This is a genomic window from Luteibacter jiangsuensis, from assembly GCF_011742555.1.
Taxonomy (GTDB): Bacteria; Pseudomonadota; Gammaproteobacteria; order Xanthomonadales; family Rhodanobacteraceae; genus Luteibacter; species Luteibacter jiangsuensis.
Genome location: NZ_JAAQQR010000008.1, coordinates 115,344 through 173,014 on the forward strand (window position 1 = coordinate 115,344; position 57,671 = coordinate 173,014).

Below are 57,671 nucleotides of genomic sequence, written 5' to 3' on the forward strand. Positions count from 1 at the left end.
TGCGTGCGCCGTGGCGAACTGGACACGCTGACGATTCCCGAAGCACCTCTGGACGTGCTGGCGCAGCAGATCGTCGCCGAGGTGTCCTGCCAGGAATGGGACGAAGACGCCTTGTTCGATCTTGTGCGGCGCGCCTACCCGTTCCGCGCGCTGAAGCGCGAGACCTTCGACGAAACGGTGCGCATGCTCGCGGAGGGTTTCACCACGCGCGTCGGACCGCGCGGCTCGTACATCCATCGCGACGCGGTGAACCGGCGCCTGCGCGAGCGGCGCGGCGCGCGCCTGACGGCCGTGACCTCGGGCGGCACCATTCCCGACACCGGCGACTACAACGTCCTGCTCGAGCCGCAGGCGACCATCGTCGGCACGGTCAACGAAGACTTCGCCGTGGAAAGCCTGGCCGGCGACATCTTCCAGCTCGGCAATCGGTCGTATCGCATCCTGCGCGTGGAAGCGGGCCGCCTGCGCGTGGAAGACGCGCAGGGTGCGCCGCCGAACATCCCCTTCTGGCTGGGCGAAGCGCCGGGCCGTTCGAACGAGCTGTCGGTGGGCGTCTCCCGTCTGCGCTCGGAGCTCTCCGCCGCCTTCGACGAAGGTGGACGCGAGGCCGCGCTGGCGTACCTGGTGGACGAACTGTCGCTGGCGAAGGCGGCCGCGGAGCAGATCGTCGACTACCTGTTCCGCGCGCGTGCCGCGCTGGGCGCACTGCCCACCCGCGAGACGCTGGTGATGGAGCGTTTCTTCGACGAGTCAGGCGGTACCCAGCTGATCATCCACACCCCCTTCGGCAGCCGTATCAACCGTGCCTGGGGGCTCGCGCTGCGGAAGCGCTTCTGTCGCAAGTTCAATTTCGAGTTGCAGGCCGCGGCCACGGAAGACGCGATCGTGCTCTCGCTCTCCACCAGCCACAGCTTTCCGCTGGACGAGGTGGCGAGATACCTGCATTCCAACTCCGCCGAGCACGTCCTCATCCAGGCGTTGCTCGACGCACCGCTGTTCGGCGTGCGCTGGCGCTGGAACGCCACCACGTCGCTTGCCTTGCCGCGGTTCAACGGCGGCAAGAAGGTGGCGCCGCAGTTGCAGCGCATGAAGAGCGAGGATCTCCTGGCCACTGTGTTCCCCGATCAGGTGGCCTGCGCGGAGAACCTCGTGGGCGAACGCGAGGTGCCGGACCACCCGCTGGTGAAGCAGACCCTCGACGACTGCCTGCACGAGGCCATGGACTGCGAGGGCCTGCTCGACGTGCTGCGCGGACTCGAGTCGGGCACCATCGCGATGGTGGCGCGCGACCTCGCCACACCGTCGCCGCTCGCCTCGGAAATCCTCAACGCGGCGCCCTACGCCTTCCTCGACGACGCTCCCCTGGAAGAGCGCCGCACCCAGGCCGTGCAGTCGCGCCGGTGGAACGAGGCGGAAAGTCCGGACGATCTGGGCCGCCTCGATGCGGAAGCCATCGAGGCCGTGCGCGGCGAGGCATGGCCCGAGGCACGCAGTGCCGACGAAATGCACGAGGCGCTGGTCCAGTTGGGCGCCATCACCCTCGACGAAGTGCAGGCCAATCCGGGTTGGGCGAAGTTGCTTGCCGCCCTGTCGAGCGACGCGCGTGCCACGCGGCTTGGCGACCGCGAAGCACCGCTGTGGGTCGCCGCGGAACGGCTGCCTGCCTGGCGCGCCGTGCGGCCCGGCCTGCCGATGACGCCAGCCATTGCGGCGCCGGCGGAATTCGAAGCACAGGCCTGGACGGCGGAGTCGGCTCTGCTCGACATCGTTCGGGGGCGGCTGGGTGGTCTGGGGCCTGTGCCTTCGGCCAAGATCGCCTCGTCCCTGGGCGTGGCGCAGGCCGACGTGGACCTGGCGCTGACCTCGCTCGAAAGCGAAGGCTACGTCATGCGCGGCGCGTTCTCCCCGGGGGCAACGGACACCGAATGGTGCGAACGACACCTGCTTGCCCGTATCCATCGGTACACCATCGGCCGGCTGCGGCGCGAGATCGAACCCGTGGCACGCCGCGACTTCTATCGCTTCCTGCTCGACTGGCAACACGTGACGCGTGCGACGCAGGTGTCCGGCCCCGATGCACTGGCGGGAGTGATCGGCCAGCTGGAAGGCTACGAGGCCGCAGCCGGCGCGTGGGAATCGGAACTGCTTCCCGCGCGTGTGAACGACTATGGTATCGGCTGGCTGGACGACCTCTGTCGCGCCGGCCGCGTGGTCTGGAGCCGCCTGCGCCTGGGCACCGGCAGTGGGGGCCCTGTGCGTTCCACGCCGATCGTGCTGCTGCCGCGGCGACAACTGCCCGTCTGGTCCGCGGCCGCGCCCGTCGCGGGCGACGAGGTGTCGCTGTCTTCACGCGCACAGGCGGTTGCGGATGCCTTGCGCGACGACGGCGCCTCGTTCTTCGACGAGCTCGCGTCCGCGACGCGCCTGCTACGCACGGAGTTGGAAGACGCCCTCGGGGAACTGGTCGCCGCGGGACGCGTCACGGCGGACAGCTTTGCGGGCCTGCGAGCCTTGCTGCTGCCCGCCTCCAAGCGGAACGGCAGCCGGCACCGCCGCACCCGGCGGCACATGCTCAGCGGTATCGAAGACGCCGGTCGATGGTCGCTCGCACGGCGGCCGAGCGAGCAGCGCAACGATGCCGACGGGCTGGAGCACATCGCTCGCACGCTCCTGCGCCGCTACGGCGTCGTGAGCTGGCGCATCCTGGAACGGGAAGCCGCGTGGCTGCCGCCGTGGCGGGACCTGCGCCGTGTGTACCACCGCCTCGAGGCACGCGGCGAGATCCGCGGCGGCCGCTTCGTCGACGGTCTGGTGGGCGAGCAGTTCGCGTTGCCGGAGGCGCTGCCTGCCCTGCGGCAGATTCGCCACCGCGCGCACGACGGCGAGATCGTCTGCATCGCCGGCACCGATCCGCTCAACCTGGTCGGCACCGTCTTCGCCGGAGCCAAGGTGCCCGCGACGCTCGGCAACCGCATCGCCATCCGCGATGGCGTGCCATTGGCGGCGATGGTGGCGGGCAAGTTCGTGACGCTGACGCCGTTGGAAGGCGACGACGAGCGCGAGGCGCGAAGCGCGCTGCAGCGAAAGGCGGACATGCGCTCCCACGCGGTGTAGGGGATGTTGTGGGAGCCGGCTGTGCCGGCGATCCCGCGGCAGCGGGCACGCTTGCCGCGAGCACCCATCGCCGCTGAAGCGGCTCCCACAGAAAGCGGCAGCGGACAAACCCGTCGCCGCCGCACCCCAAAAACGCCTCAGCGCAACTGTACGTCGCCCAGCACCCAGAGCTTCGGCCCTGGCTTGCCGGTGATCACGAAGCAGAGATCGTGCGTGCCTTCGCGCTTGGGCAGGATGCCGTTGAGCGTGGCGCGGCCGTCCTTCGCCTTCGCGAGCGGGATGGTCGTGAGCTTCGGACCGTCGCAGGTGTCCTGGTGCACTTCCAGCTCGCCGGCCGCAGTGCGCGCCTTGCGTGACACGATGCCTTTCACGTCCTTCCACAGCGCGTAGTTGTACGGCAGCCGGTCCACGGTCACGGCGATGCCGTAGCGGCCATCGAGCTTCACCCCCTTCCACATCCAGCAGGTGTCCATGATGTCGACCTTGTACACGGGGCGTTGTCCGTCCACTGCCTGCGGCGATTCCAGTCTGAGCACGAGCTTGTTGCCGCACATGTCCAGTTCGTCGCTGGTACGGCGCAGCAGCGATTTCGCATCGATGCTGCGGTCGCGCGGGCCGGCAAGACCGAACTGGCCGTCGAATGCGTTGGCGCGCACCGTGGTCGGCAGCGGCACCTCGAAGGGCCCCGTGTATGCCGTGGATTGCGGCGTCGGCGCGGAACCGTCGGTGGTGTAGCGCAGGGTGCCGTAGCCCGTCTGGTTGGACAGCGTGACCTTCGCATTGCCGCCCATGGCGGGTTCGTCGGCGATGGCGACAGCGAACGCGCTGTCGGCAGGTACGATGCCCGCCGCGCGATAGCGCGACATCTGAACGGGCAAGCGCGCGAGGAAGCCGTGCCAGTCGGTCCTGGACGACCACGTGCGCTCGGCCAGCGCCGCCATGCGCGGAAACGCGGCATGCTGGATGCGATACCAATTCGGCAGGTATTCGCTGAACAGCGTGGCCTCGGCACCGAGCACGTGCTTCGCCTTGTCGGGAGCGATGGCTGTCGGCACGGGATCGAAGTCGTAGATCGTCTTCAACGTTTGCCCGGAAGGACGACCCGGCGGCTCGTCGGGCAGCGAGGACTGCAACTGGTCGAGGTAGAGGGTGGGCGAGGGCGCCAGCACCACATCGTGCCCCGCGTTCGCGGCCTTGATGGCGCCTTCGGTGCCACGCCACGACATGACGGTAGCGCTGGCCGGTACCTTGCCGTCGAGGATCTCGTCCCAGCCGATCAGGCGGCGTCCGTGCTTGTCGAGATAGTCACCGATGCGGGCGATGAACCAGCCTTGCATCTTCTCCTCGTCGTCGATGCCAAGCGACTTCATCTTCGCCTGCACCGTCTTCGAGCGCTCCCATTCGTCCTTGGCGGCCTCGTCGCCGCCCACATGGATGTACGTGGACGGGAAGATGGCCATCACCTCGTCGAGCACGTCCTGCAGGAAGGTGAAGGTGCCATCGTCGACGTTGTACAACGCGGTGTTCACCCCCCAGTCCGAAGACACCGCGAGCTTCTTGCCGCCTGCCCCGAACTTCGGATACGACGCCACTGCGGCCTGCGCATGTCCCGGCATCTCGATTTCCGGTACCACGGTGATGTGACGCTCGGCCGCATAAGCCACGATCTGCTTCGCTTGCTCCTGAGTGTAGAAACCGCAATACGGTTCGTCCTTGCCACCGGTGAGCGCCACGTCCGGACCGACCGCCTTACGGCACGCGCCGACCTCGGTGAGCTTCGGGTACTTCTCTATCTGCAGGCGCCAACCCTGGTCGTCGGTGAGGTGCCAGTGGAACGTGTTGAGCTTGTGCATGGCCATCTGGTCGAGCAGATGCTCGATCTCGCTTACGGACTGGAAGTGCCGGCTCGAGTCGAGCATCAGGCCACGCCATTCGAAGCGGGGCGCATCAACGATGTGCACGCCCGGCACGCCGTTGCGCGCGTTGGGGTCGGTCAGCAGTTGCCAGTACGTCACCGCGCCGTAGAACAGACCGGTTTCGTCGTTCGCGGCGATCCGCACGCCGGCGCTGCCGACATCCAGGGTGTAGGCTTCGCGACCCTTGACCGCGGCCTCGGTCGCCAGAGCGATGCCCCCGCTTCCCGCCTTGCCTTCGACGATGTCGAGGGTGAGACCACGCGCCTGGCGAATCCATCCTTGCAACTGCCCCGCGACGCGTCTGGCCTGAACGTCGCCCGGTGCCACGACGATCTTCGTGTCCGCCGCGATCCGGAAATGGCCCGGTGTGCGCTGCACCTGCGCGGGCATGGGGATGAGCGAGAGCGGCGCGTTGTCGACAGTGCCCGTGGTTTGCTTCGGCGAAGTGGCGCAGGCGCCGAGGCTGGCGGCCACGGCGAGAAGGAGGAATCGACGCATCCAGGGTTCCTGTCGTATCGGTGATCGTTCGATTGTGCCGCTTTCCCTGCGGGAAAAAAAACGGGCCCGGTCGAGGAATTGACGGGCCCGAGGGGAATGGAGCTTCGAGGGTTGCGTTTGCGGCCGTCCTTGGCCGCGCATCCGTGACGCTTTATCAGAGGTCGAAGTGCACCGATGCCATGTAGCGACGGCCGGTGGTGTACTTGGCGACCGGCATGGCGGTCGTGCCGAGGTACTGCTTGTACTTCTCGTTGGTGAGGTTCATACCCGCGAGGGTGAACGACACCTGCTGGTTGAGTTTCCAGCCAAGGGTGGCACCGAGATCGGCGTAGTCCGCCGTGGTGGCCGGCGGCGCACCGGCGATGTAGCCGCCGGCGAGGTACTTGCCGCGCCAGTTGTACGTGATGCGGGCACTGAACGGCCCCATTTCGTAGTACGGGCTGACCGAGTACGAGTTCTTGGAGTTGTACGGCAGCGAACCGCCGGAATCGAGCGTGCCCTTCGCGTAGGTGTAGTTCGCCGTCACGCCGAAGCCGGTATCCCAGAAGGCCTGCTGGTAGCTCAGGCTTCCGCCGCGCACCTTCCCCGACCCCGTATCGCGCGGACGGCTGATGCTGTACGTGCAGAAGCCATCCGGGGTGCAGAGACCCTGCGCAACCTGCCGCGCGAACGTGGTCGGATCGTTGAGCAGACCCGAGTTGAACTGCGTCTCCGGCTCCGAATCGACGAAGGTGTAGTTCTGGATCTTCTTGTAGAAGCCGGTGAGGGCGATGTACGACTGCGGTGCGAAGTACCACTCGGCAGACAGCGAATAGTTCTTCGATTCGTACGGCTTCAGGTTGGGGTTGCCACCAGAGCCGGTCAGCACCGAGTCGTTGAGGAACAGGTTATTCACCTGCATGTTGTACGGCGGACGCGCGATCACCTTCGCCGCTGCCAGGCGCAGCACCACGTCTTCGGCCAGGTCGTAGGCCACGTTCAGGCTGGGCAGCCAGTTTTTAGTGGTCTTCGACGAGGTCTGCCAGGAACCGGCCGGAGCCGGAAGCACCGGCGCGCCGCTGTAGTTGAAGCCAGTGCCGTCGGTCTTGGTATCGACATAGCGAACGCCCACGTTGCCGTGGAAGTCGCCACCGGCGAAGTTCGCCTGCAGGTACGCGGCATTGGTCTTCTCGACCAGCTTGTACGTGCCGTTGAGATACGTGCCCGGGTCTTCGTTACCGCCGTTGGTGTTGCGAACCCATGCGTACTGCGCGTTGCGATCCGGCATGACGTGGCTCGACGAACCGTCGAGCGCGCCGCCGAAAGCGTCGAGCGTGTCGGTGAAGCCGCCAAAGCCGAGGTCGGCTAGGTTTGTCGGTGCGTTGCCGCCGTAGACATGCGCCTGCATGCCTTCCTCGTGACGGTTCCAGCGATAACCGAAGGCCAGTTCGTTGAAGAACGAATCGAAGTACTTCGAGAAGTCGAGCTGCGCATAGGTGTCGCGCGCGCGGGCCGAATAGTCGCCGTAGTTGCCCGGCCAGCCGCCGAGGCCGTCCACGTCGCCCATGTGCCAGTTGGCCGGATCGCGCGCGGCGGCCGGGTTATCGAAGGCAAAGCCCTTGTTGATGTCCCAGGTGTAGCCGCCGGCATACACCGGCTCCATCACCGCCTGCGAGATGTTGTTGTTCACCGCCTTGCTGTAACCCGCAGCGCCGCCGAGCTTCCAGCCATCGCCGCGGAAGGTGGTCTTGAAGTCGTGGGCGACGGTACGCACCACGGACTTGCGAATGTTGCTGTCGAACGTGCCCTGCGCGATGGCCGGGCAGCCCACCGTGTCGTTGCCGCAAACGTGTCCGCCCGTGACCACGCCGTTCGGGCCCTGGTTGAAGCTGGTGACGTTGCCGGGCGTGGCGCCGGTGAACGGATACAGCGACTGGTTCCAGTTGTCGAAGTTCTCGCGGACGAACAGGTTGTTGATGTCGATGTCCCAGTTGCTCGTCGGGTGGATCTGGAAGCCAAGCGTCGCCGTGTCGCGCTTGCGCTTCTGCTGGAACCACGCCGAGTTCACTTCATCGGGGACCTTCGCGTTCGGGTCGAGCGAGCCATCGGCGATGCCTGCGGCCACGGCGGGGCTCGAAGCCCACTTCGACACGGGGCTGTAGCTGAAGATCTCGAAGCCCTGGCGGTCGATCTTTTCCTCGTAATGCTGGATCGACCCGATCACGCCGAAGGTGTTGCTGTCGTTCTTCCAGCTGTACAGCGCCGAGCCGTTCGGGCGGGTGCCCGGTGTGGCCTGGTCGTTGTAGTTGAGACCGAACGAGCCGCGGATCGTGTTCGCGGGCAGGTCGAGCGGCTGCAGCGTGTGCAGCAGCACCGTGCCGCCGAGGCTGCCTTCCGGCAGACGCGCTTCGGGCGACTTGTAGACCTCCAGGCGGCCGACGATTTCCGGCGCCAGCATGGTGAAGTCGAAACCGCGGTTCGGCTGCGCACCGTACTGCCACGGCGTCTGCGAGATCGGCTGGCCGTTGAGGAAGGTGAGGTTGAGGCTGGGATCGGTACCGTCGATCGACACGCGGTCGCCCTGGCCGAACTGGCGATCGATCACCACGCCCGGAATCTGCGTCATCGCTTCGGCGACGTTGGTGTTCGGGAACTTGCCGATGTCTTCGGCGGTAACGGCCTCGACCACCGCGTCGGCGTTCCGCTTGGTGTCCAGCGATTTCTCGAGGCTGGCGCGGATGCCGGTGACGGTGATGCCCTCGAGCTGGGCCGCCTTGGCGGCGTCTTCCTTCTCCTGGGCGGTCTGCGGCCTGGCCGGTGCGGCCGTGTCCTGCGCGGCCACGGTTCCGGTGAAACAGCAGAGTCCGGCGATGATGCTCGCCGTCAGCAGGTTTCTACGATGCGACATGGTGTCCTCCCCTCAGAGGATGTGTATCGACGATGGGCCTTGCGACCCGCTTTTTTGAACTAAAGCCTGCGTTCCTTTCCCGCTCTTCAATGAGCGGTCGAACCGTGCAGGTAGAGACCGGCGGCACCGATCACACCCAACTGTCCGTGGTCCATCAGACGTACCGGCACTTGCTGGAGAAAGGCGCGCATGACGCCCTTGTTGAAAAACCTGTCGGAGAAGCTGCTGGCAAGCAGGCGTTCGCGAATCTGGGGAAGGATGCCCCCCGCCAGGAACACGCCGCCGCGCGCGCCGTAGAGCATGGCCAGGTCGCCCACGAAGCTGCCGAGCAGCCCGCAGAACACGTCCAGCGCCTCCGACGCCGCGTCATCGCTGCCGGCAAGGGCGGCGCCTGTGACGGCGGCGGGTTCGGACAGCGTGGCGGCGGTGCCACGCAGCGTGGAGATGGCCCTATAGAGGTTGACGAGACCCGGACCCGAAAGCGCCGTCTCGTAGGAAACATAGTCGCGTTCGCGCGCCAGCTCGCCGAGGATCGCCACTTCGCGCGCATTGCCCGGTGCGAGCGATATCTGTCCCGCCTCCGTCGGTAGCACGGTGGCGTGCGGGCGGCCGGGCAGCAGCACCGCCGAACCCAGACCGGTGCCGGGGCCCATCACGAGGATCGGGCCTTCGGCGGGCGGCGCGTCCGACTCGATGATCGGGGCCGTTTCATGGCGCTGGAGGAACTGGCAGGCGTACGCGACGGCTTCGAAGTCGTTGACCACGGCGAGTCCGGACAGGCCCAGAGTGCGGCGGATGTCGCCGATGGACACCGGCCAGGGAAGGTTCTCGTTGACGATGGCGTCGCCGACCACGTAGCCCGCGCTGGCGACGGCGCAGTGCTCGATGGCCACCTGGCCGTCCAGATGACCGACGAAGTCCTGCAGCACCGCGGTGAGGCTCGGCCACTCGGCACAGGCGTAGCGCTCATAGCGAAGCACGTCGATGGCCGAGGAATCGTCCGCGCGGCGAACGAGACCGATGCGGGCGTGAGTGCCACCGACGTCGGCGGCGAGGAACGCCCCCGACCGCGACGCACGCGCGACTTCCCGCTGTTTGGCCGATTCCCCCACACCCCACCCCTTGGAAACTTCGTGACTACCCCGTGATGGGCCGAGTCTTGGCCGCGAATGACAACGTTGTCAACAGGACAAATGGCTAGGACAGAACGCGATCCATAACGCGCCGCAGCAAGAAACGTTTCCGTCGGGACGGATGGATCGCGTTGCCAACCCTCTGTTGCAAAGAGAATTCCCCCTGCAAGGGGCTATTCCGGCCCGTTGATGCGGCGCGGCATCGAAAGTGCCTCACGTGCCACAGGTCACGGCCCCTCGGCGCCACGTGATTGACAACGTTGGGCAGGGAAGCCGATAAAGGACCGGATCGGGGCGCCTCGGGCCCCTGCGAGAGGGGAGCATCCATGTCGTCCACCACGGCCGCGGTCAACGAGACGCGCCATTCCAGCCTGGTCCCGATGATCATCATCGGCGTCCTGTTCTTCATCTTCGGCTTCGTCACGTGGCTCAACGGGCCGCTGATCACCTTCGTCAAGCTGGCCTTCAACCTCGACGACGTGAACGCCTTCCTCGTGCCCATGGCGTTCTACCTGTCTTATTTCTTTCTCGCCCTGCCCTCCTCCTTCATCCTGAAGAAGACCGGCATGAAGAAGGGCATGGGGCTCGGCCTGTTCGTCATGGCGATCGGCGCGGTGATGTTCGGCCAGTTCGTCACGATGCGCGTGTATCCCGGCGCATTGACCGGACTCTTCGTCATCGGTGCCGGCCTCTCGCTGTTGCAGACCGCGTCGAATCCGTACATTTCCATCCTCGGGCCCATCGAGAGCGGCGCGCAGCGCATCGCCTTCATGGGCATCTGCAACAAGGTGGCCGGCGCCCTTGCGCCGTTCGTCTTCGGTGCGGTGGTGATGAGCAACATCGGCACCTTCGACAAGCAGATCGCAGCAGCCGCCTCGCCGGCCGAAAAGGACGCCCTGCTGGCGGCTTTCGCGGCCAAGGTGCACATGCCGTACATGGTGATGGCCGCCCTGCTGGTCGTGCTCGCCATCTGGGTCGTGCGTTCCTCGCTGCCCGAGATCAAGCCGTCCAGCGAGAATTCCGAGCGCGCCATCGGGCACGACAAGGGCAGCCTCCTGAGCTTCCCGCATCTGTGGCTGGGCGTGCTCTGCCTGTTTGTCTACGTGGGCGTGGAAGTCATGGCCGGCGACGCCATCGGCACTTACGGCCAGGGCTTCGGCATGTCTCCCGCGGAGACGAGCCACTTCACCTCGTTCACGCTCATCGCCATGCTGGTGGGCTACGTGGCCGGCCTGCTGCTCATCCCACGCTTCGTTTCGCAGCAGCGCTATCTCGCGTTCTCGGCGATCCTGGGCGTCGTGTTCTCGATCGGCACCTACGTCACCAGCGGCTACGTGTCGGTGGCCTTCGTGGCCGCGCTGGGCTTCGCCAACGCCATGATGTGGCCGGCGATCTTCCCCCTCGCCATCAAGGGCCTGGGGCGGCTGACCGAGTTCGGGTCGGCCTTCCTGATCATGGGTATCGCCGGCGGTGCCGTCATTCCGGTGCTGTTCGCGCACCTGAAGCAGCATTTCGATTTCCAGGGCGTGTTCCTCTGCCTCATGGTGCCCTGCTACCTGTACATCCTGTACTACGGCGCGGCGGGTCATCGGGTGGGACAGCACGTGCGGGACTGACGTCCCGACGGTGCCGGTGACGGAACGGCCTCGACATTGCCCTCGCGCCCGAATTTTTCCCAGGGCGCTTGTGTAAACTTGCCGGGGTCGTCCCTTCGGATGGCCGCCTTGCTATCGAGGGTCGTAGATTGCGTAGCCCCACCATCAAGGACGTGGCCGAACGGGCCGGCGTCTCGCTGAAGACCGTCTCCCGCGTCATCAACCACGAACCCTCGGTGCACGCGCGTACCCGCGAGAAGGTGCAGCGCGCCATCGAGGCCCTCGACTACCAGCCCGACCAGGCGGCGCGCAGCCTGCGCAGCGCGCGCACGTACGCTCTCGGTCTCGTCTACGACAATCCCAACGCCCACTATGTCATCGCCATGCAGAATGGCGTGCTGTCGGTCTGTCGCCAGCGAGGGTTCGGCCTGCAGATCCACCCCTGCGACTCGTCCGCGCCGAAGCTCGCCGAGCAGCTGGGCGACCTCGTGCGCCGCAACCGCCTCGCCGGGCTCGTGCTATGCCCGCCCATGTCCGAGCAGCCGCGCCTGCTGGCCTCGCTCACGGAACAGAACGTGCCGTTCGTGCGGATCATCTCGGCGCGCCAGGACCCGAAAGACGGCTGGCCCTGCGTGTTCGTGGACGACCGCGACGCGGCCTACGCGATCACCGAACACCTCATCCAGCTCGGCCACCACCGCATCGGCTTCCTTTGGGGCGGCAAGGAACATCGTTCCAGCCCCGAGCGCTACCAGGGCTACGAAGACGCCTTGCGCGAGTACGGCATCGAGGTGGACAAACGGCTCGTGGTGGAAGGCGACTACTCCTTCGACGACGGCTTTCGCGGCGCCCGCAAGCTGCTCGCCTTGAAGGACCCGCCCACCGCGATCTTCGGCTCGAACGACGAGATCGCCGCAGGCGTGCTCGCGGCGGCGCGCTCGGGAGGTGTCGACGTACCGTGGGAACTCTCGATCGCAGGCTTCGAGGACAGCCCGTTCTCCAAGCAATCATGGCCGGCACTCACCACGGCGCGGCAGAACACTGAGGAGATCGGCCGCCACGCGGCGCAACGCCTTATCGCCGAAATCGAGCGCGACGAAGACGATCCGATGATCGAGAACGAGGGCTTCAGCCCCGATCTCGTGGTGCGTGGGTCCACGGCACCGCGGCGACCATTGTAGGAGCGCGCTCTGCGCGTTTATGCCCGTGTCGGGTACGACATGTTTTGAGGCCATGCCTTCGAGCTGGCGCGCCAGCTCGAAGGCACCGCGAAAACATGTCGCGCGCAGGGCGCGCTCCTACGATGAGGCCATGACGCCGATCGCGCCTATCGCCAGCGCGATACCGAGCCAGTTCACCGGCGCCAGGCGCTCCTTGAAGCCGAACGCGCCCACCAGGGTGCCGACGACCACAACGCCAACATTCATGGACGCGAAGACCAGTGCCGGGCTATTCGGCAGGGCCTGGTGGCCGCGCACGTAGAAGAGGATGTTGGCGAAGTTGGCGGCGCCGAGCAGCACGCCAAAGCCGAGGCTGCGCGCGGTGACCGGTGCCGCGCGCGTCGCGGCGCGCACCAGCACCGCGATCCAGCACAGGACCATGGCGATCAGGAAGGAGGCGAGCAGGGCGCTGGCGAAGGGGGCGCCTGCCTGGGCCACGAGCTTGAAGCAGATGTCGATCGCGCCGAAGCCGGCAAGCACCGCCAGCGGCGCCGCCCATCCGCCGCGTTCCGTCGCGCCGCGCTCCGGCCGCCAGAGCACGCACAGCACGGCGGCGAGCGCCAGCGCGATGCCCAGCGCCTTCGCCTGCGTGAGCGTATCGCCCAGGAACGCGAAGGCCGCGAAGAGAGAAACGAAGAGTGACAGGCGCTGTGCGACGTCGGTACGCACGATGCCGACGCTGCGCACCGAACGGGCCAGTACGAGGAAGATCGCAGGCAGCAACACGCCGAGCAGGACCAGCGGCGTCCAGGTGGCCTTCGCCTCGATCGCCGCTTCAGGCGTTGCGCCCAACAGGAGTACGGCGAGCAGCGCCGCGACGACGTAATTCGTCGCCACGGCCTGCACGATGTCGATGCCGCGGCTGCGGGCGACCTTCAGCAACACCGAGACGGCCACGCTGAAGGCGACGGCGAGGAAGATGTAGATCATGGGCGCAGATTTGCGGAGACGGGGCGCGAAGGATCGCACAGACTTTGTGGGAGCCGGCTATGCCGGCGATCCCGCGGCAGCGGGCACGCTTGTCGCGAGCACCCAATCGCCGCTGAAGCGGCTCCCACACAAAGCCAGACCGACCTTAAAGCGCTGTCGCTCCCACAGTGGCCTCAGCGGGCCAGTTGCGACGCTTCGCGGGCCAACGTTTCGATGCCCGCCCAGTCGGACGACGCCAGCTTGTCCGCTGGCGTGAGCCAGGAACCGCCCACGCAGACCACGTTCGGCAGCGCGAGGAACTCGGGCGCATTGGCGAGGCTGATGCCACCGGTGGGACAGAAGCGGATCTGCGGCAGCGGGCTGGCCCATGCGCCCAGCAATTTGGTGCCGCCGGCCGGGACAGCCGGGAAGAACTTCTGGAAACGGTAACCGCGCTCCAGCAGGGCCATCGCTTCGCTGGACGTGGCGGCACCGGGCAGCAACGGAAGCTCGTGGTCGTCGGCGGCGTCGAGCAGCCGCGGTGAGCTGCCCGGCGATACGGCGAACTTGGCACCGGCCTTGTAGGCGTTCTCGAGGTCCTGCGCCGTGAGCACCGTGCCCACGCCGACGAACGCGCCTTCCACTTCCGCCGCGATGGCACGCACCGCGTCGAGCGCGGCCGGCGTCCGCAGGGTCACTTCGATGGCCGGCACACCGCCGGCGACGAGGGCGCGCGCCATGCCCACGGCCTTCGAGGCGTCCTCGATGATCACCACCGGCACGACCGGCGCGAGGCGCAAGGTCGATTCGACACGCTGTTGCTTGGCTTCGTTGCTCATCTCTACTCCGGTGGATCAGAACACGCCCGCGCCGAGGTCAGCCGTGACGGCGGACTGGCGGAACATGGCGAAGAGTTCGCGGCCCATGCCGCTGTGGTGCACGGCGAGATCGGCGGCTTCGGGGGTGCGGGCGTGCCATTCGTCCGCGGGGACCAGCACCTCCATCGTGCCGGCGACGGCGTCGACGCGAACGAGGTCGCCCGTGCGCACGCGGGCGATGGGACCGCCCGCTTCCGCTTCCGGCGTGACGTGGATGGCGGCCGGCACGCGGCCCGACGCGCCGGACATGCGCCCGTCCGTCACCAGCGCCACCCGGTGGCCGCGGTCCTGCAGCAAGCTGAGCGTGGGTGTGAGCTTGTGCAGTTCCGGCATGCCGCGGGCACGCGGGCCCTGGAACCGCACGACAGCGACGAAATCGCAGTTCAATTCCCCGCGATCGAAGGCGGCCTTCACGTCGTCCTGCTCGTCGAACACGATAGCCGGGGCTTCGACCACCATGCGGTCGTCAGGCACCGACGACACCTTGATGACGCCACGACCGAGGTTGCCCTTGAGCATGCGCAGCCCGCCGTCCTGACGGAACGGTTCCTGGATCGAGCGCAGCACACCGCGATTGCCGCTCTCCTTCGACACCGGCTTCCACACCAGTGCGCCGTCCTCCAGCGCAGGTGCCTTCCGGTAATGGTGCAGACCGGGGCCCATGATGGTGTTCACATCGTCGTGCAGCAGGCCGGCATCGAGCAGCTGGTCGATCAGGAAGCCCATGCCGCCGGCTTCGTGGAAGTGGTTCACGTCTGCGTAGCCGTTCGGGTAGACGCGTGCCAGCAGCGGCACGACGGCGGAAAGCGCGTCGAAATCGTCCCAGCGCAATTCCACGCCGGCCGCGCGTGCGATGGCGACGAGGTGCAGCAGATGGTTCGTGGAGCCGCCGGTGGCATGGAGACCGACCACACCGTTGACGATGGCACGCTCGTCGACGATGCGACCCAACGGCAGATAGTGGTCGCCCAGGGTATCGATGGCGAGCACGCGTTCCACGACGGCGCGGGTGAGTGCGTCGCGCAGCGGTGTGTCCGGTGCCTCGAAGCTCGCGCCAGGCAGGTGCAGGCCCATGATCTCCATGAGCATCTGGTTGGAATTGGCCGTGCCGTAGAACGTGCACGTGCCCGCGCCGTGGTAGGAGCGGGCTTCCGCCTCCAGCAGTTCGGCACGCGAGGCCTTGCCGGCCGCATAGGCCTGCCGCACCTTCGACTTTTCCTCATTCGGGATACCCGAGGGCATCGGACCCGAAGGCACGAAGGCGCCGGCAAGGTGACCGAAGCTCAGTGCGCCGATCAGCATACCCGGCACGATCTTGTCGCAGATGCCCAGGTAAAGCGCGCCTTCGTACATGTCGTGCGACAGCGACACCGCGGTGGCCATGGCGATCAGGTCGCGCGAGAACAGCGACAGCTCCATGCCCGGGCGGCCCTGGGTCACGCCGTCGCACATCGCTGGGACGCCGCCCGCCACCTGCGCGGTGGCACCCAACGTGCGCGCGGTCTGGCGGATCAGTTCCGGGTAGCGCTCGTACGGCTGGTGCGCCGAGAGCATGTCGTTATACGACGTGACGATCGCGATGTTGGCCGCATGGCCGTTGCGCAAGGCGTCCTTGTCGTTTTCCGCGCATGCGGCAAAACCGTGGGCCAGGTTGCCGCAGGACAGGTGGTGACGCTTCGCGCCATTGCCACGGGCGGCGTCGATCTTGGCGAGATACGCGGCGCGCGACGCCCGGCTGCGTTCGACGATGCGCTGGGTGACTTCGGCGAGGATGGGATGGATGGCCATGCTCAAGGCGCCCAGTACACGTCCAGCGGCACGCGGTCCTGCTTCAGCACGGCCGCGATCGGAAAGTCACCACCCTTTTCCGCCTGTTCGAGCACGCGTTTCTTGTCGTCGCCCTCGATGTGCAGATAGAGCGCGCGCGTGTCGAGCACGCGCGGCAGGGTAAGCGTGATGCGTGGCTCGCCCGCACCTTCGGCGCGCATCGAGATCACCGTGCGGGTGCCGTTCGGATCGAGCGCGGCCGCGAGGTTGTCGCCGCCCGGGAAGAACGATGCCGTGTGGCCGTCGCCACCCATCCCCAGCAGCACTACGTCGAACGGCCGGCCGAGCGCGTCGATGCGCGCACCCACGTCGTCCAGCGCGTCGTCCACGCTGTCCTTGTGCGCCCGGTCGAAGAGCGGCACGAAGCTGGCGGTGTGCGACTCATGATGGAAAAGGTGTTCCGCGACCATGCGCGCGTTGGAGCGATCGCTGTCGGTGTCCACCCAGCGTTCGTCCACGAGGGTGACGGTGACTTTCGACCAGTCGATTTCCTGTTCGGCCAGCACGGCGAACATGGCCTTCGGCGTGCCGCCGCCGGACACGGCGATGGTGGCCTTGCCGCGCGCCTTGATCGCGGCGTCGAGCTTGGAGGCGACGTCCCGGGCCAGCTTGTCGGCAAGGGTCAGGCGGTCGGCGAATTCGTGTCGTTCGATCTTGGCGTTCATGCGGCGTCCTCGGCCCAGGTTCGGCCATCGCGTTCGATGAGCGCCACGGCGGCGCTCGGACCCCAGGTGCCCGCGGTATACGGCTTCGGCGTGTCGCCGCTGGCTTCCCACGCGTCGAGGATGGGGCCGGCCCACTTCCACGCGGCCTCGACTTCGTCGCGGCGCATGAAGAGGGTCGGGTTGCCACGCACGACGTCGAGAATGAGCCGCTCGTAGGCGTCGGGCTGCTGCACGCCGAACGCCGCCGCGAAGCTCATGTCGAGCGGCACGTGGCGCAGGCGCAGGCCGCCCGGACCCGGATGCTTGATGGTCAGCCACAGCTTCACGCCTTCGTCGGGCTGCAGGCGCAGCGTGAGGCGATTCGGCAGCAGCGGACCGCTGGCGGGATCGAAGATGGAATGCGGCAGCGCGCGGAACGTCACCACGATTTCCGAGACGCGGCTCGGCAGGCGCTTGCCGGTGCGCAGGTAGAACGGCACGCCAGCCCAGCGCCAGTTGCCGATCTCCGCCTTGAGGGCGACGAAGGTTTCAGTCCGGGACTGGTCGCTGCCCAGTTCGTCGAGGTATCCCGGCACGCCCTGGCCTTCGGCCGCGCCCGCGCGGTACTGGCCACGCACCGTGAGTTGCGCTGCGTTCGCCTCGCCGATGGGACGCAACGCACGCAGTACCTTCAGTTTCTCGTCGCGCACGGCGTCGGGTGCGAGGGACGACGGCGGCTCCATGGCGAGCATGCAAAGGAGCTGCAGGATGTGGTTCTGCACCATGTCGCGCAGCGCGCCCGCGCGATCGTAGTAACCGGCACGGTGGCCGACGCCGACCGTTTCCGCCACGGTGATCTGCACATGGTCGATGTGCTGCGCGTTCCACAACGGTTCGAACAAGGCGTTGCCGAAGCGCAGCGCCAGCAGGTTCTGCACCGTTTCCTTGCCGAGGTAATGGTCGATGCGATAGGTCTGCGATTCCCCGAACACCCGGGCCACCGCGTCGTTGATGGCGTTGGCGCTCTCCAGGTCGCGACCGATGGGCTTCTCGAGCACCACGCGCGAGCGCTCGCCGTTGAGACCCAGCCCGCCGAGGCGCTGGCAGATGTCGGTGAAGATGTCCGGCGAGGTCGACAGGTAGAACACGCGGATGTGGTTCGGTTCGGCCGCCATGAGCGCCGCGAACTCTTCCCAGCCGTCCGACTTGCGGGCGTCCAGGGACCGATAGCCGACCATGCGGATGAAGGCGTCCAGCTGCGCCGGCACGATGTGCGACACGGCCTTCTCGACGGCCGACCGCACCTGCTGGCGGTACGCCTCGTCGTCCAGGCCTTCGCGCGCCACGCCGATGATCCGGCTGGTGGCCTGGATCTGGCCGTCGGCGAAGCGGTGGTACATGGCGGGCAGGAGCTTGCGGACGGCGAGATCGCCGGTGCCGCCGAAGATGACCAGATCGAAGGGTTCGATCGGCAGGAGGGGAGCGCTCACGACAGTGGCCTCTTGAAGGATCGGAGGAAGATGCCTCCGGATCGTACCAGTGACATACCAGGGGCTACCAGCCCCGTACCACTCGATGTCTCCAAAACGCCCGGATAACCGAAGCGATACGCCATGGAAACGTTTCCTTTGTAATTTAAATCGTGCAAACGACCGTTTGAACGCTCCGGTGGTATGGCGAACCTTGCATCGGCTTGCCTCAGTGGTCGTGGATTGGTATGTTCGCGAAATGGAATCCGCCCTCGTCGCCGAATACCAGCGCCTCCAGCACGACCCAGCCGCCCGGCAGCCGCTGGCGTACATGCGGCTGCGCCGTGCCATCCGGAACGTCATCGAGAATGGCGAGGTGCAGGTGGGCCACGCCCTGCCAAGCGAACGCGACCTAGCCAGGGCCCTCACCCTGTCCCGGGTCACCGTGCGCAAGGCCATCGGCGGCCTGGTGGAAGACGGGCTCCTTACCCAGCGGCACGGCGCCGGCACCTTCGTGTCCGAGCGCATCGTGAAACCGCTCTCCCGGATGACGAGCTTCACGGAAGACCTGCGCGCCCGCGGCCTCAACCCGCGGTCGGAGTTCTTCGAGCGCGGCATCGGCGAGGTCACTCCCGAGGAAGCCATGGCGATGAACCTGTCGCCGGGCACCCAGGTGGTCCGCCTGCACCGGCTGCGCTATGCCGGCGACGAACCGCTGGCCATCGAGCGCAGCGCGGTGCCGCTGGATCTCCTGCCCGACCCGAGCCTCGTCGTGGACTCCCTCTACGAGGCCCTCGACAAGCTCGGCAACCGCCCCCTGCGCGCCTTGCAGCGCCTGCGCGCGGTGGTGCTGGGCCCCGCACAGACGCGGCTGCTTCGCCTCGGCGCCGGCAGCGCCGGGCTCAACATCGAGCGGCGCAGCTTCCTCGACGATGGCCGCATCGTCGAATTCACCTGCTCCTGGTATCGCGGCGACATCTACGATTTCGTCGCGGAACTGCAGAGCGACTGACGGCTCCGACTTTCGACATGACGAAACTTCCGCAAGACACCCTGATGTTCCGCGAAGCGCACGAGACCGCCGGGGTCGTGGAGCGGCAGCTTTCCGAAAACGAAGCCGTGGTCGGCGCACTCGCCGAGCGCCTGCGCGCGCATCCCCCGCGCATGGTGGTCACCTGCGCCCGCGGCAGTTCCGACCATGCCGCCATGTACGCGAAATACGTGTTCGAAACACAGCTGGGCGTGGTAACCGCATCGGCTTCGCCATCGGTCACCTCGATCTACCATGCGAAACAGGGCATGGACGGCGCGCTCTATATCGCGGTGTCGCAGTCGGGCAAGAGTCCCGACCTCGTCCGCAACGCCGAAGCGGCGAAGCAGGCAGGTGCCTACGTAGTGGCGCTCGTGAACGTGGTGGACTCGCCGTTGGCCGCCTGCGCGGACGTCGTGGTGCCGCTGCACGCGGGCCCCGAAAAGAGCGTGGCCGCCACCAAGAGTTATCTGGGTGCACTGGCCGCCATCCTCCACATCGCCGCGCGCTGGAGTGGCAATGCGGCCATCGGCGAGGCGCTTGCCGCGCTGCCCGGGCAATTGCGCGAAGGCTGGAATGCCGACTGGTCAGAACTCGTCGACGGTCTCACCGATGCCCACAACCTCTTTGTCGTCGGCCGCGGCTTCGGCTTCGCGGGGGCCCTGGAGGCAGCGCTGAAGTTCAAGGAAACCTCCGGGCTGCACGCCGAAGCCTTCAGCTCGGCCGAAGTGAAGCATGGCCCGATGGCACTCGTCGGCCCGGATTTCCCCGTGCTCTTCTTCGCGCAGGACGACGACACCCTGTCCGGCGTGCTCCAGGTCGCCGACGAATTCCGCAAGCGCGACGCCAAGGTATGGGTCGCCGCGCCGGGCGCGACGGGCCCGGGCATGTTGCCGCTCGTCGCCTCCGCGCCGATCAGCGCACCGCTTCTCACCGTGCAGAGCTTCTATCGCGCGGCGGCGGCGCTGGCTTTGAAGCGCGGTTTCGATCCCGACGTTCCGCCTCACCTGAACAAGGTGACGGAGACGGTGTAGGAGCGCGCCCTGCGCGCGACGCCGTCAGCGAAAGACCCGGAGCTGGCGCGCCAGGTTTCGAATTGAGGCCAAAGGGGTCGCGCGCAAGGCGCGCTCCTGCGGCAGAACGGAATAAACAGAGGAATACCCCACCATGACCATCGCCCTCGTCAACGGCCGCGTACTCACCGACAACGGATTCCAGGGCGGTTTCGCCGTGCTTGTCGACGACGGCACGATCTCCGGTCTCGCCTTGCCCTCCGATCCCCGCGTTCGCGCCGCGCAACGCCACGACCTCGGCGGCCGCACGCTCCTTCCCGGCTTCATCGACTGCCAGGTCAACGGTGGCGGCGGCGTGCTTTTCAACGACGCACCGACGGTCGACACGATTCGCCGCATCGGCGAGGCCCATGCGAAGTTCGGCACCACGGGCTTCCTGCCCACGCTGATCAGTGACGACGCCGATGTCATGGCGAAAGCCATCGATGCGGTGAATGCCGCGGTGGAACAGGGCGTCCCGGGCGTGCTCGGTATCCATCTCGAAGGACCGTTCATCGCACCGGAGCGCAAGGGCGTGCACGATCCGGCGAAGTTCCGCATCGCCGGCGCGGACGACATCGCGATGGTGGCGCGCCGCCACGGTGGCGTCACGCTGCTCACACTCGCCCCTGAGCGCACGTCGCCGGAAGTGCTGGCACAACTCGTTTCCAACGGCGTGATCGTAGCCGCCGGCCACACGGCTGCGGATTACGACACCACGCGCAACGCGCTCGCCCACGGCGTGCGCGGCTTCACCCACCTCTTCAATGCGATGACTCCCTTCACCAGCCGCGAGCCGGGCGTGGTCGGCGCCGCGCTGGAAGACGCCGGCAGCTGGTGCGGCCTGATCGTCGACGGTCACCACGTGCACCCCGCATCGCTGCGCGTCGCCATTGCCGCGAAGGCACGCGAACGCATGATGCTCGTCACCGACGCCATGCCGCCGGTGGGTTCGGACAATCCCAGCTTCGTGCTCAAGGGCGAAACCATCACGGTGCACGACGGCGCCGTGCGCACGGCCGACGGCACCATCGCGGGTTCCGCGCTCGACATGGCCAGCGCCGTGCGCAACACCGTGCACATGGTGGGCGTGCCGTACGACGAAGCAGCACGCATGGCATCGACCTATCCGGCCGCCTTCCTCGGCCTGGGCGCCACCCACGGCCACATCGCTGCCGGCTATCGCGCCGACTTCGTCGTGATGGACGACACTCAGCACGTGGTGGAAACCTGGATCGGCGGCACGAAAGTTTTTGGCTGATCGCACCTCCCAGCGGGAGGCGACTCCAAGATACAAGGAGCCGCTATAGCGGCGAGGCACGTGCGACCGCATCGCCGGATTGCCTCGCCGCCGTGGCGGCACCTACAACACGCCCACGCGGCCGCTAGAAGTACGACGGCAGGCACGACATAAAAAAGGCCGGCGCTCCGCGCCGGCCAGTTCCAGGGAGATCTCGTCGCGCACCCGGGTGCTTTGCCCGGGTGCGCGCTGGTTCTCGCCGATTAGAGCGAGAAGTCGTAACGCACGCCGAAGCGGAAGTAACGCGGGTTCTGGAACGCGATCGGACGTTCGTAGTTGATGCTCTGCACCGGCACGCCGTTACGGATCGCACCCGTCTCACCCACGTCGACCTGCGCCACCGTGCGCTGCTTGCCGGCGAGGTTGAAGACCGTGGCGGTGAAGGCCAGCGGCTGCTTCTCGCCCGCCCACATCGGACGGTACTCGGCGTTCAGGTCGAGGTTCCAGGTGTACGGCAGGCGACCCTTCGAACCACGCGGCGACGGCTGCAGGCCGCACTCGAAGTACGAGGCACCGTAGTCGATCGCGTCGACCGGGTCGACACCGATGCAGTTCTTCGGACGACCGGTGGCAACGGCCACGTTGGCGCCGATCAGCCATTCCGGCGAAGCCTGCCAGTAACCGTACGCCTTCAGCTGGTGCGTGCGGTCGTTCGGCAGCGGGCCGTTCGTGTATTGCATGATTTCCGGGGCGTCCCAGTCCTGGGTCACCGACGGATCGAGCTGGCCGATATCCGATTTCAGCTGGCCTTCCGAGTTACCGTAGCTGCGCGAGAACGTGTAATCGACGCGGCCGTACCAGCTGTCCGCGAAGTGATGCTCGAGGTAGAGGTCCAGCGAGTAGTAGCTGCGCTTCAGGTCCGGGAAAGGCACGTTGCCCGGCGGGGGCGAGGTGAAGTCGTCCTTGGTCAGCTTGAACGGCACGTACTGGCCGCCGCCCACGTCCACGAGGAACGTGTTCGACTTGCCCGGATTGAACAGGTAACAACCCGGCAGCGACGCATTGGTGATGTCGATGCCGTTGCGTTCCGCATAAGCTTCGAACGGACGCGAATCGCAGAAGTCGTCGATCGAGCTCTTCAGCTTGCGGTACGTGGCCTTGGCGCCGAAGCTCCAGTTCTCGTTGATGGCCTTGTCGAAGCCCAGGATGTATTCGTCCTGGTAGTAGGCCTTGATGTCCTTCGCAGCGACCGTCTTCGGATCGAGCGGGGTACCGTCTTCGCCATTGAGGTAGCGACGGCTGCCCAGCTGGGCGATACCGGTGGGTTCGCCGTTCGGGCCGACGCCGGTGTACGAGTAGTACTCGCTGTAGTACGTGGAAGCCGAGGCACCGCGGATGGCCACGTTCGACGGGATGGCGAGGTGGTAACGGCCCGCGTTCGCGTAGACCTTGAACGTGGAATCGCCGAACACATCCCAGGTGGCACCGAGACGCGGGGCCAGCTGATGACGCTGCTTCACGTAGGTGGCGCCGTCGCCGTTGATGTTCTTGAACTGCTCGTTGCGCAGGCCGAGATACACCATCCAGCGATCGGTGACCTGCCAGTGGTCTTCGATGTACTGCGCTTCCTGCTCGGTCTTCACGCCTGCGCCGGTCTTGAACAGGCGCTTCTCGACGAAGTAGTCGGCGCCCGGGGGCGGCACGATGTCCGGACGGTTCGGCACCTCACCGGCGTCCTGGTAAACCCAGCGGTAGCCGCCTTCGTAGACGTTACCGGCGTAGGATTCGAGGGTCTGGTTGTCCACACCCACGCGCAGGTCGTGGTCGCCGATGCGGTATTCGACGTCGAGGCGATAGCCGTGCGTCTTGTCCTTGGCGCCGTCGCCGAGGACGGTACCGTTCACCAGGCCGCAACCCACGATGGGCGTGCTGACCGAGCGGTTGTCGGTGATCCAGGGGCAGTTCGGATTCGACGCGTAGGCGAGGTTGCGCTCGTGCACCGTCTTGCTGTGGCCGTACAGCGCGTTGACCGTCAGGTCGTCGGTGATGTAGCCGGTGTACTTGGCGATGTACACGTCGCCGCCAGGTGCCGAACCCGGGCCCGCGTCGAAGTTCTTGAGGTTGTCGGTGCCGATGTATCCAGCGCGCGAGTGCGTGGTGTAGTTGTACTTGTACACGCTGCGCTCGGTGTTGGTCTTGTCGCCGAGGCCGGTAAGTTCGAGCAGGTGGTTGTCGGTGATGTTCCAGTCGATCTTGGCCATCCACTTGGTGGCCTTCTGCTCCTGGTACGTCTTCTGCGGCGCGGTGACGACGCTGGTGTTCCGGCTGTTGGAACGGGTGAAGTCACCCGCGGCGAACAGGAACAGCTTGTCCTGGATCAGCGGACCGCTGATGTAGCCGGTGTACTGCGTGTCGGTGCTCTTGTTGTCCGACCGCTCCTGGTACAGCGTGCCGTTCTTGCGATAGATGTTGCGCGGATTCTGGCGCAGACCGGCCGGCTGGAAATACATGCCGACGCCACCCTTCCAGGTGTTGCCGCCGCGCTTGGTCACGATGTTGATCACACCGCCGGTCGAACGGCCGTATTCCGCGCCGTAGCCGCCGGTGAAGATCTGCTGCTGGTCGATGGCGTCGTACGGCAGGCTGGTGAAGCCCAGGCCGGTGAGCGCGTTGGTGACCGCGTAGCCGTTGATGTAGTACTGGTTCTCGGAAGCGGACGAACCGCCGAACGAGGCCACGTTGCCGTAGCGGCTGTCGCCGGAGATGACGCCCGGCGCGAGCAGCGCGGCGGCGGTCACGTCGCGGGCGAGCGGCAGCTTCTGCAGCTGTTCGGAAGTGAGCACCGTGCGCGAGTCGACCTGCGACACGTCGATCGCGGGCAGCACGTTGCCGGTGACCTGCACGCCTTCGAGATTCTGCGCCTCCGCGCTTGTGGCGCTGGCGGCGCCCGCGAACGAGACGTCGACGCCGCCGCCCAGGGTCACCTGAACGTTGTCGCGGGTCTCGACGATCTGGCCACCGCGCTCGACGGAAACCTTGTAGCGACCGACCGGCATGGAGCTGGCGCGGTAACGACCATCGGCATCGACACCGACATCGCGGGTGAGGCCGGTGTCGAGGTTCTGCAGGTGCACCACGACGCCTTCGGGTTGCGCCACACGGCCGAACACGACACCGGAAGCATTGGACTGGGCGAGCACGGCGCCGCTGGCGAAGCACAGGGCCAGGGCGGTGCACAAAGTGGAGCGGCGGATGACGCCGTTGCGGGTGGAACGTTGCATGTGTTTGTCTCCCCAAAATAAACAGCAAGGAAGTCCGACACCACGATGGCAATCCGGACCTCTGTTCTCGATAGCCGCCTTCGCGTCCGCTCCACCATCCTCCCCAGGATGTGTGGGATACCGACGCGCCCCCGTGGCGAAAGAACATGCCCCAAGCGGCAATCTCTTACGCTTGTAATCGAATTATTTCGCGGTCGTCAAGAGTCCGTTAAGGTTTCAAATGAAATTTCGTGACAGGTGAGTGACTTGCGCAGTACCATCCGGCACGTTCGGGTGGCTCTTGGACCTTCGTCCGAGGGCTTAAACGGGAAGCCGGTACGCCCCATCCGGGGTAAAACCGGCACTGCCCCCGCAACGGTATGCGGCATCGGGGAGGCGCTTCGCGTTTTCCTGCGGCACCGGTAGCAGAGCCACTGCGCAAGCGGGAAGGCACCGGCGCCGGCCATCGTCGATGGCTGTCGCGAGTCCGGAGACCGGCCCGATGAGCGCCCGCCTTTTGGCGGGCGTCCCTGTTTCGGTCGATTCGCGGAGGGCGGATCCGGACAGCTTCCGGGTCCGCTCCCGTTCGCCGTTCGTCTTCGTCCCTCGCCCGGCCCCTGCTCCAGGCCGCACCGGCGGCGAAGGAAAGAACGACGTGCTGAAGAAGACCCTGCTCGCGGCGGCCCTGCTGTCGACGACCGCCCTTGCCCATGCCGCCGACGGCCCCGACCGGCTCGACCCCGTGGTGGTCACGGCCAGCCGCTTCGCGACGCCGCTGGACCAGGTGCTCGCGCCGGTTACGGTGATCACCCGGGCGGATATCGAACGCCTGCAGCCCGTGAGCGTCCAGGACCTGCTCGCCGGCCTTCCCGGCGTGGCCCTTTCCAACACGGGCGGTATCGGACAGCAGACCTCGCTCTTCATGCGCGGCACGAACTCCTCGCACACCCTCGTGCTGGTCGACGGCGTGCGCGTGGGCACGGTGGGCGCCGGCCTACCGGCATACGAGCAGCTGCCCGTGGAGCAGATCGACCGCGTCGAGGTCGTGCGCGGCCCGCGTTCCGCGCTGTACGGCTCGGACGCCATCGGCGGCGTCATCCAGATATTCACCCGGCATGGCGAGGCAGGCCAGGCACCGGCGCCGACCCTGGCGGTGACCGGCGGCAGCCACGGCTACACGGCCGGTCAGGTGGGGCTGTCGGGCGGCACCGCGCACGGCTGGTACAACGCGAGCCTCGGCGGCCAGTACACGTCGGGCATCAATGCCTGCCGCCTCGGCGCGGCGGAGGCGTTCGCGGGCTGCTTCACCGACGAGCCCGACCACGACGCCTATCGCACCTATAACGGCGCCCTCTCAGGTGGCTACCGCTGGGACGACGGCACGGAACTCACCGGCAGCTGGCTGCGCAGCAAGGGCGACATCGAATACGACGGCGATTTCCAGAACCTCACCCGGCGGTCGCAACAGGTGGCAGGCGCCAGGCTGGCTTTCGACGCGCTGGCCAACTGGCGGATATCGCTCGCCGTGGGCCAGAACCAGGACCGGGCCGACAACTACCTCAACGGCGCGGACAAGACGGTGGACTTCGTCCACTACGGCGTCGACAAGGCGCGTGTGGGCTACCTCTACTCCAAGCGCAACCAGGCCTCCTGGCAGAACGACATCGCCCTATCGAACAACCAGACGCTGACGGCGGGCGTGGATTTCCAGCAGGAGAAACTGAAGAGCGATACGGCCTACCTCGCCGATTCCCGTAACAACACGGGTGTGTTCGCCCTGTACCGTGGCGTGTTCGGCCCGCACGAACTGGAACTCTCGGCCCGCCACGATCACAACACCCAGTTCGGCAACCACACCACCGGCTCCGCCGCCTACGGATTCCGTTTCGACAACGGCATGAGGGTCACCGCCTCGTACGGCACGGCGTTCCACGCGCCCACGTTCAACGACGAGTTCTATCCCTACGGAGCGCCGGTGAACCTCTCGCCCGAGACGTCGCGCACGGCGGAAATCGGCCTCGCCGCGCGCCCGGGTGTCTGGAACTGGGCCGTGAACGCCTATAGCACGCAGGTGGACGACCTCATCGGCTTCGACGCCAACTTCCTCCCCATCAACGTGAGCAAGGCACGCATCCGTGGCCTAGAAGGCCAGGTGGGCGCCGACGTGGACGGATGGCACCTGCGCGGCTACCTCACCTTCCAGCAGCCGGAGAACCGGGACGGTGGCGACCAGAAGAACAATCTGCTCGCCCGACGCCCCCGTCGCATGGCGCGCGCCGACATCGACAAGGACCTGGGCGCGATCACCGTCGGCGGCTCGATCAACGCCGCCGGATACAGCTACGACGACGCGGCCAATACGCGCCGGCTCGGGGGCTACGCCACGGCGGACCTCCGTGCCACCTGGCACGTGGATGCCGACTGGAGCGTGCAGGGTCGTGTCGCCAACGTGGCGGACAAGCGCTACGAGACGGCCGCCTGGTACAACCAGCTCGGTCGCACCTACTACCTGACGCTGCGCTATTCGCCCGCCGGCAAGCCCTGATGGTGGGCACCATGCCTTCCGGCAGGGGCCCCACTAAAGGCACACGCGACGAATCGGCCGGGACGTCATAAAGTTCGCGGGCGCGGGGAGTGGTCCCGCGACACAGGAAGTGCCGTGAACTTTTTTGCACCATTCATCCGCCGGCCGAAAGGCACCTCGCTGCTCGCGGCGGGCCTTACCCTGGCCGGCGCGCTGGCCTACATGCTGCTGGGCGTCGCCGCGCTGCCTTCGATCGAAGTGCCGGCCGTGTTCATCCAGACACAGATGCCGGGCGCCAGCGCCCAGACGATGGCCTCGACGGTTATCGCACCGCTCGAACGCCACCTGGGCCAGATCCCGGGCGTGGATCAGATGTACTCGAACAGCACCGAAGGTGCCGGCTTCGTGCGCCTGCGCTTCAACATGGACCGCTCCACCGACGCCGCCGCCCGCGACGTGCAGGCCGCGATCAACGCCGCGGCCGCCGACTTGCCGGCGGGCATGCCGTCGCCGCCGCAGTATTTCAAGTTCGACACGGGACAGATTCCCGTGCTGCTGGTCGCCTTCACGTCGAAGACCATGCCGCCGGACAAGCTCTACGACGTGGTGGACACCTTGATCCGCCCCGCCGTGTCGCAGATCGACGGCGTGTCGCGCGTGCAGGTGTTCGGCGGCACGCCGCACGCCGTGCGCATCGAACTGGACACCAACGCGCTTTCGTCGAAAGGCATCACCACCAATGACGTTTCCAACGCGTTGCAAGCCGCGAACGTGAATTCGCCGCAAGGCGTGCTGTCCGACGGCAAGACGCAGATGACGGTCGTCGCCAACGACGGTCTGCGCGACGCGTCAGATTTCGCCAACATTCTCATCGCCGTGCGCAACAACGTACCCGTGCGGCTGTCCGACATCGCCAAGGTTTACAGCGGCCAGCAGGACCAGTACCAGAAGGCGTGGTTCCAGGGCGAACGCTCCGTCACCATGCAGATCAGCAAGCGGCCGGAGGCCAACTCCATCGCCACGGCGGACGCCATCCGCGCCGCCCTGCCGCGTTTCCGCGCGCTGCTGCCCGCCGATGCCCAGGTCACGCCCATCTTCGACCTGACCCAGACCACGCAGTCGGCCCTGCACGAGGTGAAGGTCGCGCTCCTCATCAGTATCGTGATGGTGGTGCTGGTGATGATGGTGTTCCTGCGCCGTCTGGGCCCCACGATGATCGCCACGCTGAGCGTGCCACTCTCGCTCGCGGGTGCCTTCGTCATCATGTGGTCCCTCGGCTACACGCTGAACACGATGTCGTTGATGGCACTGGTGCTGTGCATCGGCTTCGTGGTGGACGACGCCATCGTCGTCATCGAGAACATCGTGCGCCACATGGAGAACGGCGCCAAGCCGATGGAGGCGGCCCTCGAGGGCGTGCGTGAGATCGGGTTCACGGTCATTTCCATCACCTTGTCGCTGGTGGCGGTGTTCGCCCCCCTCCTGTTCGGCAACAACATGATCACGAAGCTGCTGCGCGAGTTCTCGGTGACCCTCGCCGGCGCCGTGCTGATCTCCGCCGTGGTGTCGCTCACCCTCACCCCTGCGCTGTGCGCGCATTACCTCAAGCACGACGCTCCCGACCGCAAGCCGGGACGCTGGGAGCTTGCCCTGGAGCGTTTCGACCGTGGCTTCCTGCGTGTCTACCAGCGCGCCCTGGACTGGGCGCTGCGCCATCGCCGGCTGATGCGCTGGCAGCCGTTGATCCTGCTGGGCGCCACCATTCTGCTGGCCATTGCCGTGGTGAAGACCGCCGGCGGCAACTTCATGCCGGAAGAGGACACGGGCATGCTGCAGGCGCAGATCAGCGCCGATGCCAACATCTCGCCCGACGAGATGACCCGCCGCCTCAAGCGCGTCGGCGACATCATGCAGAACGACAGCACCGTGGCCGACGTGACCACCATCCTCGGCGGCGACAACGGCGGCGCCGTGGGCAACCAGGGCTTGATGTTCGTGGACCTCAAGCCGAAGGGCAACGGCCCCGGCCAGCGCAAGGAATCGATGAAGGAAATCATGGATCGCCTCGGCAAGGAGTACGGCAAGATCTCCGACGTTCAGGTGTTCATGAACCCCGTGCAGTTCCTGGGCGGCGGTGGCGGCAACAGCAATCGCGGGCAGTATTCGTTCCAGTTGATCAGCACCAGCGGCGAGGATCTGCAACCGTGGGTTCTGAAGCTCGTACGGCAGATGCGCACGATGAAGGAGTTCCGCGACGTCGGCAGCGATTTCGACATCGTGGGCAAGCAGCAGATGCTGAAGGTGGATCGCGAGGCCGCCGGGCGGTTGCACATCGGCATGGGTACCATCGACTCCGCCTTGTTCAACGCCTTCGGCCAGCGCCAGGTGTCGATCATCTATTCGGACATCAACCAGTATTGGGTGGTGCTGACCGCAGCCGCGGCGCAGACGCTCAGCCCCGAGGCACTCCTCAATACCTACGTGAAGAACGAGCTCGGCAAGATGATCCCGCTCTCGGCGGTGGCGAAGATCGCACCGGTGGCGGTGCCCAGTGCGGTGACGCATCAGAACCAGCTCGAGTCGGCCGACATCACCTACAACCTCGCGCCCAAGATCACCGCGGACAAGGGCAACGCGCTGGTGGAGCAGGCCGTGCATGCGATCGGCCTGCCGGGCGGGGTGCGCATGGACTTCACGGGTGCGAACCAGCGCCTGCGCGATGCGCAGTCGAACGGCATGGTGCTGCTGATCGGCGCGATCCTCGCCGTCTATATCGTGCTCGGCATCCTTTACGAAAGCCTTGGCCACCCGCTGACCATCATCTCCACGCTGCCTGCGGCGGGTGCCGGCGCCTTCCTCGCCATGCTGGTCACACAGACCCAGCTCACCTTGATGGCAATCATCTCGGTACTGCTGCTGATCGGTATCGTGAAGAAGAACGCGATCCTCATGGTGGACTTCGCCCTGGTGGCGCAGCGCGAACATGGCATGTCACCGGTGGAGGCGATCCGTCAGGCGGCGCTCGTGCGCTTCCGCCCGATCACGATGACCACGCTGGTCGCCATGGGCGCCGCGCTGCCGCTCGCGATCGGGTTTGGCGTTGGCTCGGAAATGCGTCGACCGCTCGGCATCGCCATCGTGGGCGGCCTGCTCGTATCGCAGTTGCTCACGCTGCTCAGCACACCGGCCATCTATCTGTGGAACCACGATCGCAAGGAACGCAAATACCGGCGCAAGCTGAAGCGCCGGTACAAGCGCTGGCTGAAGATCAGGAAGGAAAGGGAGCGCGGCGGGCTGCGGGGGCTTCGGCCGAGCGAGGCGTGAGCGTTCCCATGCAGGAGCGGGCCGCCATGGCGGTGAGACACGCTGGCGACAACGTCACATCGTGCCCTGTGGGAGCCGCTTCAGCGGCGATACGTGTCCGCGAGAGTGCCCGCTGCCGCGGGATCGCCGGCATAGCCGGCTCCCACAGAGAACTTTCGGGCCGGTTCGCGCAGCTCGGTTACCAGGCTGCGGCCGCCAGCGTGCACACGTAATCGCGAACGTCCGCTGGCCACGCCTCGAGCAGCGCCTCGAAGCGTTCGCGCTCGCCGCGATGGAAGGCGCGAGAGGCTTCTTCGTATCCGGGCAGGTTGCCGCCGAGCGCCAGCATGAGCCGATCGACTGCTTCGCTCGCCTGGCGCCGACGGTCTGCCGCCGCGTTCTGTCGGCTCGCGTCCTCCACCAGCCGCCGCAAGGCGACGGACGCGCCACCCGGCTGCGCGCCCAGCCATTCCCAGTGGCGGGGAAGGAGGGTGACCTCGCGGGCGACCACGCCAAGCCGGGGCCGGCCCGGGCCTCGCCGTGCGTCGGCTGCCGGGGCCACCGGCCCGGCTTCCTCCGCAGGCGCCAGCCGCGCCAGAACGTCGTCGAGCGTGCCGCGATAGTCGATGTCCACCGGCCGGCCGGTTTCGTCGTCGTAAACGAGGATCGAGGCGCCGGGATCGGCGTCGGCGTGTGTCTTGCCCTGCCGTGCAACGGCGGCGAGGGAACCGGAAGCGAGGCGGGAATGGCCGAGGAAGGCGGTATAGGTCGACATGTCTTATCGAAGTGCGGACGATGGGCGAATAATACCCGGGCTAAATCACGGGATCAATAGCCTCCGGGTAAAATTAGTCAGCACTCTCGCCCGCCGCTAGTTCACGCCCCAGGCGTACGAATCCATGGACAGCACGCCATACGTGATGCCGCCATCGATCGCCGCCGGCGTGTCGGTGCCCGCGGCGCCAAGCGCCACCAGCAACGGCAGGTAGTGCTCTTCCGTCGGATGCGCACGAATGGCGCTCGGCGCCACGTGACGGTAGTCGACGAGTGCTTCGACGTCGCCCGCCAGCACGGCTTGCCGGCTCCATGCCGCGAACGCCTTCGCGTACGCCGCGGAATCGCCGTCGCGGCGCACTTCGTGCAGGTTATGCGTGAGGCTGCCCGATCCGACGATGGCGATCCCACGGTCGCGCAGCGGCGCGAGCGTCCGTCCCAGCCTCAATGCCCCGGCCGTATCGAGATTGTGCGGCATCGACACCTGGATCACCGGGGTGTCGGCATCCGGGCGCAGGTAGCGCAGGGGCACCCAGGCACCATGGTCGTACCCCCGCTCCGGATCCACCATCGCGACCAGGCCGTCTTCCGCCAGCAGGGCGGCCGTTTCCGCTGCAAGGCTCGCGGATCCCGGTGCCGGGTAGGTCAGGTCGTAGAGCGCCGGCGGAAAGCCGCCGAAGTCATGGATGGTGGCCGGCCAGGCGGCGCCGGTGACGCGAATGCCGCAGGTCTGCCAGTGGGGCGAGACGACGACGATGCCGCTGGCGCTGGCAAGACGCTTGCCCAGGTCGGTGAGGCGGGAACCGAGCAGTCCGGGCTCCAGCGCGAAGGTGGGAGCACCGTGGGAGACGAAGATGGAGGGAGCGCGATACATGGGATCACCGGGGACGTGGCCTGTGTGCCACCTGCGATCAATGTATGAGCGCGGCGTCGCTCGATAAATCGTCCTGCGGTGAACGCATTGGCTCCCGGCGTGAACGCCGCAGCGCCTCCACCGGCACGGGATGCGAGAAAAGGTAGCCCTGCATGGCGTCGCAACCTTCGGCGAGCAGCCAGTCGCGCTGCCCCTCGGTCTCCACACCCTCCGCCACCACCTCCAGGTTGAGGCTGCGGCCGAGGAAGATGATCGAGCGGCAGATCGAGGTGTCCACGTCCTCCTGCAACAACGTGCCGATGAAGTGACGATCGATCTTGATCTTGTCCAACGGCAGACGCGACAGGTACGTGAGATTCGAATAGCCGGTGCCGAAGTCGTCCAGCGCAATGCTGACGCCCATGGCCTGCAGCTCGCGCAGCGTGCGTATGGCGCGCTCCGGTTCGTGCATGAACGCGCTTTCCGTCAGTTCCAGTTCCAGAGCGGACGCGCTTGCGCCGGTTTCCGCCAGGGCGTGTCGCACGTCGGCCACCAGGTCGGTATGCACCAGCTGCTGCGCCGATATGTTCACCGAAAGCCGGCAGCCGTGCCCGATGGTGTCGAGGACCATCCGCTGCTGCCTGCATGCCTCGCGCAGCACCCACTGGCCGATCTGGACGATCGCACCGGTTTCTTCCAGCAGTGGAATGAGGCGGTCGTTGCGGCAAAGGTCGCCCGGTGCCGAGGGCCAGCGCAGCAGGGCTTCCACGCCGATCGTCGTCGCGTCGGTGCCCGCGTGCTGGGTCTGCCACGCAAGCGCGAGTTCGTTGTCGAGATTCGCCCCGGAAAGGCGGGTGAGCACGGTAAGCCTGGCCATCGCCGTGGCGTGCATTTCCGCCGAGTAGCACTTCCACGTGTGCCGTCCGGAGCGCTTCGCGTCGTACATCGCCGTGTCGGCATTGCGGATCAACGTGTCCGCATCGGCGCCGTCGCGCGTCGCGAAGGCCACGCCGATGCTGCATTTCAGGCGCTGCGACGTGCCGGCCACTTCCAGCGGTTCCTCGATGGCGCGCTGGATGCGTGGCAGCACGTCGATCGCCTTCGCAGGCGATCCGCCGAAGGGCAGTACCGCCACAAACTCGTCGCCACCGAAGCGTCCTACCTGCCCCTCCCCGCCCACGGCGTCACCGAGCCGCAGGCTCAGGTCGCGCAGTACCTGGTCGCCGAGCGCATGTCCCAGCGCGTCGTTGATCACCTTGAAATGGTCGAGGTCGACGAACAGCACCATCAGTCCCGACCCGTCCAGCTCCCTCTGCGCCAGCATCGACTCCAGGTTTTCGCGCAACGCCCGCCGATTCGGAAGTCCGGTGAGTTCGTCGTGCGTGGCCTGGTGATTGAGGCGCTCCTCGTAGCGGCGTTGCTCCGTCACATCGCGAACGATGACCAACGTGCCGCGCCCGCGCGAGTCGCGATAGTCGGAGAGCGCCAGTTCCGCTTCGAAAGGCATGCCGTGTTCGGGTTCGATCCACGCCGCGATGCTGGTGCCTTCCGCGGCACCGCGGCGGGTGGCTTCCAATGCGTGGGCGTCGAGAAAATCGCCGGCTCGGCGTCCGACCAGTGTGTGTCCTTCCGCGCCCAGGCGGTCTTCCGCCAGGTGGTTGGCGTATTCGATGCGATCGTCCCGCACTACCACCAGGGGCAACGGCATCCGCGCCAGCAGCTGCCGATAGGCCGCCTCGCTCGCGGCAAGGTCGCGGTCGGTGTCCTGGAGGCGTTGACGTGTCTCGTGCAGCGCGGTGATCTCGCTGATCGTTCCGGCGAGGATCCGCTGGCCTTCCTCATTGGTGATTCGCGCCGCGCGCACCACCACCCGCACCTCGCGTCCGTCCGGACGGCACAGCCGATGCTCGCACTCGTAAGGCCCGTCCCCATGTTCGAACTTGGCCAGCCACGCCGCCATCGCATGCTGGTCCTCGGGGTGCACCAGCTTGTAATACGTGCCGTGCCGGCCGCCCATGCGGTCCGGGGGCAACCCCGTGATCTGGTGCACGTGGCCGGACCAGACGATGGTGCCTTCGACGAGATTCGCCTCCCACAGGCCAATATGACCCGTCCGCTGCACGTCGCCCAGGTGCCGCGCGCTTCGCGACAATGCATCCACCAGACTGAGCTGCCGCCGATAGGCGGCATCGAACAGGGCGGCGAAAACGTTCAGAAGGACGACGAGCGCCAGCGTCGCCAGGAACGAAGGGGTGGCCTGCCGCAACCACTCTGCCTTGGTGGCCGCGCTGTCGATGCTTACCTGCACCAGATAGGGATGGCGGGCGGACGCCAGCCACGCGTGGAAGCGTCCGCCCCCGCCATGGCTTCCAGACGTGCCCGCCGCCGGAGGCAAGGTCAACGACCCGGGGACGTCGTCGCGATTGCTCGCGAAAAGTCGGCCGTCGGTCGAGAACGCACCGATGGAAGCGCCCTGGCCCAGCATCGAGTGGCGCATCTCGTCGCGGAGTCTTTCCGCATCCACGACGGTGCCGAAGGCGGCCGGCTGCGGCACGCGGGAATCCACAAGGATACGAATGCCGCCAGGAACCTCACCCTGCGCGTCGGCCACGTGCACGCGGACCCTGGCGCCCAGCACCGTCCGGCGCGGAGCATCCACGCTGTCGCGCCAGTTCGCCAGCGGGATGCTGGTGGACGCGATGACGCCGCCGTCGGCATCGAGCGCAACGAGGCTGGAGAGTTCGGGATGGCGCGCCTGCACTTCACCCAGTCGGGCGTGCAACGCGCCCGAGTCGGCGCTGTCGACTTCGTTGCGCAGGGCGAGCAGTGGCCCCATCGTCGCGTCGATGTCCTGGTCGATCATGCGTATCGCGCCCGCTGCCGACGCGGCGAGCTGCCGACGCGTACCGTCCCGCATGCCCCGGTACACGTCGAATTGCAGGATCGCGACGATGCCCGCCACGCCCACGGACAAGACAATCGCCACCGTCCATGTGGCCAGCCGCGCGCGCCGGGCGCGCACCCTGGTCGCCACCTTGAACGTCGCCCTCTCCACCGGTCGCCGACCCCTGCTGCCCTTTGGCCCCGCCGCTCGTCGGCCGGCCTCCAGGGTCTTTAACGGCACCCGGCAGCACGCCTTGACCCCTTCGTCGACGGCAGGACGGGACAAGCTTCCGAAAGGTGCGGCGGAAAATAATTGTCACCGTGCCCTTTATTCACATTCGTTGGACACTATTTACCGAACGATTCAGTTCATTAACGTCCCATCACAAGGCCCCGTCCCCCATGCGCTCGTCCCGTCCCGTACTCGGCGCCCTCGCCGTCCTCGCCCTCGCCGCCAGCCTTCCCGCGGCCGCCCAGACGCACATCGAAGTGCAGGGCGGCCGCAGCTACATGAACAGCTATGGCACCAACGCCTTCTTCGCGGAGGCGGTGTTCTCGCCGCAGCCCATGGGGCAGAGCCGCTTCACCTGGTCGCCGGATGTTTCCATCGGCTACATCAAGGGACGCGACATCGGCCGCTATGCGGATTCACATCCGGGCGTGACGGACAATATCTGGGTGGGCGCCGCAGGTGCCCGTCTCCACTACGGCAGCGCGGGCGACTGGTACCAGCCGTTCTTCTTCAGCTTCCAGGTGGCCGGCACCGCCGGCGGACGTACCCAGGCACTGTCGAGTGGCTACGAATTCGTCAGCACCCTCGGCTGGCAGTACAAGAACGTGAGCTTCCAGGTCCGCCACATCTCCAACGGCAGCTTCAAGGAACCGAACCGCGGCGAGACCATGGCGCTGGTGGGTATCGGCTTCGATATCTGATGAACCGGGTGGAGTAAGAAAAAAAGCCGGCAATGCCGGCTTTTTTTGGTTCTGTGGGAGTGACTCAGTGCCCGGAAGCGGCTGGTCCCGCCTTCGCCGCGAACGGCGGCTTCGCCAGCCACACCACGAAGATCAATCCGACGAACACGTAGCCGAGCACGTGGAAGACCTCGTTGAAGGAGATCTGGTAACCCTGCTGCGTGATCATCTGGTTGACCGCGGCCGCTGCGTATTGCGGATCGCCTGGGCCTATCTGGTTGAGCGCCTGCTGCGCGGTGGGATTGAACGGCGTGATGTTCTCCGCCAGCCGCTCGTGGTGCACGATCGCCCGGTGGTCCCACATGAAGGTGGTGATCGACGCCGCGAAGCTGCCCCCGAGCGTACGCAGGAAGGTGGCGAGGCCGGAGCCCGCCGCGATCTCGCGCGGTTGCAGGTCAGATAGAAGAATCGTCAGCACCGGCATGAAGAACAGCGCCACGCCCAGGCCCTGGATGAGCTGCACCATCGCCACGCTGTAGAAGTCGATGTCGAGGAAGAAGTCCGAACGCATGAAGCACGTGGCACCCATGACGATGAACGCACCCGAGGCCAGCAGGCGCAAGTCGAACTTGTGCGCGTAGCGGCCGACGAACGGCGTGAGGATCACCGGCAGGATACCCAGCGGAGCGGCCGCGAAACCCGCCCATGTGGAGGTGTACCCCACGTTGCGTTGCAGCCACTGCGGCACGAGCAGGCCGATGGCGAAGAACGCCGCATAGGCCAGCACCAGGCATAGCGTGCCCATCGCGAAGTTACGGTGCCGGAAAAGCTTCAGGTTCACGATCGGGTCCTTGTCCGTCAGTTCCCAGATCAGGAACACGGCAAGACCGATGGCCGCGATGATCGCGGTGACGATGATGAATGTGGACGAGAACCAGTCCTCGTCGTTGCCCTTGTCGAGCACCACCTGCAACGCGCCCACGCCGATGATCAGCGTGATGAGGCCCACGTAGTCGACCTTCGGCTTCTCCGTGACTTCCGGGCGCCCCTTCATCTGGTTCGCCACCACGAAGCTGGCGAAGATGCCGATCGGCACGTTGATGAAGAAGATCCACGGCCACGCGTAGTTATCGGTGATCCAGCCACCGAGGATCGGTCCGGCGATCGGCGCCACCACGGTGACCATCGCCAGCAGCGCCAGCGCCATGCCGCGTTTGGCGGGTGGATAGATGGAGATCAGCAGGCTCTGGGTGATGGGGTACATCGGACCGGCCACCGCACCCTGGATGGCGCGGAACAGGATGAGCATGCTCATGCTCTGCGCGATACCGCACAGGAACGAGGCGAGGGAGAAAAGCAGCGTGGCCCATACGAACAGCTTCGTTTCGCCGAAGCGGCGAGTGAGGAAGCCCGTGAGTGGCAGCGCGATGGCGTTGCTCACCGCGAACGAGGTGATGACCCACGTGCTCTGGTTGGAACTGACGCCAAGGTTGCCCGCGATGGTGGGCAGCGAGACGTTCGCGATCGTGGTGTCCAGCACCTGCATGAAGGTCGCGAGCGAGAGGCCGACCGTGGACAGCGCCAGGTTCGGCGGTCGAAATTCGGTGCTCATGGAAAAACCTGATCGTTGGAGGACGGAGCGGAGGCGAGCGACGGGCGCGGCATGGGCCGCGCCCGCGCATCGCGCTTACTTCGGCGCCTTTTCCTGCTCGCCTGCACCCGACGATGCGTTGTCGTGGATCACGCGAGCGATCTCTTCGTCGACGCCCGCGAGGCGGTTGTCGTACACGTCGGTGGCGAATTCCGGCTTGGTGGGCGGCTGCTGCGCGAGCAGCGGGCCGCCCTGGTCGTGCAGCGACACCGTCACCTTGGTCGAGAGGCCGATGCGCAGCGGCTTCTCGTCGAGCTGCTTCGGGTCGGTGAAGACCACACGCACCGGCACGCGCTGGACGATCTTGATCCAGTTGCCCGTGGCGTTCTGCGCAGGCAGGAGAGAGAACGCGCTGCCGCTGCCCACGCCGAGGCTGCGGATCCTGGCCTTGTACACCATGTCGCTGCCGTAGACGTCGGCGGTGACGTCCACCGGCTGGCCGATGCGCATGTGGGTGAGCTGCGTTTCCTTGAAGTTGGCGTCGATCCAGACTTCATGCAGCGGCACCACGGCCATCAGGGCGGCGCCCGGCTGCACGCGCTGGCCGAGCTGCACGCTGCGCTTGGCGACGTAACCATCCACGGGCGCCAGGATCTCCGTGCGCGCCTTGTCGAGGTAGGCGGAGCGCAGCTTGGCGGCTGCGGCGCGCACGTCGGGATGCGAAGCGACCACGGTGTCGTCCACCAGCACCTTGCTGGTGCTGTACGCCTGCTTCGCGGAAGCCAGGCTGCTTTCCGCCGAAGTGAGCGTGTCGAGCGCGTGCGACAGTTCTTCCGCCGAGATCGCGCCGGACTTCGCCAGGTCGCGGCGGCGGTTGTAATCCGCGCGGGCGCGGTCCACGGCCGTCTGGCGCACGGCCACGTCGGCCTGCGCGGAACTCACGTTGTTATAGAGGCCACGCACGCGACGCACGGTGTTGGCCAGTTCGGCGCGCGCGCTCAGGATGGCGATCTGCGCATCGCTGTCGTCGAGCCTCACGAGCACGTCGCCCTTGTGCACCAGGTCGCCGTCGTCCGCCGTGATCGAAAGCACGGTGGCCGCGATCTGCGGCGTGATCTGCACCACGTTGCCGTTGACGTAGGCGTCGTCGGTGTCCTCGTACCAGCGGCCGTCCACGAAATACCAGACGGTCCAGCCGATGCCGGCAAGGATGAGAACGAGGACCAGAAGCTTGAGGAAGAAGCCGCGACGGCTCTTCGGTGGCGGCGCCACGACGGCGCCGGCGGGGGCGGTGGTTTCTTGGGACATCGTAAGTGCCTCGGGACGTTTTCTTAGTTGTTTGCCGGCGTGGCGGCGGCGACCGGCTGGTCGCCTGCCTCGGGGCGGAAACCGCCGCCGAGCGCCTGGATGAGTTGGACGGACGTGTCGACCTGCTGTGCGCGCAGCGCGGCTATGCGCTGCTCGGCCTGAAGCAGTTGCTGGCGCACCACCAGCGACTCCAGGTAACTGCCGACACCGGCCTTGTAGCGCTGCTGCGACAGGTCGTAAGCCTGCTGCGCGGCGTCCCTGGCGCGCTGCTGCGCCGCGACCTGTGTCGCGAGCGAGTCCAGGCCGGACAGATCGTCGGCCACCTCGTTGAGCGCGCCGACCAGGATCTTGTTGTACTGGGCCACGGCCAGATCGTATTCGGCGTCCTTGCCGGCGAGGTTGGCGCGCAGACGGCCGCCATCGAAGATCGGCAGGCTGAACGCCGGCAGCACCTGCCAGAAGCGGGCGCGCGAGGCGAACAGGTTCTCGCTGCCGCCGGCGACCTGCGCGGCGAGCACGCCGAGGCTCACGTTGGGCAGGAACTCCGCCTTCGCGGAAGCGATGTCCTTGGACGCCGCTTCCACGCGCCAGCGCGCGGCGACCAGATCGGCGCGATGGCCGAGCAGGTCCGCCGGCAGGTTGGCGGGCACGGCCACGGCGGACGGCGCCAGCGCCGCGGGTCGCGCGATGTCGAGGCCGCGATCGGGGCCCTTGCCCAGAAGAACGCTCAACGAACTCCGCGCGCTGTCGATGGCACGCTGCGCCACCGCCATCTCACGCTCCGCCGAGGCCACTTCGGTGTCGGCCTGCTTCACCTGGATCTGGTTGTCCACACCGGCGGCCACGCGTTGGCGGGTCAGTTCGCGCGAGGCGGTGCTGCGGTCCAGCTCTGCCTTCGCGACGTCCAGTTGGGTGAATGCGTAGCCCAGTTGCACGTAGGCACGGGCCACGTTGGTGGACAATTCGATGCGCGCGGCGCGCGCGTCGATCTCACTGGCCCGCTGCGAGCCGACGGCTGCTTCCCACGCGGCCCGCTTGCCGCCCCAGAGATCGAGGTCCCAGCTGAAATTGCCGTAGCCGTACTTCGTCCAGCTGAAGTGGTTGCCGAGCGGGGCGGGGAACAGCGTGCCGGGAAGGTGCGCACCGGCCACGCCACCGCCCACGGCCAGCGTGGGATCGCGTGCCGCGTCGGCCGCGCCGCTCTGCGCCTGCGCCTGGCGCACGCGTGCGTCGGCGGCGGCGAGATCCGGGTTGTCCTTCAAGGCCTCCTCGATCAGCGAGGACAGCTGGCTGTCGCCCAGTCCCGTCCACCAGTCGGACGACGGCCAGTTGGCAGGCGAGACCTGGGCCTTGGCCAGACTGCGTTCGGCGTGAAGGTTGGCGGGGTCGGCGAGCCGGCCCTGCGGCTCCAGTCCGCGGCTGGTGACACAGCCGGAAAGGATCAACGCGGCCCCGACGGCCGCCACAAGAGTGTGCAGACGCATGAGTTTTTTGCCTCGACAGTAAGGTCAGTCTTTTTCGCGGAGCGCGGTGAGCACGCGTTCCAGGTAGTCGTGCAGCCGTTCGCGCTCTTCGGCGGACAGGGTCCGCTGCGCACGCTCCAGCGTGGCGACGTTGCTTTCGTGCAGGTGCCGCCACAGGGCTTCGCCCGCCTCGGTCAGTTCGATACGCAGGGCACGGCGGTCCTGTTCGTGCGGCTGGCGGCGCAGGTATCCCTTCGTTTCGAGCTGGTCGAGCTGGCGGGTCATCGCGCCGCCATCGAGATCGACGGCCCTGGCGAGTTCCGAGGCGGACATCGGGCCCAGCATCGCCAGGCGCTTCAGCATGTGGAACTGGGTGAACTTGAGATCCGCCCCTTGCGCGGCGAGGTCGGACTCGATGGCCCGGACGATCTCGCCGCGGACCATGCCGATCAGGGCACCGAGGCTGTCGCGGCCGTCACTGGGACATATGTGCGTGTTCATGACGCATATTCTATTGCCAACAGTATAGTTGTCAAGGCAAATATGCGCGGGGCATATATTTACAAGTCAGGAACCCGTGTCCTCGTCCGCGAGAAGGGCCGCCAGGGCGGGATCGCGCACGGCGAAAAGGTCGAACACGCCGAGGGCCCGCAAGGTCGGCAACTGCGCCAGAAGGCGCGGTTCGAGGGTGCGGACCTGCTCTTCCGGGGTTCCCGGGTCCAGCATCGCGTGGGCGCAGGCGACGAAGGTGACCAGGGCGTCACCGGCCTGCTGGCCGCCGTCGAGGTCGTTGTAGTCGTTCGTGACGAGACGGATCATGGGGAATCTCCGGCGTCGGGGTCCGTTAGCGGCGAGGGACTGCCACGGTCAGGACATTTGTTTGGGAGTGCAAAACATTTGTTTGGGAGTGCAAATGTTAGCCATGGAAGCTATCGGCCTGATATCGTCACCGGGCCAACTTATGTCGAGAAATGGCCAAATGCTGGACGAGACCCTGCACGCGCTACTTGAAAGCACCGACGGTCCGCCGCTTGTCGCCTACGAGGCGAAGGGCGAGATTCCCCTCGCGGAAACCGATTGGCACAACCACGTCCGCGGGCAGTTCTTCTATGTGGAACAGGGCCTGGTGATCAATCGCACGGAGCACGGCTCCTGGTTGTTGCCGCCGCACAGGGCCGGCTGGATGCCGCCGGGGGAGATGCACACGGTGAGCATCGCGGGGCCCCTGCGCGCCTGGGGCGTGTTCATCGCGCCCAGTGCCGCCCAAGGTCTCCCCGACCGGCCGTGCGTGGTGGGGGTGAGCGATCTGTTTCGGGCCATCGTGAAGCGCACCGCCACCTGGCCCGTCGACGGAGAGCGGGAACCGGAGAAGGATCGGCTGCTCGCCGTACTGCTGGACGAAATGCGCCGCGCGCCGGTCGAGCAGCTGCATCTGCCGATGCCGGTGGATCGCCGGCTGCGTCGCATTGCGATGGCCATGTTCGAGCGACCCGACGACACGCGGGGGATCGACGAGTGGGCGAGCTGGGCGGGCATGTCCGTGCGTACCCTCACACGCCTTTTCCGCCAGGAAACGCAATGCAGCGTGGCCCAGTGGCGGCAGCAGGCCAGGCTTGCCTGCGCGCTGGAGCGGCTGGCGGAAGGCGAGCCCGTGTCGGTCGTCGCAGACGCCCTGGGCTACGCCTCGCCGAGCGCGTTCGTGGCCATGTTCCGCAAGGCCTTCGGCGACTCGCCGGGGCGATATCTCGCTCGCCAGGTGACCGCTTGAGTCACATCGGCTTGCACATCCACAACGTTTCGAAGGTGTAGGCGTCGCCGCTGTGCCGTTCGATCACGTCCATGGCAATGCGGCCGTACTGCCATTCGCCGTGCGTCCCGGGCGAGGTCACGTCGTAACAGGTACGCTCTTTCGCAAAGGTGCCCGTCTGCGGATGGGTGAGCGCATGTTCCTCGTTGCGACATTGCAGCCATGCTTCGCGGTAGCTGGGCAGCAGGCGCTCCCCCGCGACGAAGCGTTCGTTGCCGCACCTCGGGCCAGTCGCTGGAGGCGGTTCGACAGCGGCGATGATGGACGCGATGAGGATGGATGGCAGACGGTACACGCGGCGCTCCTTTTCGAGTGAGCGGGCGAGGCTGCGCAAGCTCATCGAGGAAGGAAATCGGACTTGTCTTAGAAATGCCGCACGTTGGCGTTGCTGTGACCGGGATCACGCCATTGCGGCAACCGGTGAAACGGGCGTGACGGACGAAAACGTTTGCGTCGCCATCACGACGCCGGGAAGCGATAGCCCACGCCCGGCTCCGTTTTGAGCCAACGCGGAGCCGACGAGTCGTCGCCGAGTTTCTGCCGCAGTTTTCCCATCACGATACGCAGGTAGTGCGTGTCCTGCGCATGGGTCGGACCCCACACCTCGCGCAGGATCTGCTGCTGCCCGACCACACGCCCGGCGTGGCGCACGAGCAACGACAGCACCGCGAATTCCTTTCGCGTCAGCGCGACGGCCTGGCCGTCCACGAACACCTCGCGTCGCGCCACATCGATGGAGAGGGCGCCGTCGTCGTAGCGCAACGAGGCTTCCGCTTCGCCACCCTTCGCTCCCGTGCGCAGCAGCACGCGCAGACGCGCCATGAGCTCCTGGATGCCGAACGGTTTGGTCACGTAGTCGTTCGCGCCGCGGTCGAGCGCCTTTACCTTCTCGCTCTCGGCGTCCCTCACCGAGAGCATCAGCACCGGCACCTGGCTCCAGGTGCGCAACTCACGCAGCACCTCGTGGCCTTCCATGTCGGGCAGGCCGATGTCGAGAATGACCACGTCGGGCGACTGCGTCGCGGCAAGGCCCAGGCCCTCCTTGCCGCTGCCGGCGAGGAACACCTGGTAGCCCTCGGCGCGCAGACCGATGTCGAGGAACCGGCGGATCTGCACTTCGTCGTCGATCACGAGCACGCGAGGCGCTATGGCATTCATGGGTTGTCGTCGGGCGGCGCCGGCAAAGGCAGCGAGACCCGGATGGTGGTACCTGCGCCGACATGGGGCAAGGCCTGCACGCTGCCGCCATGGGCACCGATCATGCCGCGACAGATGGCGAGGCCGAGTCCGGTACCCTGTTTGCCGCGATCGCCTCGCGCCACCGAATGGAACATGTCGAAAATCCGCTCGCGCTCGTCTTCCGGAATGCCGGGCCCGCGGTCGCTCACATCCACCAGCAGCTGCCCGGACTCGACACGGACCATGACGCGCACGGGCTCGTCGGGCGGCGAGAAACGTGCCGCGTTCTCGAGGATGTTGAACAGGGCCTGCTCGATCAGCGCAGGATGCACATGCAGGAGCACGGTATCCGGCGGCAATTGCATGTCCACCCGCGTCTCGGGAAACTGCTTGCGCATGCGCGCGACCGCGGCGGCGACGATCTCGCCCGCATCGACCCAGTCGCGCTTGAGCGTGAGCGCACCATGGCCGAGGCGCGTCATGTCCAGCAGGTTCTGAATGTAGCTGTCGAGACGCCGGCCTTCGCCGAGGATGGCTTCCAGCAGTTCGCGCCGTTCGCCTTCGGGCAACTGTTTTTCGTAGTCGAGCAAGGTGCCGGCGGCACCGATCATCGATGCCAGCGGCGAGCGCAGGTCGTGCGACACCGACGACAGCAGGGCGTTGCGCAGCCGCTCGGTCTCGCCTTCCACGCGCGCGCCTTCCAGTTCGGCGGCGAGTCGCGCGCGTTCCAGTGCCTGGCCGATATCCTGCACCATCGCTAGCGCCATCCCGCGGCGGTCCGCGTCAGGGTCGCCGGGAGTATCCGGAAAGCGCAGGGCGACCACGCCCGCCCGCTGCGCCTCGGTACCCAATGGCAGCATCCAGCTCGACGCGCCATGCAGCGTGTCGGTGAAGCGCCCCGCGGGTTCCGCGTGCGCGTCGGACCAGTCGGCAGCGGCGACGTCCTGCGCAGACAGGACGAACGGTTCCGGCGCCGAAGCCACCGGCACCAGCGCGCCCCCCGCGTCGCGGGCGAGCACGCTCGCCTGCGCGTCCAGCGCACGCGCCAGGGCCCGCGCACCTACCTCGCGGATCGCAGCCGCATCCGCTGCGGTGGCCAGCTGCTGGCCCAGCGTCACCAGCGCGCGCCCGCGTATCTGGGCCGCGCGCAGCGAGGCCACCTGCCCGGACAGCCGCGTCGCCAGGCGGCTGCACACCAGCGCGGCGGCCAGGAACAACACCACGGCCAGCACGTCGTCGGCATTGGCAATCACGAGCGTGTAGCGTGGCGGCGCGAAGAAGAAGTTGTAGCCGACGAAGCAGAGCAGAGCGGTGTACACCGCGACGGCCATGCGCGTGCGCACCGCGACGAACAGGACGGCGGTGAGGAAGATGAGCGAGAGGTTGGCGACGGAAAGGAAGCGGTCGGCCACGAACGAGAGCGCCATCGCCGCCGCGGTGACTGCCGTGGCCATGCCGTAATCGCGGCGCGAGCCTTTGTCACCGCCGGCGCGGAGCCGGCGCCGCGCGCTGGCCCGTTCCAGCGGAGTCGCGACGATGGTGAGTTCCAGGTGCGCGCCACGGCGAAGCAGTTGCTGGGTGAAGGACAGGCCCAGGCGCCGCGCAATGGGGCGCTCCCGCGTGCGCCCCACGATGATCTGGCCCACGCCTTCGCGGTCGGCCCAGGCCAGCAATTCGTCCGCGACGGCATGGCCGCGCAGCACCACGCCTTCCCCACCGAGACGCCGGGCGAGACGCATGGCCGCGTCCACGCGCTCACGACGCGCGCCGTCGGTACCGCCGCGATCGACGTAGACGACACTCCAGGGCGCGCCGCGGCGCTCCGCGATGCGGCGCGTGATGCGCACGAGGTATTCGCTCTGCGCGGCGCCGTCGATGGCGGCCACCACGCGGCGCCGGACGGGCATGGCGTCGCCGCGCGCGAGCATGGACTCGCGCAGGTCGCTTTCCACGTGCGCGGCGACCGTCTCCACCGCGAGTTCGCGCAGTGCCGCGAGGTTGGTCGGCGAGAAGAACGCTTCCAGCGCGACCGCGGCGGTTTCCGGCACGTACACCTTGCCCTGCCGCAGGCGGGCGATCAGCTCGCGCGGGGGCAGATCCACCAGCACGATGTCCCGGGCGCGATCGAGGAACGCGTCCGGCACGGTTTCGCGCACGGCCACGCCGGTGATGCGACGCACCTGGTCGTTGAGGCTTTCCAGGTGCTGCACGTTCATCGCCGTGTAGACCTCGATGCCCGCGTCGAGCAGTTCCACGATGTCCTGCCAGCGATAGGCATGCCGGCCGCCGGGCAGATTCGAGTGCGCCAGTTCGTCGACGAGTATCACCGCCGGCTTTCGGGCCAGGGCGGCCTCCAGGTCGAACTCCTGGAAGGTGCGTCCCGCGTAGTGCACTGCCCGCGTCGGCAGGACCTCGATACCTTCGAGCAACGCGGCCGTCTCGGCCCGGCCATGCGTCTCGGCCAGGCCGACCACCACATCCACGCCCTGTCGGCGCAGGTCGCGTGCGGCCGAAAGCATGGCGTAGGTCTTCCCCACGCCCGGCGAGGCGCCAAGGAAGATCTTCAGGCGCTGGCCGTCCTCGTCCTTCGCTGCATTCAGCAGCGCGTCGGCACGCGCGTCGCGATCGTTGTTCATTGCAGTCGCCGGTAGAGGATTAGAGCGCATTGTAGGAGCGCGCCCCGCGCGCGACATGTGTTGAGGCCGAACCTCGGAGCTGGCGCGCAAGATCCGGAACTGGTCCGAAAACATGTCGCGCGCAGGGCGCGCTCCTACAGCGGTGGTTACGGGGCGGGCTTCGAGCGGTCGAGGGCAAGGTTCAACGCCAGCACATTCACCCGCGGCTCGCCCAGCACACCGAACTGGCGCCCTTCGGTGTGCGCTTCGACCAATGCCTGCACGGTGGCCGGATCCAGCCCGCGCGCATGCGCCACGCGGGCCACCTGGTAACGCGCCGCCGCCGGGCTGATCTCCGGGTCGAGGCCACTGCCCGACGCCGTGACGAGTTCCACCGGCACCGGTGCCGTATTGCCGGGGTCGGCGGCCTGCAACGCGGCGATCCGCTTCTTCGCCGCGTCGGTGAGGGCGGGATTGGTCGGACCCTGGTTCGATCCGCCCGATGCCGTACCGTTGTAGGGATCGGGGCTGGTAGCCGAGGGACGGCTCCAGAAGTACCGCGGCTCGACGAACGACTGGCCGAGCAGCGACGAGCCGACCGGCTTCCCGCCCGATTCGACGATGCTGCCGTTCGCCTGGCGCGGAAACACCGCCTGTGCGGCACCGGTGACGAGGAGCGGATAGGCCACGCCGGTGATGATGGTGAGGCCCACGAGCAGGACGAGGGCCGGGCGAAGAAGGGATGTCATGGCGTACTCCTCAGAACGTGCCCTGGAACATGACGAGACCGCGTGTGCCGCCCACGTCACGGGTATCGGCGACGTCGGTATAGCTGGACACGTGGCTGTAGTACCGCCCGTTGGTCGCATGGGTAACCCCGATGCTTACCGACCAGTGCGGATCGATTGCGTACTTCACGGTCGCCGAGGCGTCGCTGTAATCCACGTCGCGGACACCGTACGCCGTGGGCGTGGCCAACGAGGCGGTGTAGTGGGTATGTCCCGCGTGCAGCGCGAGCGTCCAGGCATCGGCCAGGGCGAAGGCGGCGTCGAGTTGGAGGTAGCCGGTACCTCGGGTGTCGCCGTTATAGCCCTGTTCGCGATCCGCACCGAAGTAGTCGGTGAGCGACCGGTTGTACTTCAGCGTGATGTTGCGCCACGTGAGCGCGGCATTGGCCTCCACCGTGTCGAAGGAGCGGCCGCGGTACCCCGCGGCCTGGTCGAGATTGGCGCCCGGGTACACATAACCGTAGACACCGAGGCGCCACGACCAGTCGTCGTCGATGGGGCGGCCGAAGCTCGCGTAGAGGTCCAGCTCCATCGAACCGCCGGCGTAGCTGCGATCGCTGACGCTGGATGCCCAGGCGCCGGCCGAGAAGCCGTTCGCGCCGGTGTAGTCGGCGCCGCCCTGGATGGCCGGGTGGCCCCAGGTCTGGGTCAGGCCGCGGAACATGTAATCGGACACGATCGCCACATTGCCCGTGACCGGCGGTGTATCGGCCGCGTGGGCAGGAGCGGCGAAGACGAGGGGAAAGGCGGCGGCGCAGGCCGCCAGAAGAACGGTTTTCATGGATTTCGTCGTGTGTCAGATGCCGGCGTAGCCGCCGAGCGTGTATTCGTCGTCGCTCGCGTCATGGCGCGTGGCGACGATCTGGGATTTGAATGGAACCACCGGTGCCGCGTGCGGCGATGCCGGGGCGACGACACGCACATTCATGTCGATGTCGTCGGAGTCTTCGATGAGCACGGTGAGGTGAACGTTTCGCATGGCGATGCCTTCAGATCAGGCCAGCCCCAGGAGGACCAGCAACATGTCGATGAGCTTGATGCCGACAAAGGGCGCGACGATGCCGCCCAGGCCGTACACGAGCAGGTTGCGGCGAAGCAGCGCGGCGGCGCCCAGCGCGCGATAGGCCACGCCCTTCAGCGCGAGGGGAATGAGGAAAATGATGATCAGCGCGTTGAAGATCACCGCCGAGAGGATGGCGCTCTGCGGGGTGGCCAGATGCATCACGTTCAACGCGTTGAGCGCGGGGTAGGTCGTCGCGAAGGCGGCGGGAATGATCGCGAAGTACTTGGCAATGTCGTTCGCGATCGAGAACGTGGTGAGCGCACCCCGCGTGATGAGCATCTGCTTGCCGATGCCGACGACCTCGATCAGCTTGGTCGGATTCGAATCGAGGTCGACCATGTTGCCGGCCTCTTTCGCGGCCTGGGTGCCGCTGTTCATCGCAACGGCCACGTCGGCCTGGGCCAGCGCCGGAGCGTCGTTGGTGCCATCGCCGCACATGGCCACCAGGCGGTTCTCGGCCTGCATGTCGCGGATCAACTTCAGTTTCGTCTCGGGCGTGGCCTCGGCGAGGAAGTCGTCCACGCCGGCTTCCGCCGCGATGGCCGCTGCCGTGAGCGGATTGTCGCCGGTTATCATCACCGTGCGGATGCCCATGCGGCGCATCTCGGCAAAGCGCTCCTTGATGCCGTCCTTCACGATGTCCTTGAGTTCGATCACACCCAGCGTCAGCGCACCATCCACGACGATGAGCGGGGTGGCGCCGCGGCGCGCCACGTCTTCGGCCATGCGCCGCACCAGCGGCGGCATGTGGCTGTCCTGGCCTTCCAGGTACCGCTCCACCGCATCGATCGCGCCCTTGCGGATGTGACGGGTGCCGACGTCGACGCCGCTCATGCGCGTCTGCGCGGTGAACGGCACGAAGGTGGCGTCCTTGTCGCGACGCCGCCCGTGCAGGCTGAACCTCGCCTCCGCCAGGGCGACGATGCTGCGGCCTTCCGGCGTCTCGTCGGCGCGCGAGGCGAGGTCGGCGGCTTCGGCCAGTTCGCGTTCCTCGATGCCCGGCGCGGCGTGAAAGGCCACCGCCTGGCGATTGCCCAGCGTGATCGTGCCCGTCTTGTCGAGCAGCAGCACGTCGACGTCACCCGCCGCCTCGACGGCGCGGCCGGACGTGGCGATGACGTTGGCGCGGATCATGCGGTCCATGCCGGCGATGCCGATGGCAGACAACAAGGCGCCGATGGTGGTGGGAATGAGGCATACGAGGAGCGCCACCAGAACGGTGAGGGTGATGGGGTTGCCACTTCCCGCCGCCTGCACGCTGTAGATCGAATAGGGAAGGAGGGTGGCGCAGGCCAGCAGGAAGATCAGGGTGAACTTCGCCAGCAGGATGGTGAGCGCGATCTCGTTCGGTGTCTTGCGGCGCGACGCGCCTTCCACCATCGAGATCATGCGGTCGAGGAAGCTCTCGCCGGGGTTGCTGGTGATGCGCACCACCAGCCAGTCGGAGAGCACACGGGTACCGCCCGTCACGGCGCTGCGATCGCCGCCGGCCTCGCGGATCACCGGCGCCGATTCGCCGGTGATGGCGCTCTCGTCGACGCTGGCCGCACCCACCACGATCTCGCCGTCGCCCGGCACGATGTCGCCGGCTTCCACCAGCACGTGGTGGCCGCTGCGCAGTTCGCTGGAAGGCGTGAAGACGATCTGCGCATCCTGCCTTGGCGCGGAGAGTTTCTTCGCGGCCACGTCGCGACGCGAGCCGCGCAGCGCATCGGCCTGGGCCTTGCCGCGGCCTTCGGCGAGCGCTTCGGCGAAGTTGGCGAACAGCAGCGTGAACCAGAGCCACAGCGTCACCCAGAAGATGAAGCCCGTGGGAGCCTCGCCGTGGCCGGCCAGCGCCTGCACCCACAGCAGGGTGGTCAGGACGCTGCACACGAACACGACGAACATCACCGGGTTGCGGAACTGCGTGCGCGGATCGAGTTTGCGGAACGCGTCGACAAGGGCGCGTGTCGCCATCGCGCGGTCGAATCCGCGCGCGGCGTGAGCGTGGGAAGTCATGGATCAGTGGCCCGTGAGAGACGTGAGGTGCTCGACGATGGGCCCGAGGGCCAGCGCCGGGAGGAAGGTGAGCGCGCCGACGACGATCACGACGCAGGTCAGCAGCGTGACGAACAGCGGGGTATGCGTGGGCAGCGTGCCGGCCGAGGGAGGCACATGCCCCTTGGCGGCCAGCGACCCGGCCATGGCCAGCATCGCGATCGCAAGCGGGAAGCGCGCCAGGAACATGCAGATGGCGAGCAGCACATTCCAGAAGGGCGTGTTCGCGGACAGGCCGCCGAAAGCGCTGCCGTTGTTGTTGGACGCGGAGCTGACCGCATACAGGATTTCGCTGAAGCCGTGGGCGCCGGGATTCGCGACGCCCGCGACACCGGCAGGCACCATGACCGCGACGGCGGTACACACGACCACGAGCGCGCACGGCACGAGGACGGCCAGGCTGGCCATCTTCATCTCGTGGGCCTCGATCTTCTTGCCGAGGTATTCCGGCGTGCGGCCCACCATGAGTCCGGCGATGAATACCGCAACCACTGCGAACGCCAGCATGCCGTAGAGGCCCGAACCCACACCGCCGAAGACCACCTCGCCGAGTTGCATGAGCCACATGGGAACGAGGCCGCCGAGCGGCGTCAGCGAATCGTGCATCGCGTTCACCGCACCGCAGGATGCGGCGGTGGTGATGGCGGCGAACAGGCCGGACGAGGCGATGCCGAAGCGCGTTTCCTTCCCTTCCATGTTGCCGCCCGATTGCAGGGCGGTGGCATGCGCGTCCACGGCCAGGCCGTGCAGGGCGGGGTTGCCGGCCTGCTCAGCGGCGACGAGGCCGACCGCGAGGGGCACGAAGATGACCAGCATCGTGGCGAGGATGGCCCAGCCCTGGCGCCGGTCGCCGACCATGCGCCCGAACGTGCAGCAGAGGGCGCCCGGGATGAGGAAGATCGCGATCATCTCCACGAAGTTGGAGAACGGCGTGGGGTTCTCGAACGGATGCGCGGAGTTGGCGTTGAAGAAGCCGCCGCCGTTCGTGCCGAGCATCTTGATCGCCACCTGCGATGCCGCCGGGCCCATCGGCAGGGTCTGCCGGCCATGCTCCAGCGTGGCCACGTCGAGGTAAGGCGCCACGTTCTGCACCACGCCCTGCGACACGAGCAGCAGCGCGATCACGATCGAGAACGGCAGCAGCACGTAGAGCGTGGCGCGGGTCACGTCCACCCAGAAGTTGCCCACAGCTGCGGCACCACGGCGCGCGAAGCCGCGGACGACCGCGATGAGCACCGCGATGCCCGTGGCCGCCGACAGGAAGTTCTGCACGGCAAGGCCAAGCGCCTGCGTGAGGTAGCTCATGGTCGACTCGCCCGCGTATCCCTGCCAGTTCGTGTTGGTGACGAAACTCACGGCGGTGTTCATGGCGGAGTCGGGCGCCACGGCAGCGAAATGCTGGGGGTTCAACGGCAGCCATTGCTGCGTGCGCTGGAGCAGGTACACGAAGGCCACGCCGGCCACGTTGAACACCAGCATCGCCATGGCGTAGCGCTTCCAGCCCATGTCCTCGCCGGAGCGGATGCCGGCAAGACGGTAGAGCAGGCGCTCCGCCCCGGCCCCGAAGCGGGTGACGCGGTTCGGTTCGTCGGCGAACACGAGGGCCATGTAATGGCCCATCGGCTTCACCAGCGCCAGCAGCACGACGAGGTAGAGGCCGATCTGGAGGAAGTCGTTGGTGGTCATTCGAACCACTCCGGCTTCAGCAGGGCCACGCACAGGTAACCGGTAAGGGCCACGGCGATGGCCGCGGCGACTATGTAGGTAAAGGTCATGGCGGCGTCCTCAGCGGCGACCCAGCCGGTCGCAGATCATGAGGAAGCCGATCGTCACGGCCGTGAGGACGACGACGAGAAGAACGTAAAGGAATTCCACGGTTGCGCACCATCGACTAGGACGGTGCGCATTCTTCGCCTGGCGCGATATTTACGGTGTAACGCGGCGGGCCCGGGGCGTAACGTTTCCGTAAATTCTTGCCCGATAACCCTGTGGGAGCCGTTTCAGCGGCGATCCCGTGGCAGCGGGCAGGCTTGCCGCGAGCAGCCTATCGCCGCTAGAGCGGCTCCCACAATGCCTCCCTCGGGGTTAGTTCCGGTTTGCTGGCTCCAGCCGCTCCCGGAACAACTCGTCAATACGACGATACTCGTCGTACCAGGAGTCCGCGTGCACAAAGCCGTGCCGCTCCATCGGATACAGCGACATCCAGAAGTTCTTCTTGTGCAGCTCGATGAAGCGCTGGTAGAGGCGGATCGAGTCGCTGGCCAGCACGTTGTCGTCGATCAGGCCGTGCTCGATCAGCAGCGGGTCGGCCAGGGCCTCGGCGTACTGGATGGGCGAGCTCGCCTTGTACGCATCGGGGTCCAGTTGCGGGTCGTTGAGGATGTTGGACGTGTATTCGTGGTTGTAGCTGGTCCAGTCGGTCACCGGGCGCAGCGCGGCGCCGGCGGCGAACTCGCCGGGTGCGCGCAGCAGCGCCATCAGGGTCATGAAGCCACCGTAACTGCCGCCATAGATGCCGACCCGTTTCGGATCCACGCCGTGGTTCGCCACCAGCCAGGCCTTGCCGTCGAGCAGGTCGTCCAGTTCCGGGTGGCCCATCTGCCGGTAGATGGCGGTGCGCCAGTCACGGCCATAGCCCTTGGACGCGCGGTAGTCCATGTCCAGAACCACATACCCGCGCTGCACCAGCATGTTATGGAACATCTGCTCGCGGAAATACGCCGGGTACGACAGGTGCACGTTCTGCAGGTAACCCGCGCCGTGCACGAAGATCACGGCCGGGCGCGAGGCCGCCGTGGCGGCGTCGGCCGGGCCATAGAACTTGGCCCAGATCGTGCCCGCACCATGGGTTGAAGGCACCTGGACGATCTTCGGCGCGATCCATTCGCAAGCCTTGTACGCGGGCTTGCGGGTGTCCGTGAGTTCACGCACGGCGGAACCGTCCACACCCACCGTGGCCAGCTGCGACGGCACGTAAGGCGAGGAATGCAGCACCGCGAGGCGGGTACCGTCCGGCGACAGGGCGAAATCGTCGAGGCCTTCGAAGGTCGTGACGCGCGCGAGCGTGCCGCCTTGTGCCGGCACCGAATAGATGTCGTAGCTGTAGGGCGCCACCTTGTTCGTGCGCACGTAGAAACGCGAACCATCGGGACTCAGCACCGGATGGTCCACTTCGAAACGGCCCGAGGTCAGCGCCTTGGCCTTGCTTCCCGGCGCGCGGACATACAGCTGCGCGAAACCGCTTTCCTCGCTCAGGTACCACAGGGTGCGGCCGTCCCGGAGCCAGCCGAAGTCGTTGCCGTCCCAGTTGATCCAGGCCTTGTCGGTAAGGCGGTGCTGCGACACCAGGGCGTGACGGTCGAAATCCACGGTGGCGATCCAGCGATCCTTGTTGTCGATCGCACGCAGTTGCACGGCGACCTGGCGGCCGTCGTCGCTCCACACGATGCCGGGGCTGTATTCGCCGTTGACGATGACCGGCCGCGTCTTTGGCGCAGCCAGCGCGTCGGCGCGATCGCCCTTGCCCTCCTTGCGCAGCGCGGCGACGGTCTTCGCGCGAATGTCGGCCAGCGGATCGTCGCCGATGCCCGGCAGGGTGGCGGTGTCGAGGTCGAAGCTCGCATGCGTTTGCAGATCGAGCAGGCGCAGCGACTGCGGCGTGGGGTCCTTCCTGCCGACGTAGCTGCGCGTCGCTTCGCTTTCGGCGTAACCGGAATCGGTCACGTAATGCGTGAGGTCGGCGATCTTGCCCTTGTCGGCGTCCTTCGCCTCGGTCACCACGAGCATCCAGCGGCCATCCGGCGACAGCGAGGTATCGACGATGCTCACGTTCTTGCCGAGCCAGAACGGCCGGGGTGCGCGCCCCGGATCGGCGGCCGCCAGGGCATCGGCGTCCGCCTTCATGGCATCCTCGTCCGCGCGCAGGCCACGCAAGGTCTTGAACAGCGCCTGCTGGCCGTCGGCGAGATCGTCGGCTTTCCTGTCGCTCGGGTCGTCCTTCGTTTCGAGGTCGGCTGCCTTCGACACGGGGCCGCCCGCGACCGCGTACGCGAACCAGTCGTTATCGGCACGGAAGGTGAGCAAGCGGCCGTCGAGGGAGAAGCGCGGATCGCGTTCCTTCGCGGCGGTGCGGGTCACCTGCACCGTGGCGCCGCTGGCGAGGTCGCGCAGGAAGATGTCGCCATGGCGCACGAAGGCGGCGTGGCGGTGGGCGCGATCGAACACGGGTTTGCCGCCATCCGCCCGGGCCGCTGCCGCTGCGTCGAGCCGTTCCGGCGTGCCGCCGTTCGCCTGCACCCGCCAGAGGTCGCGCACCGGCGTGCCGTCCTGCTTCAGGGAGTAGAAGACCTGACTGCCGTCGACGCTCCAGTACGGATCTTCCACCGCCGGGCCGATCCAGTCGGGGTCGGCCATGATGGTTTCCATGTCGACCGGGGGTTGCGCGGCAAACACCGGCGCGGCGGCAAGGGTGGCAAGCAGGGCGGCGGCGAGTACGCGCATCGAAGACAGTTCCGGGTGGGACAAATCATGGGAGCATAACCCGCTCACGAAGCCCGTGGCGGCATCGCCATCCGGGTTGAGGCCAGCTTTGTGTGGGAGCCGCTTCAGCGGCGATGGATGCGCGCGACAGGGTTGCCCGCTGCCGCGGGATCGCCGGCGAAGCCGGCTCCCACAGAGGCCCGGAGCCTCTGCGGCTTTGCTACGCTCGGCAGATCACAAGGGAGTTCAACCCATGCGCGTCCTCGTTCCCCGCCTGCTCGCCGCCAGCCTGTTCCTCGCCGTCTCGGCGCAAGCCGCCACCTCCGCACCGCCGCCCACGCCGAAGCGGGTGGTTTCGGAAACGCTGGCCGGCCAGCCGGTGAACGACCCGTACCGCTGGCTGGAAAACCCAGACGCGGCCGATGTGAAGGAATGGATCGATGCGCAGAACGCGTACACCGAGGCAGCGATCGGTGCCATGCCGTTGGGCAAGGCCCTGAGTTCGCGCATCCGCGAACTGTCGATCACCTCCACCACGCGCTCCTCCCCCACGCTGGCCGGCGGCACGCTGTTCTATTTCGAGAACACGCCACCCCAGCCGCAGCCCGTGCTCGTGGCGAAAGCCTGGCCGGACGGCGCCACGCGCACGCTCGTGGATCTCAACAAGGGCGACGGCAACACGGCCATCACCGCGTACTGGCCCTCGCCCAGCGGCCGCTACCTCGCCTATGGCACCGCCGAAGGCGGCAGCGAACTCACCACCATCCATGTCCTCGACACCCGTACGGGCAAGCCACTGGGTGACGAACTTCCGTTCGCGGGCGGTGGCACCACGCCGCAGGCGCTGGCTTGGGATGCCGACGAGAAGGGCGTGACCTATGCGCGCTTCGATGCGCCGTCGGATGGCAAGCCGCTGCGCGAATTCGATGCCTACCTGGCCCATCACGTCATCGGCCAGCCGGCGGCGAAGGACACCGTGGCGTTCGGCAAGGGCTACTCCCACGTGGCCGAGTACATCCTCAAGGAAAGCGCGGACGGCAAGGCCACCGCGCTGTTGGCGAACGAAGGCGACGGCGGCCCGGCGGAGGTCTTCCTGCGCAACGGCCAGGGCGGGTTCAAGCGCGTGCTCGGACGCGAGGCCGACGCGCGCGAAGCCAGCTGGGTCGGCGACAAGCTGTACGTCGTCAGCTTCGCCGGCGCGCCGCAGGGCAAGATCGTCGCGGTCGGCACGAACGGAAAGACGGCCGACGTGCTTCCGGAGGGCAAGGGCGCCATCCAGCACGTGACGGCGCTCGGCGATGGCTTCCTGGTCGTGCGCAGCGCGGGTCCCGACTGGTGGGCGGACCAGTACGACGGCAAGGCGAACTTCGTACGCCTCGTACCCTTGCCCGCCACCGGCATCGCCATCGGCGGCGTCGCTGCCGAGAAGGGCCAGGCCAAGGCGCTGATCACCTACGCGGGATGGACCCAGCCCACCCATTGGGCCGAATACGACGGTAACTCCGGCTCGTTGAAGACGATCTTCGAAGTGAAGCCAGCCGCCGATTATTCAAAGGTGCGGGTCACCCGGGTGGAAGGCACATCGAAGGACGGCAGCAGGATTCCCGTCACCGTGATCGCGATGGACGGCACCACGCCGAACGGCAAGCGCCCGACCATCCTCTACAGCTACGGCGGTTTCGGCATTCCCGTCACACCGGGTTTCATCGGCGCGAACCTCGCGTGGCTGGAACGCGGCGGCGTGCTGGCCTACGCCAACATCCGCGGTGGCAACGAGTTCGGCGAGGCATGGCACGAGCAGGGCCAGAAGACGCGCAAGCAAAACGTGTTCGACGACTTCTACGCAGCGTCGCAGGCGCTGATCGACACGAAGTGGACCGACACGAAACACCTCGGCATCCTCGGCGGCAGCAATGGCGGCCTGCTGATGGGCGCGGCGCTCACCCAGCATCCGGAGCAGTACCGCGCGGTGGTCGGCGCCGTGGGCATCTACGACGTACCGCGCCATGAAACCGCGTTCGCCAACGGTCCCTACAACGTCAGCGAATACGGCAGCGTGTCCGATCCCGCGATCGCGAAGGCCATGCTGGCGTATTCGCCGCTGCACAACGTGAAGAAGGGCGCGAAGTACCCGGCCGTCTTGCTCACCACCGGCGCCAACGACCCGCGCGTAGCCCCGTGGCAGTCGCGCAAGTTCGCCGCCGCGCTCCAGGATGCCAGCACCTCCGGCCAGCCGGTGCTGCTGCTCACCCGCATGAATGCGGGCCACGGCATCGGCGCGCCCTTCAGCCAGCGCGTGGGCAACCAGGCGCTGTCGATGACGTTCTTCGCGACTGAACTGGGGCTTGGGGAGTAGACGCCGCCAGGGACCCTAAACTTCCGGAAAGGGCATGCCGCGGCGCTTCCGCTCGTACTGATGAAATCCCGCCGTGTGGTGGAGCTGTGCACCGGCATGGCGCAGCTCCGACGACGCCATGCGTGCGACGAAGAACGTATGCGAGCCGACGACCACGCTGTGGACGATGGTCATTTCCTGCACGCATAACGCCGAGGCGAGGGCTGGAATGCCGAACTGGCCGGAGGACACGATGGGGAGGGAAAGGTCATCCCACCGTGCGAGCGCGTCCTTGTGATGGCGCGCCAGCCCGTAGACTGCCGCCTTTATCGATGCCGGCGGATGCGACAGCGCCACGCGACCCACGTCGCGGATGACAGGCTCCGAGACATTGCTGCTACGCAAGGCGAGCGTGAATAGACCTGCGCTCGCCAACGGCCCGATGAGGTCCATCGGGAAGATGTTCCGATGGGTTCCGGTATCGACGGACACCAACACGACAGGCCGCGGGCACAGGTAGCTGATCATCAGTTGCTGTGCGGCAGCCGGCGCCATGTTCAGGTGATTGGCGGCACGGTGCCGGAGCATGTTCCGGTTCTGTCGCCATGCCGTCCATTCGCGCAGCGGCGAAGGCAGGCATCGGTGTTCGCCGGCTGCGACCTCGTATAGATGGATGTCCGCGTTGGCGGCAACGAAAGACCGTGCTTTCGTCAGGCGCAGCGTTCCGAGCCCGCGGCCCGTGGCGGCGTCGATGTACCGCAGCACGGGGCAGGCCCCCGCGTCGATGCTCGTGGCGACGGTCAACGGCTTGAGCGACGCGATGGTGTGGTCGTCCGTGGCGTCGGCGCGGCCGCCGTCCCAGCACAGTTCTGCCGTGACAGACCGTTCCTGGGATTCGAGAGCCACCGTCGCCCACTGCGGCACGGATGGAAGAATCCGCCGGATCGCCTTCCGCCACATGCTCAGGTCCGCCGGAAAAGCAGGAAGAGATACGGTGCGAACAACTTGGCGACGCCACCGGGGAGCACACGTTCGAGGCGGAAGTGCGGGCGGGCGGCGCGAGCGGGCAGGCGCGGCGCGAA

The 57,671-nt window shown here is 67.0% G+C and carries 40 protein-coding genes and 1 riboswitch (2 of these 41 cut by a window edge); of the genes, 11 read left to right on the forward strand and 29 right to left on the reverse strand.

Annotated elements, in window-relative coordinates; all coding sequences use genetic code 11:
* Positions 1-3,114, forward strand: the 3' portion of a protein-coding gene (locus HBF26_RS16005; protein ID WP_167128851.1) for a DEAD/DEAH box helicase. 1,170 nt of this gene lie to the left of the window's left edge; 3,114 of the gene's 4,284 nt are visible here — the last part of the coding sequence; the start codon falls outside the window, past its left edge; it ends in the stop codon at positions 3,112-3,114.
* Between the two features lie 137 nt (positions 3,115-3,251).
* On the opposite strand, the gene HBF26_RS16010 is transcribed toward HBF26_RS16005, so the two are convergent.
* The 3 genes from HBF26_RS16010 to glk form a co-directional block, all read right to left on the reverse strand.
* Positions 3,252-5,528: a family 20 glycosylhydrolase gene (locus tag HBF26_RS16010; RefSeq protein ID WP_167128712.1), complete on the reverse strand. Its 2,277-nt coding sequence runs from the start codon at positions 5,526-5,528 to the stop codon at positions 3,252-3,254.
* 154 nt (positions 5,529-5,682) lie between these two features.
* Complete coding sequence (locus tag HBF26_RS16015) at positions 5,683-8,415, reverse strand: TonB-dependent receptor (protein WP_167128715.1); 2,733 nt, start codon at positions 8,413-8,415, stop codon at positions 5,683-5,685.
* A gap of 86 nt (positions 8,416-8,501) precedes the next feature.
* A complete protein-coding gene (glk, locus tag HBF26_RS16020; RefSeq protein WP_167128718.1) occupies positions 8,502-9,527 on the reverse strand; it encodes a glucokinase in 1,026 nt (341 codons plus the stop codon).
* Positions 9,528-9,874: 347 nt separating this feature from the next.
* Here glk and HBF26_RS16025 point away from each other — a divergent pair, with 347 nt between their 5' ends.
* Positions 9,875-11,164, forward strand: coding sequence for a sugar MFS transporter (locus HBF26_RS16025; protein ID WP_167128721.1), 1,290 nt, complete (start codon positions 9,875-9,877; stop codon positions 11,162-11,164).
* Positions 11,165-11,292: 128 nt separating this feature from the next.
* Entirely contained in the window at positions 11,293-12,324 is a 1,032-nt protein-coding gene (locus HBF26_RS16030; RefSeq protein ID WP_167128724.1) for a LacI family DNA-binding transcriptional regulator, read from the forward strand.
* 117 nt (positions 12,325-12,441) lie between these two features.
* Here the strand turns inward: HBF26_RS16030 and HBF26_RS16035 are convergent, their stop codons facing one another.
* The 5 genes from HBF26_RS16035 to zwf all read right to left on the reverse strand — a co-directional run bounded on the left by HBF26_RS16035 (position 12,442) and on the right by zwf (position 18,111).
* On the reverse strand, positions 12,442-13,293 hold the full coding sequence (locus HBF26_RS16035) for an EamA family transporter (RefSeq protein ID WP_167128727.1): 852 nt from the start codon (positions 13,291-13,293) through the stop codon (positions 12,442-12,444).
* A 173-nt stretch (positions 13,294-13,466) separates the two neighbouring features.
* Positions 13,467-14,111: a bifunctional 4-hydroxy-2-oxoglutarate aldolase/2-dehydro-3-deoxy-phosphogluconate aldolase gene (eda, locus tag HBF26_RS16040; RefSeq protein WP_167128730.1), complete on the reverse strand. Its 645-nt coding sequence runs from the start codon at positions 14,109-14,111 to the stop codon at positions 13,467-13,469.
* 15 nt (positions 14,112-14,126) lie between these two features.
* On the reverse strand, positions 14,127-15,938 hold the full coding sequence (gene edd, locus HBF26_RS16045; protein ID WP_167128733.1) for a phosphogluconate dehydratase: 1,812 nt from the start codon (positions 15,936-15,938) through the stop codon (positions 14,127-14,129).
* Between the two features lie 2 nt (positions 15,939-15,940).
* The gene (gene pgl, locus HBF26_RS16050) at positions 15,941-16,642 is read right to left on the reverse strand and encodes a 6-phosphogluconolactonase (RefSeq protein ID WP_167128736.1); all 702 of its coding nucleotides are present in this window, start codon (positions 16,640-16,642) and stop codon (positions 15,941-15,943) included.
* Positions 16,639-18,111, reverse strand: a complete 1,473-nt coding sequence (zwf, locus tag HBF26_RS16055; RefSeq protein WP_338039693.1) for a glucose-6-phosphate dehydrogenase — start codon at positions 18,109-18,111, stop codon at positions 16,639-16,641. Before zwf ends, pgl begins: the two co-directional genes overlap by 4 nt.
* A gap of 238 nt (positions 18,112-18,349) precedes the next feature.
* Here zwf and HBF26_RS16060 point away from each other — a divergent pair, with 238 nt between their 5' ends.
* The 3 genes from HBF26_RS16060 (at position 18,350) to nagA (ending at position 21,433) form a co-directional block, all read left to right on the forward strand.
* On the forward strand, positions 18,350-19,102 hold the full coding sequence (locus HBF26_RS16060) for a GntR family transcriptional regulator (protein WP_167128742.1): 753 nt from the start codon (positions 18,350-18,352) through the stop codon (positions 19,100-19,102).
* Between the two features lie 17 nt (positions 19,103-19,119).
* Positions 19,120-20,154: an SIS domain-containing protein gene (locus HBF26_RS16065; protein WP_240151384.1), complete on the forward strand. Its 1,035-nt coding sequence runs from the start codon at positions 19,120-19,122 to the stop codon at positions 20,152-20,154.
* 133 nt (positions 20,155-20,287) lie between these two features.
* Complete coding sequence (nagA, locus tag HBF26_RS16070; RefSeq protein ID WP_167128745.1) at positions 20,288-21,433, forward strand: N-acetylglucosamine-6-phosphate deacetylase; 1,146 nt, start codon at positions 20,288-20,290, stop codon at positions 21,431-21,433.
* A gap of 242 nt (positions 21,434-21,675) precedes the next feature.
* Here nagA and HBF26_RS16075 read toward each other — a convergent pair whose 3' ends face one another.
* Positions 21,676-24,693 carry a TonB-dependent receptor gene (locus HBF26_RS16075; protein ID WP_167128748.1) on the reverse strand — a complete coding sequence of 1,006 codons (3,018 nt, stop codon included), beginning with the start codon at positions 24,691-24,693 and terminating at the stop codon, positions 21,676-21,678.
* A gap of 254 nt (positions 24,694-24,947) precedes the next feature.
* Positions 24,948-25,189, forward strand: a riboswitch (cobalamin riboswitch).
* Between the two features lie 138 nt (positions 25,190-25,327).
* Between HBF26_RS16075 and HBF26_RS16080 the strand changes: the two genes are divergently transcribed.
* Positions 25,328-27,217, forward strand: coding sequence for a TonB-dependent receptor domain-containing protein (locus tag HBF26_RS16080; RefSeq protein ID WP_338039694.1), 1,890 nt, complete (start codon positions 25,328-25,330; stop codon positions 27,215-27,217).
* A 114-nt stretch (positions 27,218-27,331) separates the two neighbouring features.
* Positions 27,332-30,520, forward strand: coding sequence for an efflux RND transporter permease subunit (locus HBF26_RS16085; RefSeq protein ID WP_167128751.1), 3,189 nt, complete (start codon positions 27,332-27,334; stop codon positions 30,518-30,520).
* Positions 30,521-30,698: 178 nt separating this feature from the next.
* Here HBF26_RS16085 and HBF26_RS16090 read toward each other — a convergent pair whose 3' ends face one another.
* The 3 genes from HBF26_RS16090 to HBF26_RS16100 form a co-directional block, all read right to left on the reverse strand.
* The gene (locus HBF26_RS16090) at positions 30,699-31,274 is read right to left on the reverse strand and encodes a DUF2239 family protein (protein ID WP_167128754.1); all 576 of its coding nucleotides are present in this window, start codon (positions 31,272-31,274) and stop codon (positions 30,699-30,701) included.
* A gap of 96 nt (positions 31,275-31,370) precedes the next feature.
* Positions 31,371-32,147, reverse strand: a complete 777-nt coding sequence (locus tag HBF26_RS16095; protein ID WP_167128757.1) for a dioxygenase family protein — start codon at positions 32,145-32,147, stop codon at positions 31,371-31,373.
* Positions 32,148-32,184: 37 nt separating this feature from the next.
* Entirely contained in the window at positions 32,185-35,148 is a 2,964-nt protein-coding gene (locus HBF26_RS16100; protein ID WP_167128759.1) for an EAL domain-containing protein, read from the reverse strand.
* 263 nt (positions 35,149-35,411) lie between these two features.
* On the opposite strand from HBF26_RS16100, the gene HBF26_RS16105 reads away from it, so the two are divergent.
* Complete coding sequence (locus HBF26_RS16105) at positions 35,412-35,942, forward strand: acyloxyacyl hydrolase (RefSeq protein ID WP_167128763.1); 531 nt, start codon at positions 35,412-35,414, stop codon at positions 35,940-35,942.
* A 64-nt stretch (positions 35,943-36,006) separates the two neighbouring features.
* Here HBF26_RS16105 and HBF26_RS16110 read toward each other — a convergent pair whose 3' ends face one another.
* The 5 genes from HBF26_RS16110 to HBF26_RS16130 form a co-directional block, all read right to left on the reverse strand.
* Positions 36,007-37,533, reverse strand: a complete 1,527-nt coding sequence (locus HBF26_RS16110) for a DHA2 family efflux MFS transporter permease subunit (protein WP_167128766.1) — start codon at positions 37,531-37,533, stop codon at positions 36,007-36,009.
* Positions 37,534-37,608: 75 nt separating this feature from the next.
* Positions 37,609-38,820 (reverse strand): HlyD family secretion protein, encoded by a 1,212-nt coding sequence (locus tag HBF26_RS16115; RefSeq protein WP_167128769.1) that lies wholly within the window; start codon positions 38,818-38,820, stop codon positions 37,609-37,611.
* A gap of 23 nt (positions 38,821-38,843) precedes the next feature.
* On the reverse strand, positions 38,844-40,304 hold the full coding sequence (locus HBF26_RS16120; protein ID WP_167128772.1) for an efflux transporter outer membrane subunit: 1,461 nt from the start codon (positions 40,302-40,304) through the stop codon (positions 38,844-38,846).
* 24 nt (positions 40,305-40,328) lie between these two features.
* Entirely contained in the window at positions 40,329-40,784 is a 456-nt protein-coding gene (locus HBF26_RS16125; RefSeq protein WP_167128775.1) for a MarR family winged helix-turn-helix transcriptional regulator, read from the reverse strand.
* 66 nt (positions 40,785-40,850) lie between these two features.
* The gene (locus HBF26_RS16130) at positions 40,851-41,102 is read right to left on the reverse strand and encodes a hypothetical protein (protein ID WP_167128778.1); all 252 of its coding nucleotides are present in this window, start codon (positions 41,100-41,102) and stop codon (positions 40,851-40,853) included.
* 160 nt (positions 41,103-41,262) lie between these two features.
* Here HBF26_RS16130 and HBF26_RS16135 point away from each other — a divergent pair, with 160 nt between their 5' ends.
* On the forward strand, positions 41,263-42,051 hold the full coding sequence (locus tag HBF26_RS16135; protein ID WP_205287661.1) for an AraC family transcriptional regulator: 789 nt from the start codon (positions 41,263-41,265) through the stop codon (positions 42,049-42,051).
* A 1-nt stretch (position 42,052) separates the two neighbouring features.
* On the opposite strand, the gene HBF26_RS16140 is transcribed toward HBF26_RS16135, so the two are convergent.
* The 10 genes from HBF26_RS16140 to HBF26_RS16185 form a co-directional block, all read right to left on the reverse strand.
* Positions 42,053-42,385 carry a hypothetical protein gene (locus HBF26_RS16140; protein WP_167128784.1) on the reverse strand — a complete coding sequence of 111 codons (333 nt, stop codon included), beginning with the start codon at positions 42,383-42,385 and terminating at the stop codon, positions 42,053-42,055.
* A 164-nt stretch (positions 42,386-42,549) separates the two neighbouring features.
* Positions 42,550-43,248 carry a response regulator gene (locus HBF26_RS16145; protein ID WP_167128787.1) on the reverse strand — a complete coding sequence of 233 codons (699 nt, stop codon included), beginning with the start codon at positions 43,246-43,248 and terminating at the stop codon, positions 42,550-42,552.
* Entirely contained in the window at positions 43,245-45,905 is a 2,661-nt protein-coding gene (locus HBF26_RS16150; protein WP_167128790.1) for an ATP-binding protein, read from the reverse strand. The genes HBF26_RS16145 and HBF26_RS16150 overlap by 4 nt, the downstream gene beginning before the upstream one ends.
* Before the next feature lie 146 nt (positions 45,906-46,051).
* Complete coding sequence (gene kdpC, locus HBF26_RS16155) at positions 46,052-46,633, reverse strand: potassium-transporting ATPase subunit KdpC (RefSeq protein ID WP_167128793.1); 582 nt, start codon at positions 46,631-46,633, stop codon at positions 46,052-46,054.
* Between the two features lie 10 nt (positions 46,634-46,643).
* Positions 46,644-47,453, reverse strand: coding sequence for a TorF family putative porin (locus HBF26_RS16160; RefSeq protein WP_167128796.1), 810 nt, complete (start codon positions 47,451-47,453; stop codon positions 46,644-46,646).
* Between the two features lie 15 nt (positions 47,454-47,468).
* Positions 47,469-47,651 (reverse strand): hypothetical protein, encoded by a 183-nt coding sequence (locus HBF26_RS16165; protein WP_167128799.1) that lies wholly within the window; start codon positions 47,649-47,651, stop codon positions 47,469-47,471.
* Between the two features lie 15 nt (positions 47,652-47,666).
* Positions 47,667-49,736: a potassium-transporting ATPase subunit KdpB gene (kdpB, locus tag HBF26_RS16170; protein WP_167128802.1), complete on the reverse strand. Its 2,070-nt coding sequence runs from the start codon at positions 49,734-49,736 to the stop codon at positions 47,667-47,669.
* A gap of 3 nt (positions 49,737-49,739) precedes the next feature.
* Positions 49,740-51,461 (reverse strand): potassium-transporting ATPase subunit KdpA, encoded by a 1,722-nt coding sequence (gene kdpA, locus HBF26_RS16175; RefSeq protein WP_167128805.1) that lies wholly within the window; start codon positions 51,459-51,461, stop codon positions 49,740-49,742.
* Positions 51,458-51,550 carry a K(+)-transporting ATPase subunit F gene (gene kdpF, locus HBF26_RS16180; RefSeq protein WP_167128808.1) on the reverse strand — a complete coding sequence of 31 codons (93 nt, stop codon included), beginning with the start codon at positions 51,548-51,550 and terminating at the stop codon, positions 51,458-51,460. Before kdpF ends, kdpA begins: the two co-directional genes overlap by 4 nt.
* 310 nt (positions 51,551-51,860) lie before the next feature.
* Positions 51,861-54,275: a S9 family peptidase gene (locus tag HBF26_RS16185; protein WP_167128811.1), complete on the reverse strand. Its 2,415-nt coding sequence runs from the start codon at positions 54,273-54,275 to the stop codon at positions 51,861-51,863.
* A 232-nt stretch (positions 54,276-54,507) separates the two neighbouring features.
* Between HBF26_RS16185 and HBF26_RS16190 the strand changes: the two genes are divergently transcribed.
* Positions 54,508-56,610 carry a prolyl oligopeptidase family serine peptidase gene (locus HBF26_RS16190; RefSeq protein ID WP_167128814.1) on the forward strand — a complete coding sequence of 701 codons (2,103 nt, stop codon included), beginning with the start codon at positions 54,508-54,510 and terminating at the stop codon, positions 56,608-56,610.
* 15 nt (positions 56,611-56,625) lie between these two features.
* Here the strand turns inward: HBF26_RS16190 and HBF26_RS16195 are convergent, their stop codons facing one another.
* Both HBF26_RS16195 and HBF26_RS16200 read right to left on the reverse strand, forming a co-directional pair.
* The gene (locus HBF26_RS16195; RefSeq protein ID WP_167128817.1) at positions 56,626-57,549 is read right to left on the reverse strand and encodes a flavin reductase; all 924 of its coding nucleotides are present in this window, start codon (positions 57,547-57,549) and stop codon (positions 56,626-56,628) included.
* Between the two features lie 2 nt (positions 57,550-57,551).
* Positions 57,552-57,671: the 3' end of a class I SAM-dependent methyltransferase gene (locus HBF26_RS16200; protein WP_167128820.1), read on the reverse strand. It continues 510 nt past the right edge of the window; only the last 120 of its 630 coding nucleotides appear in the window; its start codon lies off the right edge, out of view; it ends in the stop codon at positions 57,552-57,554.

Bases quoted from the DNA above. Each gene is read 5' to 3' on its own strand.
- HBF26_RS16125 (WP_167128775.1), bottom strand. From the start codon at position 40,784: ATGAACACGCACATATGTCCCAGTGACGGCCGCGACAGCCTCGGTGCC.
- eda (WP_167128730.1), bottom strand. From the start codon at position 14,111: ATGAGCAACGAAGCCAAGCAACAGCGTGTCGAATCGACCTTGCGCCTC.
- HBF26_RS16015 (WP_167128715.1), bottom strand. From the start codon at position 8,415: ATGTCGCATCGTAGAAACCTGCTGACGGCGAGCATCATCGCCGGACTC.
- kdpF (WP_167128808.1), bottom strand. From the start codon at position 51,550: ATGACCTTTACCTACATAGTCGCCGCGGCCATCGCCGTGGCCCTTACC.
- edd (WP_167128733.1), bottom strand. From the start codon at position 15,938: ATGGCCATCCATCCCATCCTCGCCGAAGTCACCCAGCGCATCGTCGAA.
- kdpA (WP_167128805.1), bottom strand. From the start codon at position 51,461: ATGACCACCAACGACTTCCTCCAGATCGGCCTCTACCTCGTCGTGCTG.
- HBF26_RS16145 (WP_167128787.1), bottom strand. From the start codon at position 43,248: ATGAATGCCATAGCGCCTCGCGTGCTCGTGATCGACGACGAAGTGCAG.
- HBF26_RS16135 (WP_205287661.1), top strand. From the start codon at position 41,263: ATGCTGGACGAGACCCTGCACGCGCTACTTGAAAGCACCGACGGTCCG.
- HBF26_RS16010 (WP_167128712.1), bottom strand. From the start codon at position 5,528: ATGCGTCGATTCCTCCTTCTCGCCGTGGCCGCCAGCCTCGGCGCCTGC.
- HBF26_RS16195 (WP_167128817.1), bottom strand. From the start codon at position 57,549: ATGTGGCGGAAGGCGATCCGGCGGATTCTTCCATCCGTGCCGCAGTGG.
- HBF26_RS16165 (WP_167128799.1), bottom strand. From the start codon at position 47,651: ATGCGAAACGTTCACCTCACCGTGCTCATCGAAGACTCCGACGACATC.
- HBF26_RS16090 (WP_167128754.1), bottom strand. From the start codon at position 31,274: ATGTCGACCTATACCGCCTTCCTCGGCCATTCCCGCCTCGCTTCCGGT.
- kdpB (WP_167128802.1), bottom strand. From the start codon at position 49,736: ATGACTTCCCACGCTCACGCCGCGCGCGGATTCGACCGCGCGATGGCG.
- HBF26_RS16110 (WP_167128766.1), bottom strand. From the start codon at position 37,533: ATGAGCACCGAATTTCGACCGCCGAACCTGGCGCTGTCCACGGTCGGC.
- HBF26_RS16190 (WP_167128814.1), top strand. From the start codon at position 54,508: ATGCGCGTCCTCGTTCCCCGCCTGCTCGCCGCCAGCCTGTTCCTCGCC.
- HBF26_RS16185 (WP_167128811.1), bottom strand. From the start codon at position 54,275: ATGCGCGTACTCGCCGCCGCCCTGCTTGCCACCCTTGCCGCCGCGCCG.
- HBF26_RS16095 (WP_167128757.1), bottom strand. From the start codon at position 32,147: ATGTATCGCGCTCCCTCCATCTTCGTCTCCCACGGTGCTCCCACCTTC.
- HBF26_RS16105 (WP_167128763.1), top strand. From the start codon at position 35,412: ATGCGCTCGTCCCGTCCCGTACTCGGCGCCCTCGCCGTCCTCGCCCTC.
- HBF26_RS16060 (WP_167128742.1), top strand. From the start codon at position 18,350: ATGGAATCCGCCCTCGTCGCCGAATACCAGCGCCTCCAGCACGACCCA.
- HBF26_RS16130 (WP_167128778.1), bottom strand. From the start codon at position 41,102: ATGATCCGTCTCGTCACGAACGACTACAACGACCTCGACGGCGGCCAG.
- HBF26_RS16150 (WP_167128790.1), bottom strand. From the start codon at position 45,905: ATGAACAACGATCGCGACGCGCGTGCCGACGCGCTGCTGAATGCAGCG.
- pgl (WP_167128736.1), bottom strand. From the start codon at position 16,642: ATGAACGCCAAGATCGAACGACACGAATTCGCCGACCGCCTGACCCTT.
- nagA (WP_167128745.1), top strand. From the start codon at position 20,288: ATGACCATCGCCCTCGTCAACGGCCGCGTACTCACCGACAACGGATTC.
- HBF26_RS16115 (WP_167128769.1), bottom strand. From the start codon at position 38,820: ATGTCCCAAGAAACCACCGCCCCCGCCGGCGCCGTCGTGGCGCCGCCA.
- HBF26_RS16075 (WP_167128748.1), bottom strand. From the start codon at position 24,693: ATGCAACGTTCCACCCGCAACGGCGTCATCCGCCGCTCCACTTTGTGC.
- HBF26_RS16065 (WP_240151384.1), top strand. From the start codon at position 19,120: ATGACGAAACTTCCGCAAGACACCCTGATGTTCCGCGAAGCGCACGAG.
- kdpC (WP_167128793.1), bottom strand. From the start codon at position 46,633: ATGACATCCCTTCTTCGCCCGGCCCTCGTCCTGCTCGTGGGCCTCACC.
- HBF26_RS16120 (WP_167128772.1), bottom strand. From the start codon at position 40,304: ATGCGTCTGCACACTCTTGTGGCGGCCGTCGGGGCCGCGTTGATCCTT.
- HBF26_RS16160 (WP_167128796.1), bottom strand. From the start codon at position 47,453: ATGAAAACCGTTCTTCTGGCGGCCTGCGCCGCCGCCTTTCCCCTCGTC.
- HBF26_RS16025 (WP_167128721.1), top strand. From the start codon at position 9,875: ATGTCGTCCACCACGGCCGCGGTCAACGAGACGCGCCATTCCAGCCTG.
- HBF26_RS16035 (WP_167128727.1), bottom strand. From the start codon at position 13,293: ATGATCTACATCTTCCTCGCCGTCGCCTTCAGCGTGGCCGTCTCGGTG.